We start from the raw sequence: 57,671 nt of genomic DNA on the forward strand, positions 1-57,671 counted from the left end.
TAGCCCTCAGATAGCTGAGGTATATTGTTAGGCTTTAGCCCTCAGATAGCTGAGGTATATTGTTAGGCTTTAGCCCTCAGATAGCTGAGGTATGTTGTTAGGCTTTAGCCCTCAGATAGCTGAGGTATATTGTTGGGCTTTAGCCCTCAGATAGCTGAGGTATATTGTTGGGCTTTAGCCCTCAGATAGCTGAGGTATGTTGTTGGGCTTTAGCCCTCAGATAGCTGAGGTATGTTGTTGGGCTTTAGCCCTCAGATAGTGATTATATAGTAAGTGAAATCGCCTCAAAAACTTTATTTACAGTTATACCTCATCTTTCGCTCGAAATGCTATAAATCACTTAACTTAACCTCAAATAGGCCTAGAATTAAGAAACCCGGTATTTCAAAGAAACCGGGTTTGCGATGTTCTATTTTTAATCGACTAAAATCAACAAAGCCATCTCTAAACTATTTTCCAATTACGCTGCATCGTGGACAGGAGAAGGTTCAGATTTTTTTTTGGTGAAGTGTGCGGGGAGTACAGATTGTCTGACACATCTCGATATCGATCGCAAATATCCCACTTCTGCTTGAATAGAATCCAGCGTAGAAAGACTGTCAACTAACTGCTCAAATTCATCAGCAGTAATTCCGGCACCCTTCAAGACTTCTTCGTTGAGCCGCCCGTACATTCCTTGCAGCAGGAGTTCGATAATCTCCGTGTAGTCACCAATTTCTGTTCCGTAACCTTGCAATTTCTTGGGATTGACTCCCCACTGCAAAATCTTTAACAACTCTTGGGGGGAACTCCATGCAAAAGAGGAAGCAATAACTTCTTTTTCTGCTGCGACTAGAGCGTGCTTGATTTCCACTTCCGGTAAATCTGGAGTGTTGATTAAGTTTTCCAAGTTTGACACTTGTCCATCTAACACGCGCAAAGAAAAAGGAGCTAATTCTACAGTTACCATGTCGCCAGCATCATCAATGATTCTAAAAGGATCTTCCAGAACATTAATTAGCAGATGGATGTCTGTAGGCTTGCTCCAGTCAAACTGTCCGAGGAAAAATGGTTCTTCGTATCCCGGTAAAAGTCCTTGAAAATAAATCGGCAGATTTTTGCCTGATTCAAGAATTTTATAAAGAGCAACTTCCAAGGTTTCTGTCGGCCACCCGAGATTGCTGACTGCGACAATTTTCAGTTTTCCGGGAACGGAGACTACCAGAGCGTTCAGCAATAAATGTACGGCTTCGACAAGATTTTGAGCGGTGACGTAGCGGTGGGGAGCATGAACGTTGACAGTTTTACTTTGCTCTACTTTTTTGGACATTTGCTCGCAGAACAAGCTATTTTCCAACATATGAGTAAAGCGAACCATCCCGTAAGTGACGTTTCCTGCTTGAGCTGCTTTGGCAAATTGCCATTCGGCAAACTTTTTGGAGGCTGCGTAAACTTCGGTTGTAAAGTATCGAGATGTTTTGCCTGTGGAAGAGAAGATGCAGTCTGCTACGCCGTATTCTTCGCATAGCTGGATGACGTGTTTGCATCCTAACAGGCTGGTTGTAACTGTTTCTCGGATTTTGATTTCAGCTAGTCCGGGTTGGCGTTGGGCTGCTAGGTGAAAAACAATCTCTGGTTTTTCTACCTCAAATATATGTTTCAGTGCCTCCCAGTTGCGAATGTCAACCGCATAGAAAGTTACTTCACCTTCTTTGTTAAAATGCGGGAGAGTTTCTCCGGGGTTTTGACATCGGGCTTTGTCTGCGGAAATGATTTTGGTTGCGCCTAATTCGATGAGTTTTTCGATTAAGAAAGCGCCGACGCATCCTTCTCCCCCGGTTACGAGAATGGTTTTTCCTTTGATTTTGCTGTTGACTGCGGATGCCTGTAGGTGAATTGTACGATCGCGCACGTCGGTAAAAGGTTCGCTTTCTAGTTGTCCGTCGGCTTGATAGGCGGTGATTAGCTGTGCGGTGAGAGTTTTTAGGGCTGCTAGGATTTCAGGATCTTGGGGTTCCGGGGAACCTGGGGGAACTAACCGTTGGATGCGATCGATTATTTCGGCTTTGCTAGCACCTTCAAACACTTCTGAGGGGTTAATTACACTTTTCACTGTTGGCTCCTTGAGATTCTAGAAATACGGTTGCTGATAAGCGAGTTGTTAAACTGATTTTCGAGGGACAGAATCTTTTAAAGTCTGCTTAATTTTAAGATTTTTTAGACTGAAAGCGACTTGATGGGAAAGACACCCTATGGTAGAGATGCCCTATCGGCTCTCATACTTATTGCTTGTCTTCAGCCTACTTGTAGTTTTATTAAGCATTTCTTTACCTATTTATTTTGGCGATCGACCAAGTTGGAACACGATCTATCAAACATTTGTCTCTACAACTATAAACTTAAGTTGCTGGCTGTTGGCAATACTCAAAACATATCTTTACTATTTCTTTGCAATCACATACGAGTTTTGACGCAATTTTAAAGTTCATATAAAGTAGCGCAAGCGTTAAAACTCTTAACATTATATTTGACAGCGATTCCACAGCCTTTTACTACTCAAGCTATCTGTATGGCAGGTTACCAAATATAGCTAATGTTTCAGTAAATTAGGACTTACGCATTGACAAAATAACCAAATAGTGCATTGATAAAGAGGGAACATCTACGTGCCTGGTATCGGACAATCAGAAAAATAACTAAAACCTCGACAGCGCGATGCAATAAGGAGCTATACACCTTATTTTTACTCTCAGAACCCAAGTTTGGGGGGTGCAGTAGGCACTTCAGAGATATTGGGAGACGTTTCCCATGATAGTATTAATGGCTTTTTGGTGAGAGAGAGATATGAACCGTCAGATTTATTTTCGATAATAGAAAAGTTTATCAACTTAGAAGGAGGTATATTAAGTGTTGACGATACAGTCATATAAAAGCTGTATAGTGAACCAAAACATACAGAATTAATTAGCTATTTTTGGTCAGGTAAATACCATAAGCCGATCAGAGGATTAAACTTAATCACGCTATATTATAGTGACATCTATGGTAATTCAGTGCCAATCAATTACAGAATTTACGATAAAAGAGAGGGAAAAACCAAAAACGATTATTTTAGATAAATGGTGAGGGAAATCACAGAATGGGGAGTACAACCAAGAATAGTAACGGGAGATAGTTGGTATTCAGGAGTAGAAAACTTAAAGTTTCTAAGAAACCAGAAACTGTTTTTTTATTCGGGATTAAAAAAAACAGAACCGTCTCTAATGAGCCGCACAAGTATTGCCAGGTAAGTAATTTAGAGATAGCAGATGAAGGATTAATAACTCATTTGAAAGAATTTGGATTTATAAAATTGTTTAGGAAAGACTTTAAAAAAGAAGACTCTAGACATTATATTTTATATCTGCCACAACTGTCCAAGCTGCAAGAAACAAGTCGAAGTGAATTTATCACAATTCACGATATACATTGGGGCATTGAAACTTTTCATAGAGGACTCAAACAAGTATAGCGGATCTAGCGAAAGATTCGCGGACGTTGTTGGGATGCGAGCCCTATACGTCTAAGCGGTTATACGATCTGCCAGTTATACCTCATCTTTTTGAGAAAGGCTATATGTGGAATTTGTCGGTTCATGGTGAGAGACACCTCTGCGATCAAAACTCACATATTTTGCTCACTTCACGCATTTATCAAATTGGAGTTGATGCGCTCTAAAAAGATAATTAGCAATTGGTATGAAGTCCAAAGGAATCTGTTCACTTTAGTTGTCCGTGATCCTATTTTGGCGAACCTTAGGCCCCGGAGTAGTGAACAAAATTTAACGGCAATTAATGAATTCAAAAATAGCCTGTCTCAAAAAATCAAAGCCTTGCTGAATAAAGCTCCTGACCAAGTAAAGAAATACAAAAAATTTCTGTTTTGGTGTAGTGACGAAACTCGATTAGGACTACATACAATTCAGAGACGAAGAATAACACTACGGGGTGTAAAACCCGTAGGAAAACATCAATGGAAATTTAAATGTTTCTGGCTTTACGGAGCAGTATATCCATCTACTGGACGAAGTTTTTTTGGGGAGTTTTCCCATTTAGATAAAGTTTGTTTTCAAGCATATTTGGAACAATTGTCGCTTGAATATCCCGATGAATTGCATATCATTCAAGTCGATAATGCTCCGGGTCATCTTTTAAGCACATCTGAATTGCCAGACAATATTATTTTACTATTTCAGCCTCCTCATTGTCTGTCAAGTAAATCCAACAGAAAGAGTGTGGGAATACATCAAAGAATTTTAAGCGAAAGTTAGTTTTTAGTAATCTTGACCAACTCCGCGTAAAAGTTCAGGAAATCTTAGCATCTTTAACGAATCATGTCATTGGTTTCTCACAGGATGGTCTTGGATTTTACATTATTTATCTCTAGCACATCTTTAAAAAAATGGTATTACGCGACAAAAAAGCAGGATATCGAAGCACTTGAATCACATCTGAAAGCTTATCGGGAAGGTTTTATTAAACATATTGAAACTTATTACAGCGACCCTGTAGAGCCGGATCCGCAGGTTAGTGAAGCTGTTTTAAGGGAGGGATATGTCATTATTTGATGTCCACTAAAACAGGCGCTCTGGGTTCGTAGTGAGGACTTCAGTCCTCTGATTTATGCGGACTGAAGTCCTCACTACGAAGCTATGCTGATTAATTTAAATAAGGTAGGTTTACTACTTCTCCGGCAATTTCTCCTAGCTGCACTTTCAGTCCTTCGCCTCCGGCTTTGGTGCGGATGTAAGCAAGTCCAAAATAGCCGGATTCGGTTTTGACAAAACTGGTGAGTTTGCCGACTTTTTCTTCTCCAATTGTGATGACTGTTCCGGGCTCAACGGGGCCGCTCAATTGCACGCCCCAAAGTTCTTGTTTGACTCCTTGGTAGGTGTTCAACCGGGCAATTGTTTCTTGGCCGATGTAGCAGCCTTTGTCATAAGTAATTGTGTGTAAAAGGCGGGCTTCTAGGGGGTTGTAATCGTCTGTGAGTTCAAAATCGGGTGCGGGGCGTCCTTGTTCGATTCTCAGTTGTTCCCAAATTCGATCGCCCATTGGTACGGCCCCAGCTTTAACTAACTCAGTCCACAAGCGGGCTGCGTCGCTGGCTGGCGCAATTAACGTGTATCCAGGAGTTGCTAAACCGCTACCAACAGCAACTCGAACCTCCCCTTCATCCGCCGAAAGAGGGGGGGTTTTTATCGATTTGTGAGTAGCGTAGGATTGATTGTCTAGTTCGGTAACTCCGAGTTTTTCTAGTAGTTGAGTGCTTTCGGGGCCGAGGAGACTGAAAGCAACGGTTGTATCGGTTATATCTGTTAATTCTACGCGATCCATTGGGAAAATATAGCGATCGAGCAATTCGAGCAATTGGCGGCGGCGGTTGGCTGAAACTAGCAATATTACAGCATCTTCTGTAGCATAGGCGGTGGCGAGGTCGATCGTCCTAGCTGTGGATGTGACGAACACGGTGTCACAACCTTGACCGGGTTTGAGTATGTTAAAGTTATTGGTACTTTGATTGTGCAAGAACCGCAGGCGATCGCTATCGGAGATTTGAATGCGTCCCCAGTGAGTGCGATCGCACAAAGCCACACCTTGTTTAGTTGCTGCGATGGCGGCACCGTCGTTACCAAAACTGATAGGGACTGTTTCTGTGGTTGCTAACTCTGCAAAAGTAGCGCCTGCTGCGGCTTGAATGTCGTGCAATTCTTGAATTAGCATAGGATTTGAGATTTAAGCTTTCAGCGTGTATTGAATTATTAATGCTTGGTTTTGAGTTTGCGATCGCACTCACAGGCCGAGAAACCGGGTTTTTTTCATAATCTTCTGGCTGTAACGCGTTTGTCCTGAAAAAACCCGGTTTCTAACTACCCATGACAACTGTCAACTGTCAACTGTCAACTGTCAACTGACTCAAATTAGCAAAAACTTCTTGTATTAATTGACTCGCTTTGGCATCAAGACGATTCCAGTCTACATCGCCAGTGTCCTCGTCAATTAAAAAAGTGTCAATTACAACTTCCTGGCTTTGCATTTGAGTGTGGGCCCGCTGGTAGTTGACAAAGCAGACTCGATAGCAAAGTTCCCAAATATCGACGGATCTGTGCTCGCCTTGATGCTCTAAAATTAGTTGATAGCCGGGAATCGGAACCTGCACTTCTTGATAAGTTCCTGTCCAGACTGACTCCTCTAGTTGTTTGCGGATGTTGTCTAGCACTCGGATCATCGCCGGCTGCATGAGAAGTTCAGCTTGTTTCCAGGCGATCGGGCTAGTTATTTTAGGCTTCATATATCTGACGATGTTAAAAAGGAAAATCAATCAATAGATTAATTTTCCAGCATTGGGTGTCAACTTGTGGGACATCCGCCACAAAATGTTAAGTTTGGTCGATCGGACATCTGGCACCATTCCCAATAAGTTTTTTTAACAACAGGCTGTCCGGCCTATTCCACAAGACATTAAATTTCTTCTTGTGGAACAGGCATCTTGCCTGTTGCCAAGCAAAGGCACAGAGCGAAGGTGTTAAAACTTCCAGCCCTTGGAAACAGTGGAAACAGCTTTTCAATTGGATATGGGCGATGTAGGATTTGAACCTACGGCATCCTGCGTGTAAAGCAGGCGCTCTACCACTGAGCTAATCGCCCAATTGCGCTTACAGGGACTTATCATATCACAGTATCCCAGAAAGATCAACTAAAAAAATCATAAACTTTTAATGCCCTCTGGCCGCACGCACGATCGAATCACCCTATGGTGTTTGCCCCTGGTGGCAGGCGTCACCTTTGGCCATACTCAAAACAGCAACCTGACTTTGCTCGTTTCCGGCAGCTTCTTAGTCGGCGGACTGATGTTTGGCCCGGATTTAGATATTTACTCATGTCAGTATCAGCGCTGGGGATGGTTCAAATTTATTTGGCTTCCCTACCAAAAAAGCCTGCGCCACCGCTCTTTTTTGTCCCACGGGCCTCTGATCGGCACGGCTTTGCGAATCTTGTACCTCGCTACCTGGATCGCCGTTATAGGAGTCTTGGGATTGACGATCGCCGAAAAAATTGGCAACTTAGCCGGAAATTGGCAGGAAGCGGTTTTGGGTTACGGTCGATCGCTCTTGGAACACTATATCGAATTTATAGCCATCTACGTCGGTCTGGAATTGGGCGCGATGAGCCACTATCTTAGCGATTGGGGCGGTTCTGCTTACAAACAGTTCAAAAAGAAAGGATTGAGCGGGTTGCACCCTCCGAAGACTATTAAGAGGCGCAAAAGCAAATCTCCCCGCCGCACGTCTAGCAAATCTAAGAGGTGAACAAGTAAATCCACCTAATAAAATGTAAAATATCGCTCGCGATCGAGCTGGCTGTCTATGTATTCCTTCTTCCTTCTTCCTTCTTCCTTCTTCCTTCTTCCTTCTTCCTTCTTCCTTCTTCCTTCTTCCTTCTTCCTTCTTCCTTCTACTTAAGGTAAATTCTAATGTCTAATTCCCACAGTCGATCGCTCGTAGCACTCGAAAACCTGATAGAAGTTGTGGCCTCATTGCGATCGCCCGACGGCGGATGTCCTTGGGATTTAGCCCAAACTCCCGAAACTCTGATTCCGCACATCATCGAAGAAGCCTATGAAACCGCCGACGCGATTCGTAAAGGAGACAAAAGTGCGATCGTTGAAGAATTGGGCGACTTATTATTACAGGTAATTTTGCAAGCTCAAATTGCCAGCGAATCCGAACAATTTACCTTCGCCGAAGTCGCTGCGGGAATCACGGAAAAACTGATTCGGCGTCATCCCCACGTCTTCGGAGATGCGGAAATTAACAGTGTCGATGAAGTTAACGAAAATTGGGAAAAAATCAAAGCAGCAGAAAAGGGCATAACTGCGGAAAAGCCACCAACTTTAGCCTCAAAAATGAGCCGTTATGCTAGCACTTTGCCACCAATTACTGCCGCTGCAAAAATCTCTCAAAAAGCTGCGGAGGTGAGTTTTGATTGGGACAGTGTAGACGGCGTTTGGGATAAGTTTCACGAGGAAATGGCGGAATTTGAACACGCTCTCAAACACGAGGATAAGGCCGCGCAGCAGTCGGAATTGGGAGATATTATGTTTGTGTTGATTCAATTGGCTCGCTGGTACGATTTAGATGCGTCGGCTGCTTTGCAGGGAACGAACGATCGCTTCGTGCAGCGGTTTGCTAAAGTTGAGGCTGCGTGCGATCGACCTTTATCCGATTATCCGCCCGAAGAGTTAGACGCTTTGTGGGAACAAGCTAAGGCTTTACTGGCCAAGCAAAAGGGCCCGCAGTAAGCTAGTCATCAATATTATGCCCAAGAACAGGCAAGATGCCTATTCCACAATTACTCAATATTGCTCTTGTGGGGTGGGCACGCGAGCCCGCCCAAAAAAGCTGATTCACCTACTCGTAGAGCTTCGCATCGTTGTAAGGCGGATGTTCGCAAGCGATATAGAGAGCGTTTGTCGGTTCGAGGGGTTGACTTGTCACAGGATCGATCGGCTTTAGGACAAAGCATAACAGGGAGAGCGATCGCCAGTCTAGATTATCCAACTTCCCGCGTTCATAACGGTTGACTGTGGCTGCACTGATACCCACATCTTTGGGTACGGGTTGATTTGTCGCGATGAACAGCGCCTCTTCGTACCCCCTGGTTTTGAACTGTGTTTCGCTAACAGACCAACCTTTTGTCTGTCTTGCAGCCTTTAACATCTTACCCAAACGCATCCGCCCCGTCTCCGTGAAGCGAACGGGACGCAATTCCTGCTCTTTGTCTGCCACAGCCTTGTTAGAGAGTCCTGACATTTGACGGCTAAACCTCAACGTTTGGTACAACCATCAGTCATCCCCATTGCAAATAATCTAGTCATAGAGTTTGGCATTGTTGTACGGCGGATGTTCGCAAGCTATATAAAGGGCGTTTGTGGGTTCCAATGCTTCTCCTATTACCGGGTCGATCGGCTTTAGGACAAAGCATAACAGGGAGAGCGATCGCCAATCCAAACTTTCTAGCTTTCCCCGTTCGTAGCGACTGACAGTAGCATTACTAATGCCGACATCTTTTGGTACAGGCTCTCCTGCTGTCCGAAACAGAGCGGCCTCGTATTCTTTTGTGACCATTTCTGTTTCGATAATTGACCAGCCGCGAATCTCTCTAGCTGCTTTCAGAAGTTTGCCCAATCTATTGCGTCCCGTATCCGTGAATCGCACAGGGCGCAGTTTTTCCTGCTCGACGACAGCCTTAAAGTCAAGAAATCCCGGCATTTTGAAAGATCCAATTTAACTCTTAAGCTAGCTGTACTTTGGCCTCGATCGAGGCTGCACACAGGATTTGAGCATGACACATTTAGAAACATTACTGCAAGTTGTCTGCATTCGTGTAGAATGATATAATACAGGAATACACCAACTCACCCAAGTTCAGGAGTGACTCAGCCATGACACCACTGTTTCGCCGCATCCAACCCTCGAAAAAGCTCCGTATCACCGCCCGATCGATCGCCAAATTCCTGAAAATAAGTCAAAATCTGATTAAGCGAGTCGAATCCTGGGCTTACGTAGTGTTCGTGCATCATCAAGGCGGCGGACAATTTATCTCGTACCGCAAGTTGGAAGAATGGCAAAATGCGATCGCCCATCAAATCCAAACCTGCCCCACACTTGGACAACTCTCGCAGCTCAAAACATCGATTCAGTACGACAGCCGGAAATTCAAAAAACAATATCTCCAAAAAACCCTTGACTTTTTAATTGAAATGTGCATTGAAAGACAAGACATTCTCGAAATCTGGGAAAGCGCAAACTGCATTGCTTCCTAACAGAAACTTAGCATATTTCCTAACTAGAGTAACTGCGCCCAACTATGAGGAAGCTGTTAATTGCTCAAACCATTGCCTTCGATTCTGTCAACTGTCAACTGTCAACAGAAGCGAAACATTTGCGAGCAATGGCGAGATAAAATTACCCCAAAAATCACCCGCGAATGTTCCGCCACATCCATGAAAAAAATCGCCTCTTCAACTAAGACATTGCTTGAGCGATATAATCAAAATAAGGAGCAGCTTCCCTAGCATCATCCTGATTGAGCAAAGCCAAAGAAGCTTCCTTCAAACAGCGAATAGCTTCAACCATGCCAGGAACAGGAACGCCCAGAGAATTGTACATTTCCCGAACGCCAATCAAACCGATGCTTTCGATCGGTTCCTTGTCACCGGCCAAGATACCGTAGGTAATCAGGCGCAAATACCAGCCGTAATCGCGCAGACACAAAGCCCGTTCGCGCTGGCCGTAAGCATTGCCCCCTGGGGAGATAAAATCAGGGCGTTTTTTCCAAAGTTTTTTGCTAGCTTCTTCAACAATTTTTTTCTCACTGTCAGACAACGCAGTAGCAATACGCACCCGCTGTTCTCCCGTCTTAAAAAAATCATTGATGCTTTGGAGTTCGCCGGTACTGGGATAACGAAGTTCGTCATCGGCTTGGAGAATAAATTGGCTAACTACGCTCATTGTTATTCAAAATTTGAGGATATTTGAGGAAAAGATTCATTGACATTCTCATCTGTTAAAGATGAGATTCTTGCTTCGGCGACTTACCTTGCTGCTAACATTAATCGATCTTAGAAGCAGGCGGTCAACCTCCGCAAGCGTTATGCTTAGTGAGTGACGCTCCTACACGAACCGCAAGCGGTATGTTGTAGGCATCTGAGTCCGGTCAAGGATATCAAGATCTTCCTTCAAGGTACTCCAATCGTTTCCCTCTACGGCGTTTTATAGTGAGGAACACGTCCCGCCCCACTTGTCACATCAAAACTTTTGACTTAGACCCAGATTGTTATTCTTTGATCTAAGCTATGAGTATTTTACCGCAATTATTACTGCGGAGTGCTTGCTCGTCTCGTCGCCACCCTCCATTACTGGTTGGCTACGCTCAACATCGCTTGGAGGGTCGCTCATATCCTCGCGCGTCTTTCATCCCAACCCAAATCAAAGATTATGGGCTGGGGATTCTCGCCTGTCTAGCTAAGCTAGTTTCCTTGTGTCCCAAGGTACTCTGGGAAAAATTCAAAAACTGCGATCGAGAGTTTGGATGTCGGCAGACATTTAGACTGTTTCACGAGTTTTGGCCCATCAAGCCCCAATAGCATATCGCACAGGCTCGATCGAGGACAATGTTGTCTAACGCAAGCTTTGGCTGTAGCAGAAAGGGGTTCGGAAGCAGGAAGACTGCCTGCACTTGAGCTTGAGTGCGATGGCTTGCGCCTCGCTTCGCTACGACTCATCTCAAACAAGAGAGAGCGATATTGCATTACCATATTAAATCCTACCACGACTACTTGTGACCAAATCTAAATTCCCCACCCGAAACTCGACGAAAGTGGCAAACCCTTGCCAGCAAGGTCAACTGATTGAGATAGAGATTACCGACTTGGCAGACACCGGAGACGGAGTTGGTCGTTTTGGTGAGTTAGTGGTGTTTGTGCCCGATACCGTAACGGGCGATCGCATCCTCGTGCGCCTCGTGCAAGTCAAATCCAGCTATGCTAAAGGCAAGTTGGACACACTTCTGGAAGCATCAGAACACCGCATCCGAGCCAACTGCATTGTCGCCGACAAATGCGGTGGCTGTCAGTGGCAGCACGTAGATTATGAATATCAGCTTGCAGCCAAGCAAAATCAAATAATTCAAGCCTTAGAAAGAATTGGCGGATTTAACGATGTGCAAGTCGATCAAATCTTAACGGGAAAAATCGAAGGATTTCCCCAATTTTTGGGATACCGCAACAAAGCGACTTATCCGGTAGCAATTTCTGTAACTGGTCAAGTGCAAGCAGGTTACTATCAAAAAAGCACCCACAAATTAGTCAATCTAAATCAGTGTCCGGTGCAAGATCCGCGCCTCAATCCTTTGTTGAAAGAAGTCAAAGAAGACATTCACTGGCGGGATTGGCCAGTCTATGACGAAAAGCAACATACAGGAGAATTGCGTCATTTGTCCTTGCGAATCGGACGGCGCACGGGAGAAATGTTGCTAACTTTAATAGTTCGCACCGGAGAGTTGCCGGGAATTGAAGCACAAGCTGCTGAGTGGCTGAAACAATATCCTCAACTTGTAGGTGTTTGTTTAAATGTGAATGCAGCTCAAACAAATGTGATATTTGGTGCAGAAACTCGCTGCATTGCTGGCCAGTCTTATCTGCGAGAAAAGTTTGCGGGTTTGAATTTTCAGCTAAAGGCAGATACTTTCTTCCAGGTAAACACAGAGGCTGCTGAGGCCTTGTTGCAGGTGATTGTCGGGGAGTTGAATTTGCACGGAAGCGAGGTTTTGGTTGACGCTTACTGCGGAATTGGGACTTTTACTTTACCGCTGGCAAAACAAGTCAAAATAGCGATCGGTTTAGAAGTGCAACCTACTGCGATCGAGCAAGCCAGATTAAATGCTGAATTAAATGACTTGAAAAATGTCGATTTTCAGGTGGGAACTGTAGAGAGTTTGCTGCCTGCTTTGGGATTGACACCGGATATTGTGCTGCTCGATCCGCCGAGGAAAGGGTGCGATCGCGCGGTGTTGGAAACAATCAAGGAAATCAAACCAAATCGCATTGTTTATGTTAGCTGCAAGCCTGCGACTTTGGCTCGCGACTTGAAGATTTTGTGCGAAAACGGGGATTATAAGTTAGCGCGGGTGCAGCCTGCGGATTTCTTTCCTCAGACTTCTCATGTTGAGTGTGTGGCGTTTTTGGTGAAGCTACCCCCTGTATGATTTGGGGATTGAAATCGCTGCTTGTCAAACGAAGTCCGCGAAGGCGGACTAAGAGATTGTAGCAAATTCGGGTTTTTTACACTAGACCTCTTGCAAAAGTCCTTTTAATCAAATTTTGGGACGGGCTAGAAGCCCATCCCACAAGAAAAAAAGATTTTTGTGGGATGGGCTTCTAGCCCGTCCTAACTATTTTTGCAAGAAGTCTAATATCCGCAGTCCTGGACGCACATACTTTATATGTAGGGTGTGCAGTGCGTACCTTAGTCTGGCGATCGCTTTTTGCGGATAAAAGGGCGATCGGCTTCTTTAATTCTTTTCATTTTGGTTGAGTGTTATAATATTTATGCTAAGCTCCTGTAGAGATAGATACAAAAAGCAATGACATCAGCTTTAATTTATCCTCATATCGAGAAAGTAGCGGGTCAACCGGCACGGTTGCAGCGGATACCGCGCGTGCGGGTTGCTCAGATTGTGATGGATTATCTAGCTTACGGTTGGTCAGTGGAGGAAATGTGCCGCCAGCATCCTTATTTGATGCAGTCCGAAGCCCATGCAGCAATGGCTTATTACTTCGACTTTCAAGCAGAAATCGATCGGGAAATTCGGATGGAATGGGAGCAGGTACAACAGGAAAAATCTCTGCTTTCGCCTTCACCATTTTTCGTGAGAATGCGAGCTAAGGAATAGAAATTAAATAATTTACACATATTTGTGGGATGGGCGTCCCGCCCGTCTTTTCTGGACGGGCGGGACGCCCATCCCACAATAATTAAAATTGTAAATACCAATTTCATAAAGTAGCACTAGGGTGCATCTCACTTTTGAAGAGGGCGAAGCATGACCGCATATAAATTATCAGTTATCATCCCATATTTTCTGCGGTCATGCTTCGCCCCTACGGATGTATTCGCCTTGCCTGAGATGCACCCGTAGCACTAGATATTACCCCCCACCCCCCCGCGATTTCGGGGGGGCTAAGACTTCATCCATAGCACATCTTTATAAAAATGGTATAAGTGGCAATTTTTCTGTATATAATATAGACGTTGATTAATATTAATAAGGTAAAATAGAATGGGTGCATCTCAGTTTTGTATTTGTAGTGCTGTCCCCGCTCGCACTGTAGAAAAACATCCTTTTTGTGAAAATGAGATGCTCCCAATAGGATTAATTATCTCGCAGTCCAGTTGCTTGTAAAAGTTCCTTTGCCCAAACCAACTTTTGTTCTGACAGGGACGGTATCGGATCTCGATTATAATCGATTCGATAATCATAACCCGCGCGATCGTAAACACCTGCGAACAATTCGGGTAAGTTAACAATAGGTTCTACATCTTCCTCGCGCAAGGGAAGTAGAAATACAGGTAGAGAATCGCCCAGATCAAAGGCATAAAGTTCGGCAAGGGGACGGCGATTGCTGCGACTGACTAAAACGCGGTAATCGCTTTGAATAGAATTGTTAAGTACGGGCATAGGTTCCCCTTTTCGCAGCAAGTCGATTTCAACTAAATGGGTTAAGCTACCTAAAATACTTTGGCGTTTTTTGAGGTAAGTAATTCTGCCATCTCCACTGCGTTTGTTGACTGGAGAAAGAATTTCAATTGCGGTGACAACTTGTCTAGTTGCCATTTCTCGTACTTCTAGGTAAGTCTGTTTAATTTTTTCAGGGGCTGGCACTTTGACGGTAGTGGGAACTGTGAGGGTGGCAATGGCAACTGAACCAGTAGGAATATCGGGGGGATTGGGTTGGCGTTTGATGGCTACATCGGGGATACCTACTAAAAGTGAGTCATCATTATTGTCATTGGTGTCGTCAATTTGATAGATACGTTTTTCAATGGCGATCTCATATTTGGGGCGAATTTGGGGGACTAAGGATTCCGCAATCAGAGAAATTAACCAATGGTGAGTTTCCTGCCAGAAATCAGGGTGTTCTAAGTAGGGGTCGATGCCGGGAAAGGGTGAGGGCATAGGACTGCTTTGCGATTTGTTGATTTTAAAATCATTTTAGCACTGGGTTAATTTTGCGACAAGGGCGATGTTTTTGGGAAGAAAAGGCCGATCGCGCTAAGCTACTTTAGGGGCAAATTTCGACTTTGACAGTCATGCTTACTCGATCGAGCTTTACAATCAGAAGGTCAACTGAAAACTGCCCAATTTTAGCTTGAGTTAGAGTATTAATTTGGTCGCTGGACTGAATGAAAGTTCGTAGTGCGGACTGAAGTCCGCACTACGAACCGAAATCTGTATCGCTTAAGTTATTTAATTGCAATTCCTAAATTGACAAAAGATTCAAAATCCAACTGGGAACTCTTGGCACTCCCAAAGCCCCTCACCTCCGACTGATGCGTACACAGCAAATTCAGATATATACTCTTAAGCGCAATGAACTAACAGATAGGTGACATGAGATACAAACTACTAGGTCACAGCGGACTTCGCGTTTCCGAAATCTGCCTCGGAACCATGACTTTTGGCGAAGAATGGGGTTGGGGCGGTTCCTACGACGAAAGCCGGAAGATGTTCGACGCCTTTGCAGAAGCGGGCGGCAATTTCATTGATACCGCGAATCTCTACACCAACGGTACCAGCGAAAAATATGTCGGTGACTTCATCGGGGGCGATCGCGAAAAATGGGTTGTTGCCACCAAATACAGTCTTAACATGAAAAATGGCGAAATCAACGGTTTCGGCAACCACCGCAAAAATATGGTGCAAGCAGTAGAGGCCAGTTTGAAGCGATTGCAAGTTGAATACATAGATTTGCTGTGGCTGCACGCTTGGGATTTTACGACACCCGTCGAAGAAGTAATGCGCGCCTTTGACGACTTGGTACGCGCCGGCAAAATTCTTTACATCGGCATTTCCGATACACCGGCTTGGATTGTTTCTCAAGCAAATACGATCGCCAACCTGCGCGGCTGGACACCATTTATCGGCTTGCAAATCGAGTATTCTTTAAAAGAGCGAACTCCCGAACGCGATTTGCTCCCCATGGCAAAAGCCTTCGATATTGGCGTCACAGCTTGGAGCCCCCTAGCAGGCGGTTTGCTAACCGGAAAATACAACATTTCAGAAACCGCAGGCGAAGCTAAACGACTTAATTCACCTGAATCTGGAAAAATTAGCGAACGAGACCTCAATATTGCGGCTGAAGTTAGTAAAATAGCAGCCGAAATTGGCAAACCTAGTTCTCAAGTAGCCTTGAATTGGTTGCGACAACAGTCAGTCGATGTGATTCCGATTGTTGGTTCCCGCAAACTCTCGCAACTTCAAGAAAATCTCGCTTGTCTGGAGTTTGAATTAACTCCCGAACAAATGCAGCAGCTAGACACAGTAAGTGCCATTGAATTGGGTTTTCCCCACGATTTCTTAAAGAGTTCGATGGTGCAAGATTCTGCCTTTGGAGGGGGAATCGCCAAAATTGACAGCCGCCGACTTTCATTCAGTTGACAGTTGACAGTTGACAGTTGACAGCGACCTCTACCTGGAAGGAAGAGGATTGGAATCATGAATAGTCTGATTTTAATTTATCCCGATCGGGCTTGGGGCTTTAAACCAATTCTTTCTGGTAAAGTTGCTGCTATCTTCTAGTCGCGGTTTGCGTCCATATTTGGTGCGGGAATCGCAGATATCGGCAAACCCGCCCTTAGAGGGATGATTGAGATTTGTACTCTGGGCGTCAGTTTAACCTCACATCTTGCACCAATCTCGTCACCTTGGTTTCTTGTATCAGACTCGCGTAAAATCCTACGTTTCTCGTCGCTGTTACCTGGTATCTCCGGTATAGTTGAAAAGGGTACCAGATGTGGGTTTAACCCAAATACATAAACTGTCAATTGTTAATCTATCGGAAGTCATAAATCTCGGCAAAGCAATTGTATATGAAGATACAAATTTTGTAGGTGTGCGATCGCATAAGTTGAAAAAATGCGAAGTTTGTTAAAGCAAATAGCAACAAAAGCTCGATCGCAAATTTTCTCTCCCCTCCAAATAAAAACATAAAACTTGCTCAGTTTTAACACCTGTTTAAAAACACAATGCAACGGTAGCCAAGCTTCAAACCCTTAATTCATAAGTCATTCCCAATTATTCAATCTCAAAGCTCAAATCTCAAATCTCAAATCCTAGCGCCCTGTACCTGCCAGTTAAGAGTCATTTTACAAGAGCGATCGGCATTTTAACCGCTTTTCAAAAGGGTGCAAGCTAGGCGCTGAGAACGAAGTCATCCTTCAGATAGAAGTAATGGCAGAAAAACTGAGTTAGATTTAGCAACAATAGCAAGTCTAACAATATTAACTTATCTCCAGTTTCAATACTGAAAAAAGCAGATAAGCGTGTTTTTCCGCAGCTAAACTTTTGCTTTGTTTGGCCCACTGAATGCGGCGCTTGCTCGTCAAATAAAAATTCTCAGATTGATGCTTGCGAATTTCAGTAAGACACTGCTGAGAAGGATATTTTATTGACAAATTTTCACCAACCAATTTTCATTAACAAATTTTCATTGACAAATTCCAGAGGCTAATTATGTCCCCCCCAGAAAACTCAGTAAACAAAAATTATAGCAATAAAGGTCGAGCATGGGAGATCCGATTTACCTCGATAGATCCCGCAAAATCTCCCTCTCAATTCGCACCCTCACCCGCATTGCGCGCTAAGTTATCAAAACCTGCTGCTTTAGATGCACCGGATTTAGTTTGCCTGTCTCATTTGCGGTGGAATTTCGTCTATCAGCGTCCGCAACATCTCTTAGGCCGCTGCGCCAAAAATCGCCGCGTATTTTTTGTAGAAGAACCTGTTTTTAGCTCGGCTACAGATTGGCGGCTTGATGTCAGCATTCACGAAACCGGAGTCTGGATAATAGTACCTCACCTGAGCGAAGGAATCAGCGAAGAAACTGCACAAACTGCTCAGCAAGCCATGCTTGATGATTTGTTTCAAGCAGCCGAAATTAGCCAGTACATCCTCTGGTATTACACACCAATGGCTGTCAGTTTCACAAACCACTTAAAGCCACTAGCTGTAGTCTACGACTGCATGGATGAACTGTCAGCATTTCACGGCGCGCACCCGGAGTTAAAAGCAAATGAAACCCAACTATTAAAGCGCGCCAGCGTCGTATTTACAGGCGGACACAGCCTCTACGAAGCAAAACAGCAGCAGCATCCAAACATTCATGCTTTCCCCAGCAGCATCGAAAAAGAACACTTTGCTACAGCGAGAAATCTTTCAGAAGAACCGACCGATCAAAAAGATATTCCTCACCCGCGTTTGGGATTTTTTGGGGTTATAGACGAACGCATGGATATCGAACTGCTGCGCGGCATTGCCGCAGCGAAGCCGGACTGGCATTTAGTGATAATTGGCCCGGTGGTGAAAATAGACCCTGCTACTCTACCAACTCACCCAAACATACACTATCTCGGCGGCAAATCTTATCAAGAACTGCCAGCATATCTGGGCGGATGGGATATAGCAATGCTGCCTTTTGCGATTAACGAATCGACTAAATTTATTAGTCCGACGAAAACTCCCGAATACCTCGCTGCCGGCAAACCGGTGATTTCTACTGCGATCCGCGATGTGGTGCGCCCCTACGGAGATAACGGCTTGGTTCGGATTGCGAGCAATGTGGCAGAATTCGTTGCTGCTGCTGAAGAAATTATGGGCGAAACTTCGGAAGATCGCGCCAAATGGCTGAGCGAAGTTGACGCCTTTTTAGCAGACAATTCTTGGGACAATACCTGGGGCGAAATGCTGGGGTTGATCGAAAGTGCGATCGCAAGTAAGAAGTCAGTTGGCAGTTGGCAGTTGGCAGTTGGCAGTTGACAGTTGATAGTTAGTAGTTTGGAGTTGCTACCAATAACTAATAACTAATAACTAATAACTAATAACTAATAACCATTCCCCATTCCCCATTCCCCATTCCCCATTACCAGAGGTTTTTTAATGTTTGACTATTTAATTGTCGGAGCCGGATTTGCAGGTAGCGTTATTGCCGAAAGACTAGCAACTCAGGCGGGAAAAACAGTCTTGATAATTGATACCCGCAACCACATCGGCGGCAACGCATACGACCACTACGACAATCACGGCATCCTCGTTCACAAATACGGCCCCCACATTTTTCACACCAATTCGCGCCCAGTTTTCGAGTACCTTTCGCAGTTCACCGAGTGGCGGCCATACGAACACCGCGTCCTCGCCAGCGTTGACGGTCAACTGCTGCCAATTCCGATAAATCTCAACACCGTAAACAAACTTTACGGACTGAATCTGACATCATTTGAAGTTGAAGATTTCTTCGCAAAAGTAGCCGAACCAAAGGATTACATTCGCACTTCCGAAGATGTCGTTGTCGGCAAAGTCGGCCGCGAACTTTACGAGAAATTCTTCCGCAACTACACTCGCAAACAGTGGGGAATGGATCCGTCGGAACTCGACAAATCAGTGATTGCGCGCGTGCCCACCCGCACTAACCGGGACGATCGCTATTTCACCGATACCTATCAAGCAATGCCGCTGCACGGCTACACTCGGATGTTTGAAAAGATGCTGTCTCACCCAAACATCAAGGTGATGCTGAATACCGACTACCGCGAGATTGAGAGTTTTATTCCTTACGGGGAAATGATTTATACCGGGCCGGTGGATTCCTATTTCAATTATTGCTACGGGAAACTGCCTTACCGTTCCTTGGAATTCAAGCACGAAACGCTGAACGCACCCGTACACCAAGCTGCACCGGTGGTAAATTACCCGAATGAGCATTTATATACTCGCTGCACGGAGTTTAAATACCTCACCGGACAAGAGCATCTAAAAACGAGCATTGTCTACGAATATCCCCAAGCTGAGGGAGACCCTTACTACCCGGTTCCGCGTCCGGAAAATGCGGAAATTTACAAGAAATATAAGGCTTTGGCTGATGCAACTCCCGGAGTTTCTTTTGTGGGAAGGCTGGCGACTTACAGGTATTACAACATGGATCAAGTTGTCGCTCAAGCTTTGACAACTTATACTCAAATTACGACCAATCCGGTGATTAAATTGGCGGCAAATCTTAACGATGCTGCCTCTAATTTGAGTTCGTCGAACGCAGTTGCTGAACTCCCAGCCGCTGCTTCTCTAGAAGTTGCTGCTGTTAACGGCAATGGCAAATCTGCTAGCAAGTATAACAGTCCCAAATGAGTCGTAAAGTTTTTTACCCCACCCCAACCCTCCCCTTATTAAGGGGAGGGAGTAAGAAATTCACAAATGATTTAGGATTGCTATAGCTGCAAGCTGTGAGTTGGTAAGGCTAAAAATGTCAGTTGACAGTTGACAGTTGACGGTTGACAGATGAGGGCGACCTCTACCTATAAGGAAGAGCATTGGGGTAATGAATTGTCTTCTTTTAATTTCTCGCGATCGGGTTCCGGCTTTCAACCAATTTTTTATGGCAAAAATGTAAGGTGCGCGCTCCGCACTTTACTCTGCTTTTCTCAAAAGTTATTAAACAATTCAAACAAGGGTTAAGGTGAACATGAGCACTATCGTTAAAACTGTTTTGTCTCATCAGGTTTTGGAAGGTTCTCAATTTCCTCAGTTTCAGAAAGAAATAGAGCGCCTAATTGAAAGCGGTGGCAAAATTCTGATGCTCGATTTCTCAAATATCATTTTCCTTAAAAATTCGGAATTAATGGCTGTAGTGGCGATTATGAAATTAGTTAGAGACAGCGGATGTATACTTTTGATATCTGCCATGAGCGAACAAGTTAGAATGCTATTTGAACTCACGGGACTAGAACAGATATTTCAGTGTTTGCCACCTCCGGAAGAAGTTCCCGTCAATCGATTTTAGATTTTAGATTTTAGATTTTAGAGGCGACCCCACGGATAAATTCGGGGGAAGAGAGGATTTTCGATTTTCGATTTGGGATTGATTATCACGTGGCGGGTACCACCTGTGAAATTCTTGGTCAAAAGTGACCTAGCTGAACCTTTAGGAGCTTTGCAAACTGTAGCTAGCTAAACTTTGCAGTCAAGACTCATGCTTCCTATACCGATCGCAGGGTGCGTCAGTGAGAATCATAGCTTAATTTTAAGCGCTGTTAGCTGACTGACGCACCCTACAAGTATAGAAAAGCCGGACACAAGACCAAGTAAAGCTCAGGCTGTTTGAAGTCAAAAAATTTAATTTTTTAACGATAAATTAGATTGCAAAAAACTTGTCAAAGTCGCGGGAATAGTCGCTAACCTATAAATATAACTTCGGGTAGATGTGCCGATGAGTTGGTTAGGTAGAGAACTAGAAAATTGCGATATAGAAGAGTCTTCCACTCTAGACAATAAGGTGACTGTTCAAGGGCGGAAAACAGGTTATCCGCGCCCCCAATTGCGCCGCAGTAACTGGATTTGTCTGAACGGTCAGTGGAGGTTTGCTTATGATGATGCGGGACGCTGCGTGCAGCCGATCGACATTACGGAGTGGGATCGCACTATAGAAGTGCCGTTTGTTCCCGAGTCAGCAAAAAGCGGGATCGGCGACACGAATTTTCACGCTAACTGTTGGTACGATCGCGAATTTGACGTACCCCACACAGAAAGCAGAGTTCTCCTCCACTTCGGCGCTGTAGACTACCGCGCCCGCGTCTGGGTAAACGGTCAGTTTGTCATCGAACACGAAGGCGGGCACACTCCTTTCACCGCAGACATTACAGCAGTTCTTAACCCCATCGGGCCGCAGCGGGTGACTGTTTGGGCCCAGGACGACCCGCAAGATTTGGCAAAACCGCGCGGCAAGCAAGATTGGCAAGTGGAACCGCACAGCATTTGGTATCCGCGCACAACTGGCATTTGGCAGACGGTGTGGGTAGAATTGGTGCCTCATACTTATATCGATCGCATCCGCTGGACTCCGCAGTTTGAACGCTGGGAAATCGGTTTTGAGGCGTTTGTCGCGGGCGATCGCCAATCTGGGATTCAAATTAAAGTTAAACTGTCGATCGGCTGTTTGCTGCTGGTCAACGACACCTACGAAGTGATCAACGGCGAAATCCACCGCCGCATCGCCCTTTCAGACCCGGGGATCGACGACTACCGCAACGAACTGCTGTGGAGTCCCGAAAAACCTACATTAATTAACGCACAAGTCGAGCTGTGGGCCGACGGCAAACTGCTTGACGAGATTAAATCTTACACCGCGATGCGGACTGTCAGCATTCAGCGCGATCGCTTCATGCTCAACGGCCGCCCCTACTACCTGAGACTGGTGCTCGATCAAGGTTATTGGCCCGATACCCTGATGACGGCCCCTTCCGACGAAGCCTTGCGCCGGGATGTGGAATTAGTCAAAGCAATGGGTTTCAACGGCGTCCGCAAACACCAAAAAATCGAAGATCCCCGATTTTTGTATTGGGCCGACGTGTTGGGGCTGTTAGTTTGGGAAGAAATGCCCAGCGCCTACCGCTTCACTCCCAAGGCCGTTGACAGATTGACGCGGGAGTGGACGGAAGCGATCGATCGCGACTCCAGCCACCCCTGTATCGTAGTCTGGGTGCCGTTCAACGAATCCTGGGGAGTTCCGAATTTAGTCGAAGCCGCAGCCCACCGCAACTACGTGCAAGCCTTATATTTTTTGACGAAAACCTTAGACCCCACTCGCCCCGTCATCGGTAACGACGGCTGGGAAAGCATCGATACCGACATCCTCGCTATTCACGACTACGACAACAACCCGCAAACTGTGGCAAAACGCTACGGGCCCGAAGTCCAGCTAGCCGATTTGTTCGATCGCGGGCGTCCCGGCGGGCGAGTCCTCACCCTCGACGGACACCCGCACCAAGGACAGCCCGTGATGCTGACGGAATTCGGCGGAATAGCCTGCGCCGGCCGCGAAAACCCTGATTATCTCAGGGTTTGGGGCTACGTGCGGGCGTCGGACACGCAGGAATTGCGACACCGCTACAGCGCGCTGCTGAAAGTAGTAAATCGAGTGGAAATGTTCAGCGGATTTTGCTATACACAGTTGACCGATACTTTCCAAGAAGCTAACGGTTTGCTGTATGCCGATCGCACTCCCAAATTTCCCATAGAGGCGATCGCCGCGGCAACTCTCGGCTGGGATATTCCCGAAGAAAGTACACAGCCGGAAGTTATCACTCAGTGCTAAATACACTACAAACCAAAATCCCGTTTGTAGTAAGGACTTTAGTCCTTTCTTAAAGATCGGAAAGGACTAAAGTCCTTACTACAAAACAAAATCTCGTTTGTAGTAAGGACTTTAGTCCTTTCTTAAAGATCGGAAAGGACTGAAGTCCTCACTACAAACCTGTTTGTAGTAAGGACTTTAGTCCTTTCTTAAAGATCGGAAAGGACTGAAGTCCTCACTACAAACCTGAATGTCCCATTACCCATTCGATTGATGTTTCAAAGTTTTTTTATGGGCGGATTTGAATGTTCGACCCACAAATTGCGATCGGGAAAACGCCTCGATGTCACAGCCGCCACCGGCCACGATAAATTTGCAGTCGCCGACTATCAACGCTTGCAAGAACAGGGCATTTACACAGTCCGCGAAGGCCTCCGCTGGCACTTAATCGAACAGTCGCCCGGAAAATACGATTTTTCCAGCGCCCTACCAATCATCCGCGCCGCCCGCGACACCAAAATGCAGGTAATTTGGGATTTATTTCACTACGGCTGGCCCGACGATATTGATATTTTCAGTCCCGAATTCGTGTCCCGGTTTGCTAAGATGGTGCGCGCTTTTATGCAAGTGCTGACTGAGGAAACCGACCAAACACCTTTTGTGACACCTGTCAATGAAATTTCATTTATTGCCTGGGCCGGTGGCGATGTCGCCTACATCAATCCCTTTGCTAAAGGACGCGGAGACGAACTCAAAATTCAGTTGATCAAAGCGGCGATCGCCGCGATCGAATCAGTTTGGGAAGTCAATCCCCGCAGCCGCATCGTTCAAATCGACCCGGTAATTAATATTATTGCCGATCCTGACAGACCGCAGGATCGAGACGTAGCGGAAGGTTATCGCTTATCTCAATATCAAGCTTGGGATATGTTGGCGGGACGCTTTCGCCCGGAACTCGGCGGCCAAGAAAAATATCTAGATATTATTGGGGTGAATTATTACGATCGCAATCAGTGGATTCACAACGAAAATCCGATGAAATACACTGACAAGCTGTACCGCCCGTTTCGCGAAATGCTGCAAGAAGTGTTCGATCGCTACGGCCGCCCCTTGTTCATAGCAGAAACGGGTACTGAAGACGATTTTAGACCTGTCTGGTTGAATTATGTGTGTACGGAGGTAGCGGCGGCGATTAAAGCCGGAGTTCCGGTGGATGGAGTTTGTTTGTATCCGATTGTCAACCATCCGGGTTGGGATGACGAGCGCCACTGCTACAATGGTTTGTGGGATTATTGCGATGAAAAGGGCGATCGAGAAATTTATCAACCTTTGGCGGATGAATTGCAGTTTCAACGGCAGCAGATTGAACCGTTGCTGAAGCGTTGAGACTCGGCGGTTGAAACCGCGTCTATACAAACGAAGGTCCGCCTGCGCGGACTAAGAGTTAGAGGGGTATTTAAGCCGGATTTGGGATTAGATATAAATGGGCGATCGCTCTTCTATTTCCTGGGAGGAGTGAGGGGCGATCGCTTCTGAGTTAGGACTTACGCACAGACACTATCTGTAGGGCGATGCACAATCTTTAATTTTATCCTCTTTGGTAAAGTGAACTAAACTTAGATTGAGAAAACTCTCCATTTTCCACAAAGTATTGAAGAACTGGACGAAGTTCTTGAAGTTCTGATTTAGTCAAAGAACCGCGAGCCCCCATTTCAATAGCACCTAAAATTCTTTTTATTGTTAAAGTTTGACTTTGAATGTCATTATTTGGTACGGTCTTTTTCATTTGTTCACTTTGAAGTTCATGGCGGGTAGCCTTTAGTTTAGCTATCATATCTTCACGACTCAAGCCTTCCAGTTGTTTGAGTATAGATGTAATTGTCATATTCTAAAATTTCCTGTTCTTTAGCAAATGAAATCAATTGAGTTTTTTAGAATTATAGGGCATTTTAAAACTCCCATTCATGCTCTGGATCGTCAAGGGCGGTTCTGATAGATGTCAAATTAGCAAGGTCTTTAAACGGACTAGACTTAGCTATTTCGGTAATTGAAGTCATGGCTAAAGCTAAATGTTAAACATTTAGTCCGGCAGTCCGGCAGGAGGTTAAGCCCCTGCCTCAAAGCTAAAGTCCTCCTTCCTCAGAAACTCAATCTAACTGTGGAGGTTTAGTAACTAGCTCAAACCCAATTGTCTGTATTGTCTGTGGAGGCTGTTCCTTGTGCGATGGCGCAATCACACTTGGTGTCAAAGGAATGATAACCACTGCGATCGGGATCCACACTTTTTCTACAAACCATTGGATATCTGATTTTGACAGATTCTGAAGAAGGCTAGGTATATTTTTGGGATTGTATTTTTTCATTATATTTTTTAATAAACTACTTTGAAATTTCAATATTTAAGTTAATATTTAAGAATATTGTGAACGACTTGCCATAAAATTTTGCAGTTTTCAGGCTTGCTAGCCATCGGGATAATCTCCGGTGTCTGCGGCATCAGCAGTTTGCCCTCTGTCTATTCAGAGCGTTTTATTCAATTGTCTCTTACTACTGTAGCACATGAACAGCCGGCTGTCAACTGTAGCACATGAAAAACCCCGTGTCAACTAGAAGCTGGGGTTTCGACCTCTGATGACGATCGGCCTAACTTGGCACTCCTAACTAAACTTTTTAACATAATTTCCGACTTTAGGTAGGGGCGAATTCTCACAGCACGAAGCTATACTCCTAACATCTACGAAAAGCGATCGCCCGCCCCAACAAAAAATGTACGTCCAAACATTGCGAAAACCCGACGGCCGCCCACTCACACTGTACAGCCGCTACCCAATCCCAGAAGGTATCGCGGCCGTAAGTCCCAGCAATGAACCTGTACAGGCAAACCCGCACTTTCGCTGGCATCCTTTGCGCGGGGAATGGGTAGCCTACGCCAGCCACCGTCAGGGAAGAACTTTCATGCCGCCGCCGGAATACAACCCCCTGGCTGCTACAATTAACCCTAAATTTCCCACAGAATTGCCGCCGGGAAAATACGATGTAGCAGTGTTTGACAACCGCTTTCCTTCGATGACTTTGCAGGCAAAAAACGCACCTGCAAATATTGTCGAAACTCTGCCAGCTAAGGGCATTTGCGAAGTCGTTGTTTTCACTCAAGATCCGCAGGCTTCTCTCGGTTCTTTAGAGTTATCTCACTTAGAATTGTTGTTAGAAGTATGGGCCGATCGCACTTCAGTTATCGGCAGCAATCCAGAAATTCAATACGTCTTGCCTTTTGAAAATCGCGGCGTCGAAGTTGGAGTGACTTTGCACCATCCCCACGGTCAAATTTACGCTTATCCCTTCGTGCCACCGGTGCCGGCCCGGATGTTAGAATGTCAGTCGGTTTACTATCAAAAAAACAGTTCCGGTTTGCTCCAAGATTTGATTCAAAAAGAGATTGCTGACAAACAGCGAATTCTTTATTTAGATGAAGAGGCGATCGCCTTTGTGCCCGCTTGCGCCCGCTACCCTTACGAAGTTTGGATTGCGCCCATAACTCCCGCTGCCACATTTATCGATTTGACGGAAAAACAGCGTCAATCCCTCGCTAAAGCCTTAAAAACAGTCACCCTTAAATACGACGGTTTGTGGCAGCGCCAATTCCCTTATTTGATGGCTTGGTTTCAAGGGCCGACAGACGGGAATCCGCATCCAGAGGCGCATTTGCACGCTGAATTTTATCCGCCCTATCGATCGAGCGATCGGCTAAAATATCTAGCAGGAACCGAACTCGCCGCCGGAATGTTTGCCAACGACGCATTACCCGAAGAAAAAGCCAAAGAATTGCAAGCCGTATCTGTCAATCTATTTTAGATTTTGGATTTTGGATTTTAGATTGAAAGATTGAAAGATTGAAAGATTGAAAGATTGAAGAATTAACTCCACATCAATTGCTTTATGATAAACTCATTAAACGCAGAAGTCGATCGCAAACTCGAATTCATCCGCAAAACCTTAACAGAAACAAAAGCGAGATCCCTGCGCTTGCGCGGCACCGACTGGTTTGCTTGGGCCACCGCTGGCGGTTCCAATACAGTATTGCTGACAGCAGAAACCGGAGTTGCAGAAATATTAATTACCGCCGAAAACGCTTTTGTGCTGACAGATGAAATCGAAGCTCAACGCTTGCAAGATGAAGAATTGCCCGACAACTTTCAAAAGCACATCTATCCTTGGGCGGATGTTGCAGAGCGCGAAGCTTTTGTCAAACAAATTACTGCGGGCGGTAACGTGATGTGCGATCGACCAATTCATCATAACGAAACTGCGATCGCCGCATCTTTACAGTCTCGCAAACAGACAATGATGTCAAGCGAATTAGAGCGGTATCGCCGAGTCGGACGTTTAGCCAGCGAAGCGATGACAGAGGTACTTTCGGCGGCAAAACCGACATGGACAGAATATCAGCTAGCGGGAGCAGGTGCAGAGGCATTGTGGGCGAGAGGCTTGCATCCAGCCCTGACATTAGTGGCTGGAGAAAGGCGTTTGCCGCTATACCGCCACGCCACCGCCACCGCCGAACAAATTGGGAAGCAAGCCATGTTAGTATTCTGCGCTAGGGGAAACGGTTTGTATGCAAATTTAACTCGATTTGTCTGTTTTGGTTCTCTAGAAAAACAGCATTCAGAATTGCACCGACAAGTTAGAGAAATTGAAGCCGCTGGCTTAGATTCGTGCCGCCCGGGAGTATCTATGAATGCGGTTTATGATACGCTGAAACAAGCTTACGAACAGCACGGATATCCTCAAGCAATTCGGGAACACCATCAAGGCGGAACTACTGGATATTTGGCGCGGGAAATTGTGGCTAATCCGGCTACTTCAGATATTTTGAGTGAAAATATAGCTGTAGCTTGGAATCCGAGTTTGTCGGGAGCAAAAATTGAGGATACGTTTGTAATTTCCAGCAGTGGAAAGTTGGAAAATTTGACATTCGATCCGAATTGGCCGAGTGTAGAAGTAGCGGGCAGGTTGCGCCCTGTGCCACTGGAAATCTAGTCGAAGGAAAGCGGATTTTGACACGGATACACAGATTGATCGTAGAGTTATATCAAATCCGGTGACATAGGAATTAATAATTACCCACAATCAGGACACGGCAGTGCCGTTTCCCTACAATTAATCGCGGTAGGGACACGGCACTGCCGTGTCCTCTTATACTCTCAATACAGGTCTTTCGGGATTTTCAGGATTGGGAACTAGACGCTGATTCTTGCAATCTACCAGCAAATCTAATGTTTCTAACACAGTTTGACCGATTAGCACGCTATCCCCTAAAACCATTGCTGCCTCAATCGTCTCGCGTCCTTCCAGTTCAATCAGAATAGGCCCGGTCAATCCCACAGTTTCTTGTCTGCCATCAGCATATTTGGCTATTTCTTGACTCCGAATTCTTAAGCCGAGGTGTTCGCAGACTTCTAGGGGAATTGCTGTGCGTACTGCACCACTATCTATCAGTGCTTCTGCTTCATACACGCGCAACAGATTTGGATTGAGCAATCCTCTCTTGACTAACTCTTCATCAATGGCATTCGTTAGCTTAACTTTGACTCGAACTGCGCCCATATTTTTGCTGATTTGATTTCGATCGCAATTTATCATAAAAATCGCCTCTCTTTCGTCTACAAAGTCTACCTTTGATTCTAGCTTGAAATTTGTGCAGCCACAGGTTTTAAGGGTACATCTCAATTTTGTAAGGGCGAAGCATTTCGGCAGACAATTTATTAGTAATAACCAGAGATTTACTGCCGAAATGCTTCGCCCCTACGAGTATATTTGCAAAAATGGGATGCTCCAGGTCTTAACCTGTAGGCTGCAACAACATTCGGCTAAATATGTCTAAAGACTATTCATCTTCAGCATAGATATACCGATACAATTCGCTCGGATCGGGTTCGGGGCTTTTCTCAGCAAAATCTACCGCATCATCGATGACTGCTTCAATCTTTTTCTCGATCGCCTTTAATTCCTCAGCAGTGGCCAAAGTGCGATCGATCAAATCAGCAGCCAACTTCTTAATCGGATCGCGCGGGAACCAATATTCCTTCTCTTCCTTAGAGCGCAATTCGTCAGGATCTGCCAAAGAATGTCCGCGAAAACGATAAGTCAAAGCCTCGATCACAGTCGGCCCTTCGCCGGCCCGCGCCCGCGCTACAGCTTCCTTCGCGACTTCCCGCACCGCCAAAACATCCATCCCGTCAACCTCAACTCCAGCCATGCCAAAAGCATGAGCTTTCTTGAAAATCATCGGGTCAGAAGTAGCTCGCTCGTGGGCCATGCCGATCGCCCATTTGTTGTTTTCCACAACATAAAGAATCGGCAATTTCCACAAAGCCGCCATGTTCAAACACTCGAAAAACTGCCCGTTATTTGCCGCACCATCGCCAAAAAAACAAGCAGTCACGCCATCGGAACTTTCATCTCCCAAAGCTTCGCGCCGGTACTTCGATTGAAAAGCCGCCCCCGTAGCTACAGGAATCCCCTCAGCCACAAAAGCATAGCCTCCCAACAGCCGGTGTTCTGCCGAAAACATATGCATCGAACCGCCGCGGCCCTTCGAGCAACCGGTTTCCTTTCCGAACAACTCCGCCATTACTTCCCGCGCCGGTACGCCCGCACTCAAAGCGTGAACGTGATCGCGGTAGGTGCTGCTGACGTAATCCGTACTATCGCGGCGCATCGATCGAATCACCCCAGTAGACACGGCTTCTTGGCCGTTGTACAAGTGGACAAAACCAAACATTTTGCCCCGGTAGTACATCTCAGCACACTTGTCCTCAAAAAAGCGCCCCAAAACCATATCCTCGTAGAGCATCAAGCCCTCATCCCGAGAAATAGTTACGCTTTGTGCGTCAAAAACTGGTAGAGTCCGTTCCATAAAAAATTAATACCCGATCGGCTGCCTAAACATCTAAATGTAAACCGACAGAGGACACAACCGCAGCATAAAATGGGCGAACATTTTCCCAGCAGCAGTTACAAGCATTGTTAAAATGAGCTTAGTATGGGAAATTTGCCAAAATAGGGAGAGCCAACTGCCACATCGACCCGCTGCGGTTGTGTCTAAAACTTAAGATCGGTCTTGTTCAAAGTGGGGCAGGATGCGAACCTCACTCTAAAACGCCGTAGAGGGAAACAGTCGGAGTACCTTGAAGGAAGTTCTCGATATCCTTAACAGGACTCAGAAGCTCACATCAAAATCATATTTTTGAGATTTGATGTGAGAGCATCACCTAAGATAGGCTAATTCAGTTGCTAGCGCTTTGGGGAAGTGGACAGTGCTCATTCCACTAGATTACTACCGTATTTTGGGTCTACCGATTCAAGCTACTGCCGAACAGTTGCAGCAGGCTCACCGCGATCGAACTTTACAGCTTCCACGCCGGGAGTATTCCGAAGTTGCGATCGTCGCCCGCAAACAACTGATCGATGAAGCCTGCGCCGTTCTGTCAGACTCAGACGGGCGCAAAGCTTATGATGTCAGTTTTTTAGCCAAAACTTACGATCGAGAGTCGGAAGCAGCCATGGCGGCCAAGCAGAGGTCGAAAACCTCTACTGGGCCGGCCACAGTCCTGCAAGATGCAGGAGAAACCGTTGCGGCAGAGTCTAAGGCTTTAGACGCTGCTCCTGACCCCCACACTCCAAGTATTGAAATCGATGACAACCAATTCGTAGGAGCCCTGCTCGTACTGCAAGAACTGGGGGAATACGAACTCGTACAGAAGCTGGGGCGCCCGTATCTCAACAATGGCAGCATCGCGATCGACGAAGGCCGCTTCGGCGACCCGCAGCTCGTGCGGCCCGATATCGTTTTAACCGTAGCCCTGGCCTGCCTAGAACTCGGCCGCGAACAGTGGCAGCAAGGTCAATACCAAAATGCGGCAAAATCACTAGACGCAGGTCAAGAACTGCTGCTGCGCGAAAGCTTATTTCCAAGCGTGAGGGGTGAAATGCAAACCGATATATACAAACTCCGTCCGTACAACATTTTAGAATTACTATCGCTCCCCGAAGAAAAAGTCTCCGAGCGCCGCCAGGGACTGCAAATCCTGCGAGAAATGCTGGAGGAACGGGGCGGCATCGATGGCTCGGGGGACGATCGATCGGGTTTAGGAATAGAAGACTTCCTCCGCTTCGTCCAGCAACTCCGCAAACACCTAACCAGTAGCGAGCAGCAGACCCTATTTGAAGCTGAAGCCGGCCGCCCCTCCGCAGTGGCCACTTACCTCTCGGTCTACACTCTGTTAGCCCAAGGATTTGCCGCCAGACAGCCTTCGATGATCCGCCGCGCCAAGCTGATGCTGATGCAGCTCGGCCGCCGCCAAGACGTTCACCTCGAAAAAGCTGTGTGTTCGCTGCTGCTGGGCCAGACAGAAGAAGCCAGCAGATCTCTCGAACTCAGTTCGGAAAAAGAACCCCTCGCGTTCATTCGCGAACATTCCCAAGATTCTCCCGATTTGTTGCCAGGACTCTGCTTGTACGCCGAACACTGGCTGCAAGAAGAAGTGTTTCCTCACTTCCGCGACTTGGCAAACCAGTCAGTCTCTTTGAAAGATTATTTTGCCGATCCGAAAGTCCAAGCTTACCTAGAAGCTTTGCCCTCGGATGCCGAAACCGCCAACGAATGGGTCGTCGTGCAACCGAGATCGGGCAAACCTCAGGGGAAACTGCAACCACCCGGCGATCGCCCGCCTGCACCTCCACAGCCTCCCGCAGCCAAACAGGCAGCCAGTAGTCTCACCTTGACCCCCGTACCGACTGACAGATCCAGCGCAGCTTCAGCGCCGAAATATCAGGCAACGGCGGCAGGAATTGGGGCTGCGGCGGCCGTCTCTCTCCCGACAGCTACGGCGGGACGGCCTGCGGCCTCGACCTCCAAACCGCGCAGGAACCCGAGTTCGAGCCGGCGCAGCGGAGCGATCGGCCAGGGGTTAACAGGTTCTTTTGCCGATCGGGCGCGCACCCTAGCAGCCCAAATTGGGGCCCAAGTCAAGTCCCTGCCACCAAACAAGCTGGCTCTGCTTGTCGTCGCAGCCGTCCTGAGCCTGTTAATTCTGTGGTTAATACTCAGTCTGTTTTTGAGTGCCTTGCAAGCCCTCTCAGGCCCATCTCTCCAAGGAGAACAAGCCCGCGTCAGCCTCGATGCACCGCCCATAGAAATCCCCGCACTAGCCCCTGCCCCAGAGCCTGGCGCCCCCGCCCCCGCCCCAGTGTCGGGAGCAATGACGGAAGAAGGAGCCAAACAAATAGTTCAAGACTGGCTGTCGGCGAAAGCAGCGGCTTTGGGCCCCAATCACGCTGTCGAAGAATTACAGAAAGTTCTCACAGAACCGGCTTTGTCTCGCTGGCAATTGATGGCAGATGCCCAACAGAAAAACAACGCCCACCAGCGTTACGTGCACAAGCTAGAAGTTAAAGGAGTTAAGACAAATCCGACTAATCCCGATCGCGCCGAAGTAGAAGCCCAAGTCAGCGAAAAAGCCGAAACCTTCGATCGCGAACAGTTAGTTACTTCCCGCAACGAAAACCTCCGCATTCGCTACGACTTGATCCGCCAAGAGGGACAATGGCGGATTATGGATTGGCAAGTGATGAAGTAGGGAATTGGGCATTGGGAATTGGACATTGGGCATTGGGTGTCCCAAGTAACGGAGGAGACGGCAATGCCGTTTCCCTACTCCAAAATGATCGATTATCCTCGGGCGAGGAGGAGACGGCAATGCCGTTTCCCTACCACGATTAATTGTAGGGAAACGGCAGTGCCGTTTCCTGATTTTGGGTAATATTAAATCCGTTTGCATCGGAATGATCTAAATGGAGGAGACGGAGGAGACGGCAGTGCCGTGTCCCTACGATCAATTGTAGGGACACGGCACTGCCGTCTCCTCTATATTATTCCGGTGCAGCCGGAATTGATATGATATTACATCCCGTACATTGCTCGTTAGCCGAACTTTCTTCTGCTAGAATTTTAAATTCTTAGATCGGAGTTTTGAATTGCAAATTATTGTTGAATGCTGGCGTTTTATTTGTCATTCCTATTGCGTATTCAATCAATTTCAACTATTAGAAATGCTCGTAGGCGTAAGCCGGGGCGTAAGCCATCGCCCTCCAGGACAAATTGAGCTTTTTCACCGGGATATGCCCTACGTAGACGCAGCTTGGGAGACGAAAGTTAGTTTGTTCGATCGCCCGAATGACAGATTACTCCGCAGCATTCCGAACCCTCGGGAAAATCAGTCAGCCGACGTGACGCTGCGAATGCACTGCCCCTGGGACTTTGCAGCATCCAGCAGCACCGAAACTTGGGTATTTGCAGCCACAGAATGGGGGATTATTACCAGTACAGTGTTGCAGGCGATCGGCGTAAGGTCGATCGCCCAAACCCCGGTTAATTCAGAAGTAAAAATTATTACACCTTCGGCGTGGTCAAAAGCGGGCTTAATTCGTAGCGGAGTTGAGGGCGATCGAATTGCCGTTGTACCTTTGGGAGTCGATCCTCAAATTTATTATCCTGTTTCGGGCGATCGGCGTCAATTGCTGCGCGAAAGCTTCGGTTGGTCAAACTATTTTATATTTTTAAACATCGGAGGACAAACCGATCGCAAAGGGATTCGTCCTTTATTAAAAGCCTTCGCGGCGGTAGTTGACAAATATCCAGATGCGAGATTAGTTTTGAAAGGTTCAGAATTGCTTTATCCGTCTAGAGACGAGATTGCTGAAGCCTGCCGAGTTGTGCTCAACGATGCTGAAAGAGCGAGGGTTTTACCGAGATTAATTTATACTGGGAGCCAGCTATCTTTTGCTCAAATAGCGGAGATTTACCAAGCAGCAGATGTTTATGTTTCTGCTTATTTGGCGGAAGGTTTTAATCTGCCGGTGTTGGAAGCTGTGGCTTGCGGTTTACCCGTAATTTGTACCGAGGGTGGCCCGACTGATGATTTTACTCGATCGGACTTTGCGCTGCGAATCGAGAGTAAATTTACGGCTGTGGTAATTGAGGGAGAAACCTTATTTATGTTAGCTCCTGAGTGGGAACATTTGACTGATTTGATGCAGCGGGCGATCGAGCAGCCTGAAATTGGGGCGAGAGCTCGGGTTGCGGGCCCGGGTTTTGTGGCTGATAATTTTAGTTGGGGGCGATCGGTCGATCGGCTGCTTGAGGTTATGGGAGGGGATAAAAGGAGAGTGGAGAAGTCTATTTTTGAGCCAATAATTTTGTAATTTGGGCGTTTCAAGCCCTAGATGGGGAAATAGGTATTTTCCGGCTCAGGGCCGATACTTTTTACTACCCGCCCTAAACATCGTTTCAATCCCTGATAGGGTTTTAGGTATTTTCCGGCTCGCTGCATGGCATACATTGATTCCATCAGCGAGTTTCAATCCCTGATAGGGTTTTAGGTATTTTCCGGCTGTGAGAATTTCTGCGTTACCTTGCACAATCTATGGGAAGAGTTTCAATCCCTGATAGGGTTTTAGGTATTTTCCGGCATTCGATTGATTTTGCGCGGCTCCTCGACCTTCCGTTTCAATCCCTGATAGGGTTTTAGGTATTTTCCGGCTCATTGAGCCTGAGAATATGCCCCTCATCCACAAAGGCCAGTTTCAATCCCTGATAGGGTTTTAGGTATTTTCCGGCTGCGATCTCGGAACATTTAAGTCTTCCGCCACAACGTATGTTTCAATCCCTGATAGGGTTTTAGGTATTTTCCGGCTCGATTTGTTGTCTATAATTATCTTAAAATTAGAAAAACTGGAGTTTCAATCCCTGATAGGGTTTTAGGTATTTTCCGGCGGTGCTGACATTTCGATCGCAAGCGGGTGCTGATCCGTTTCAATCCCTGATAGGGTTTTAGGTATTTTCCGGCGTTAAATAGCCAGTAGGTAAAGCTTTCAACCATTTTGCAAAGTTTCAATCCCTGATAGGGTTTTAGGTATTTTCCGGCTGGATTTTCTTACCTTTTGTATTTGATTCAAATCGAAAAGTTTCAATCCCTGATAGGGTTTTAGGTATTTTCCGGCAATCGCACTGATATTATTAAAGTGGCAGAAATGTTTCAATCCCTGATAGGGTTTTAGGTATTTTCCGGCGCTTGATAACAATGGTCGCTACCGTGACTTCCTCGTTGTTTCAATCCCTGATAGGGTTTTAGGTATTTTCCGGCGATAAGAAGGAGTGGCAGCAGCAAGCCCGACGCTCAAGCCGCGTTTCAATCCCTGATAGGGTTTTAGGTATTTTCCGGCGCTCGGTCGCTTGATGTCAATGGCTTTCCATGTTGTTTCAATCCCTGATAGGGTTTTAGGTATTTTCCGGCAGATGTAGCGATCGAAATGTCGAAGCATCTTGGAATGTTTCAATCCCTGATAGGGTTTTAGGTATTTTCCGGCGAAACTGTACTGGCCCTCCACCGGCACCACACCCAAGTTTCAATCCCTGATAGGGTTTTAGGTATTTTCCGGCTCAATATATTGGCTGTGCCTCTACTTCATGGATAGTTTCAATCCCTGATAGGGTTTTAGGTATTTTCCGGCGCTGTCAATTTTTCGCAAGGACAACCAAACATTAGTGTTTCAATCCCTGATAGGGTTTTAGGTATTTTCCGGCTCTTATGGAATGAACTTTGTCTACGGCGGCGCTGGCGGGTTTCAATCCCTGATAGGGTTTTAGGTATTTTCCGGCGGAGGGCCGCTACTTAAAGCACATTGCCGTACTGGGAAAGTTTCAATCCCTGATAGGGTTTTAGGTATTTTCCGGCTTGCGGGGGACATATCTTGGTCAGAAAGTTTTGAGTCAGGTTTCAATCCCTGATAGGGTTTTAGGTATTTTCCGGCGCTCTGGCTTTCATCTCTGCAATCTCCGCTTCAGTTTCAATCCCTGATAGGGTTTTAGGTATTTTCCGGCGCATCTAACGTAAGTCCCCCAATTACCTCTTCCCGCAGTTTCAATCCCTGATAGGGTTTTAGGTATTTTCCGGCCAAAGTGGCGATCGGACTGGCAACTCTGGGAAGTGTTTCAATCCCTGATAGGGTTTTAGGTATTTTCCGGCAAGAGGTAATACAGAAGTTGACGGTATTTTTCAAATCGTTTCAATCCCTGATAGGGTTTTAGGTATTTTCCGGCGCCCATTACAGCAGTGCCCCCGCTCCTGTCGTATCCCCGTTTCAATCCCTGATAGGGTTTTAGGTATTTTCCGGCTCCTCTGGACTGATGGTTTCAGGTTCCGGCTCAGAGGCGGTTTCAATCCCTGATAGGGTTTTAGGTATTTTCCGGCTCGGCACTCGACTGGCAAGCACCTGCGGGCGGGCAAACCACGTTTCAATCCCTGATAGGGTTTTAGGTATTTTCCGGCGCAGTTTCTGCATTGGATCGCTAATAATAGCTCGAAGGTTTCAATCCCTGATAGGGTTTTAGGTATTTTCCGGCGCATAACGGGGTGGACTCGAAAATACTTTGTGGAACGTTTCAATCCCTGATAGGGTTTTAGGTATTTTCCGGCGATAAATTGTCTAGCTTTTCGTAGAGATTGGTTAGCATCGGTTTCAATCCCTGATAGGGTTTTAGGTATTTTCCGGCTGTAAACTTGTAAATTATTATCGTCAACATCGTCGTTTCAATCCCTGATAGGGTTTTAGGTATTTTCCGGCCGCCCGCTCCAGAAGCCTTGGTGTATTTGGTTTTCAAGGTGCAGTTCCGTGAATCTAAAACAAAAGTACCATTTCAGCCCTAGGCTTGTCAATCCCCAATTTTTCATACTCACTCCAAAAACGTTATCCTGTAAAGCTTTCAGATTTTCCGTGAATCGTTTTTTGAGACTAGGGGCATCAAACTCTTGCTGCACATCAGTTTCAGCCGAAAAATTTGATACCCCTATTTTAACACCTACCCGTTCACGGAAACTAGGCAAAAAATATTGTTCGATCGGCAGGAACGACCCCACCAATACGTTCAATCTTACCTTGACAGCAGGCGCACAGCGGAAAAAACAAAATACTGTCTTCGTTTGGTTTGATGACTTTGTTCAGGCGCGATCGCAATTTAGCATACTGAGTCTCAGTCAGATCGGCACACTCGAATACACTGTACTGCATCCACTGCCCATAAGACTTCAGCATTTTGTGAATCTTTGTCCGGCGCTTGTCTTCCGAAATATCGTAAGAAATCAGAATGTGCATATCTAGTACAAAACTAAAGGTGGATATTTGTCAATCTCGCCCATCAAATATTTCGCCAACAGCCGCCCCTGAATCTCAAAAGCCTCTCGATAAGTGCACTTGCGTTTCAAAACCGGATGCTTAAACTCAGACTGCTTTTTCTTTTCATACAACCTCAAAAACTCTTTCCGTCCCGTTTCCGACAGTCGCATCACATTACTCAGCGGTTCCACAGTAAAATCATTCGGCGTCAGAATCCGGCGGTTAATCGCGTTGAGAATTACACTGTCAGCCACCAACGGGCGGAACTCTTCCATCAAATCAAACGCTAAACCCACGCGGCCGTAGCGCTGCGTATGAAGGTATCCTAAATAAGGGTCAAATCCCACAATATTAATCGCGCTTTGGACATCGTGACGTAGCAACGTGTAAGCAAAATTCATCAAAGAATTCACCGGATCGGTAGCAGGGCGGTGTCGGGGTTTAAACACAAAGCCTTCCGCCCGAATTAATTGGTTGAAAACTCCAAAATACGCCGCACTCCCAGCACCTTCATGGCCGCGCAAAGAATTAATGTTGTCAGTTTTGTCAAGTTTGGCGATCGCATTTGAAATCTGAGTAATTGCCGAACTTAAATTTAGTTCCGAATGTTCCCGCTGAGTTTGAGATAAACTGGTGCGATAGTTCTTCAATTTTCCCCGAATAAAACCCTGGACAACATGAATAGCTTGCGGAGTTTCCCCCGCCGCTTTCCACTGAGCATTCCGAACGAAAATGTTTTTACTTAATTCCGGTTCCAGCTTACCCAAATAGTGACCAGTATCGGTGATAAAAGTCAGAGGAATTTTCCGCTGAAGCAATTCTGCAACCGCAGCCGGGGAAATAGTCGCCCGTCCCACAATCACCACTCCATCTAAATGAATCAAAGGCACATCCTGTAATATTTGATTCTTTGCCTTGACATTCAGCCGTTCATCTGTTTTGCCGATAAACACATCATCTTGATTGATATAAAGTGTTCCCATGATAGACTCCCAAAAATGAGGTTTAATTAGCTTCTTGATAGCGCAGGACTTTTTCAGCAGCTTGCGGCAAACATTGCTGATAAAGGCTGCAACCCTGACAGCGTTTGCTATAGTGCGCTGGAGGAATTTTGCCAGTTTGCAGTAAAATTTGGATAGCGTTGATAGTGGCGATCGTCTCCCGTCTCAACCCCTCAGAAATCTCGACTAACTGCCGCTGATGCGACAGCGCGTAATACACATATCCAGTCGCAATACTTTTCCCCGTCATCTCCTCCAAACAAAGGGCTTGAGCGCAAACTTGCAACTCATCATTATCCCATTCGCCCTTGCGCCCCCGCTTGTACTCAACGGGATACAACTCACCATCCGTTGATTCAATCAAATCCGATTTTCCAATCAGCATATACTTTTCAGACTTCAGCCAAATCGCCCGCACCTGCCAAGTCTCATCGCGGTTGATTTGACTGAGAGTGTGAACGCGATCGTGCAAACTCGTCCCTTCGATGGTATACTGGTTATCCGTGAATTCTCCCGCGCAAGACATCCGCCAGCAGCGGTGGGGACAGTAAGAGTATTGGTTCAAAAGTGCGATCGAAATGTAATCAAAATCGTTCATAATTTTGATAGTTTGTAGGAGATTAGTAATTGAAATTAGCAACAGGCAAGATGCCTGTTCCACAAGAGTTTAGTGTTATTGTGGGGTGGGCATCTTGCCCGCCCTCAAAATTGGGAATTAGCAACAGGCAAGATGCCTGTTCCACAAGAGTTTAGTGTTATTGTGGGGTGGGCATCTTGCCCGCCCTGGACATCCATAATTAGCAACAGGCAAGATGCCTGTTCCACAAGAGTTTAGTATTATTGTGGGGTGGGCATCCATAATTAGCAACAGGCAAGATGCCTGTTCCACAAGAGTTTAGTATTATTGTGGGGTGGGCATCTTGCCCGCCCTGGACATCCGGCATCTTGCCCGCCCTCAAAATCGGTTCAACTCTTATTAACAACAATCCGTCGAGTCATCCCCATCCCCATCGGAGTTTTCCTCCCAACCCCGCAGTAAAGAGCAAAATCCGCCAAAGCATTAATTTGCTTAATCACCAAAGGCTCCACATCACCCAAAATCCGATAACTAACCTCCCCAACCATGCCCACAAAATTGCTTTCATAGTTAGTCAATCTTTCAGTTTTGATATTGACAAAAGTTGAAAAAAGTGCATCCAATGGCAAATTAGGAATCTCAATCCCGCTGTACTTATTCCAGCGACTCAGTAGACTATTAAAAACGCAATCTCTAGTAGGAATCACCGAATCGAACTTCCCCTGTCGAAAGGTAGTAGGCGTCGCAAAACTGAAGGCAATTAAGCGATTAGTTTCCGAAGCTTGTTCGTAAAGTTGAGAGTAAGTACAAGCATTCGCCCAAGGTTGATCTACTTGAGGTGTTCCGAGAATCTTCGTAATCATCAAATCCGCCGGGCCAAGATGCCACGGACGGGATGGATTGAGATTCAGCCAAAGGTGAGTTAATTTGCCAAATAAAGTGTCATCCAGCAGACTAATTCGCCACCAACAGAGAGAGTGTTCTGGAATTGGTTCTGTGTGTTCCCATTGGAGGGAATGGTGTTTTTTGAAAGGGCATTTTTTAGTTTGCAAAGGGCTGAGGGTGAAGGATTTGTCGGCTGTGGCATCGTGAAGGCGATCGCCGAGTTGTTTGTCAACGGAGCTCACGAGGGTGAGAAACAGGGCGTGCAGGTGTCTTCCCGTGAGGTATCCGGGGGGAATTGGGGCGATGGGGAGTATGTTGAGGATGAGACTGTGCGGCATATTTGGATAGTAAAATTAATGTGTGATAGGTTCGTAGTGAGGACTTCAGTCCTCAGCAGGACTAAAGTCCTTACTACGAACCTAAGAGTTAGTTAGCCCGAAAGCGGTATTCCATACAAGCTGGAATTTGGATATTTTCAAGCTTGTAATATTTCTCGCCTATTTTGATTTCTTCAAGCTTGTAATATTGCCCACGAATTTTGATATTTTGAATCAAACTTACTGGGGGCATATTCACCACATCGTAGCTCATCACTTGATGCGAAAACATCACATCTAAGGGATTAAGCAAATAGGGAAAAATGAAGTCACCATTTTTGCGCTCGAATTTTGTAATTTCATCAGTCTTTAATTCAGCTTTACTCATCCATTTTCCCAAACGAATCCATTTAGCTAGTTTCAGAGGCTTCTCTGAAATGATGAAAAACTCAAATTTGCTTTCCGGCGCAATCTCTTTGGTTCTGCCAAAACTGGGAATATTTTTCTGGGTTTTCTCCATCTCAACGTGATAGTTGTTGTTGGCGTATTTCCAAGTGTTGAGAGTAGAGGAGTGAAAGATCGATCGCGCCGGAGTAACATAAATTCCCTGCTGGTTGAGCGCCGTTAAATGCGGCTCGTATTTAGGAACTTGTTCGGGACAGAAATATCGATAGGAATCTTCTTCAGAAACGGTGGTGGCATAGACTTCGCTATCCACCAAACCGAGGGCGTAACAAAGCGCGTAATTGTGAATTACAGGCTCTGTTTCGTAAAGTCTCCCTATCTCGCGAGTTGCAAAATAAAGGCTATCATGCAACTCGATTTGACAGCGGTAAATTAAAGTCATGGTTTTTACTCCGCTGCTGTTGTAGCTCCTGCTTTACCCTTGATATGCTTCTTCGCGTAAGCTTTAGCCTCATCATCAGCTTTCTTTAAAATTGCTTTAAGCGTTGTCTCATTACTCGTCAAAGCCTTAACTTCTTTAAGAATAGGATCAAATTTTTCACCGATAAAAGCAGTTTTTACAATGGGTTCGTCATCCAAAAGAGATTGAATTGCTGTCTCAGCGTTATCCATCACATCATCTTCATCTAACGGGTCAAGAGATTGCAGCACTTCATCAGGAAACAGGTCATAAATTGCCTGAGTCCAACGGAGGTTACTGGTGATTTCGCCATCAGCAAAAACAACACCAATTAATTCATTACGCATCGTGCCTGTACGAGTGGTTTGTGCACCGTAACGACTGGTACGCAGGATGTTATTCAAAACATATAGAAAGCCTGCCTCAGTTGCATCTTTGAGAGTGATAATGCTAGGAAAGAAAACCTGTGGTCGAATATGATCTTGTTGATTAATTCGGGCTGTAGTTGTACCAATTTCTCCATCTAACTTACCCTTATCTTTGCCTTTTGGTAATTCTTTCATCTCTCCCTTCGCTGCCATTGTGCCATTTTCATAAGGAGCATTCAGCGTAAATGTTTCATGAGAATCATCAAAGGGTGTGATTGAGTATGCAGTATCAACCACCACCTTAGATTTTTCCGATCCAGAATCACCAATAGCAAAGCCATAGATAATGCAGTCGGGGTTATCCATTGCGAATCGGACGTTATACTCGCATTCTTGTGCGGTCATAAATCCATAATTACGAAGCAATTCCCGACCAACTAAGCGTTCAGGTGTAGATTGTTTGCGTTTGAACATCGTCAGACGGCTGATCGGAGCGCTATTTTCGCGTTTTCTTCCTGCTCTCACTCTCGCCTTATTAAGTTCTTGGTCTGTTTGAAATAAGGGATAGGATTCAGTGACACGAATAGTCAAAAAATGGATATATTTTCCCATTGGCTTGTAGGGAATTTCATTTTGGAAGCATTTGGTTTGGTCAAGATTCTTTAGAAAAGTCATTGTTTGTCTCCAGTTAGGTTTTGTAAATTAAGTTTGGTCAATTGAAAAGCTAGTTAGTCATCATTGTCAGAATCAGAATCTTCAAGATCATTCTCACTCGCTTGCTCTTTCCTTGCGCGATATTTCTTATCGCCTTCAAGGCGATAAAGGAACTCGCAAGTATCTCGAATGAGGTTGAGTTGACGACCAGCTAAACGAGCGCGATCGCCTGCAAAAGACTTTTCAAATACTTCAACAACAAAGTAATTGGCAAAGTCCATAATTGCCTCGCGTTCCTCATCCCGTTTAGCAATCACCCAACGTCCCTCAGCGGTAGAGTTATGCACTCGCTCCATCAGTTTAAAGATTTTAGCAGCTACAGTTTGGACTAGATTAAATCCTTCCTCCTTATATGCTTTGAGAATTACATCTGCTGCTTCATCAATTGGCTTGAGAATTGCATTTGATTTGGTCGGTTTTCCGGGAGTCGATTTAGCCCGGTAGAACTTGCGATAAAGTTCTGTAAGTTTTTTGGGATGATTCAAGGGTGATTCTGCTTCCACAATTAAGTCCTCCGATTCAGGTTTATAGGTAACGTAGGGGTCAAAACAAGGGTAAAATGAGTGAGCATAAAGTTTGATTTTACTCAAACTCGGTGCATCTAATTTTTGCTTACGAACCCAATTCTTTAAGTAAGCAAAAACATAAAGCAGGCTAGTTTCAAAATCCTTGGCGAGTTCGCTCAGTTTACCCCAGTTGGCATCATAGCCAGATTTTCCCTGCTTAGCATTCACATCTAAATGAATTGCATAAGCAGCAGTTAAAGCATTTAAAGGTGCAGGGTATTTTTTACCGTTTTCCTCCCATCCTTCTAAGATATAGTCGAGACGGAAGCGATCGCGCTTCGTCAACACCCTAAAAGCTTGGGGTACACTGTCAAGAAATACGCTTTCTTCAAATTCTGCACCGTCATTAAATGGTGGAATTGGCGACTCGGAAACTACGGTTTTGACATCCAGAATCATGGGAAATGCAAAAGCTAACCAAGTTGGCATTACCCAGGATTCGGTATCAGTTGCATCTCGGCCGGGCGGAAGCGCCATGAAGTAAAATGTTAGGGGTTGGTCTTCGGGATAGGAAAGTTTGAAGGTGCGGTCTTTTCCTGGTTCGATGTTTTCATCTATGAGGAAAGCATCAATGCTTTGGTAGCGATCGCGTCCAAAATCGGCTTGCAAATCCTTGCTGATAAAATGATTGCGAATGCTGGTATCAAAGCGGGTTTGGGCAATGCTAGTGTAGGCTTTTTGCAGAAACTTATTTGTCTCTGGGGTGAAGTAATATGTGGGATAAAAATAGAGATAGCGATATTTGCCATCTTCAAATTTTTTGCCCACAGCTTGAGTTTGATTCATTAAAATTTGCCTCAGCATCATTTCCAAACCTGCAATACTAGAAATATTGCGTTTGGCGTTAGAACCTCCCAACATTTGTTTGTTAGTGTAAACTTGAGGGGTGAACAAAACGGCTGATTCCATTTGTTCTGTTACCGTGTAAGCTGAATGGGAAATCGAACAGATTAACTGTCTTCCTCTACCCTGTTTTTTAGCGAGTTGATAGCGTTCCAACTCATCTAAAAATACGTTACTGGATGCTGTGTCCAATGGTGTATTTCCGGGTAACATGACAACCCGCGTTACCCACAAACGCAAATCGTCCCAACCGTCGGGCAATTTGTACTGTGAAAGAATGGGTTTAATCATTTGGGAAATGTGGGCGATCGCCTGTTCGTAAACTTCCCGCACATCCTCAATTCCTGGGTGATGTTCTAGGTACTTTGCTGCTAAATAGTACCATTCGTAAGGAACGCCGCCTGTATTGCCTTTTAGTTTAAGTTCTTTCAGGCGTTCATTAATCCGTTGAATTTCTCTCAGGGCTGGCAGATATTCAGATAGGTTCCAAAACTTAGCAATTTCATCGACAATATCTAGATGAGTTAGGGCGGGTAGTTTTTTGTCTTTCTTGCGTGCCGCTTCGATGGTATTAACCTGTTCTCCCCAAATCTTGCGACTCACTAAGTCCCCAAGTTCAGCAATCTGATCGATCCGAATATCGTCGTCAAACTTGAAGTTATAATCAGCAGACAAAACATCCTGACGCTGAAATTTTATCAGATTATCGCTGCGACTTTTGGCAACAGAGTTTTTTCCTATTTTGAGAATGCGTAAAGTAGCATCAACAGCAACTAGCATCAACTCTGACGCATCAAAAAATAGGTTATAGTAATCGGCATATTTCATGCCTTTACCATCTCTGCCAAAACCAGTTTGTCGCCGTTGCAATTGTCCGGCGCAGAGTTGTTTGATCTTGCTAACTACCCGTTCGGGCAAGTCTGCAATTGAAATAGCAGGAGCATCCGATCGCGCTAGATAAATTACACCTGTTGGTAGGTACAGCAATGGTTCGTAGTAGGTGCAATCGTCGGTATTTAGTGCCGTATGCACTTCCATTAAAGCGTTATTGACGACGTTGGTAAGTACGCCTCTGTTTTCAGCGATACTGTGATAAGTGAATTTTAATTGCCCGTCGCTGAGGCTGTGGATTAACTCGTTGAGCCTGGTATTTTCTGCATCTTGGGGATGTTTGATAATAGATGCTAGGGAATCTGCTAAACAAGTCAAGTCTGAGAGACTACGGAGTGTGCGATCGCGCAACACTGGATTTAACCCAAATTCGGAAAAGTTCCAGTTAGTATCCCAACGCCGCTGAGCGTTGTAAGCAAGGCAGAGCAAATCGTCAATGTATTCTCGATAAGCATCTGGATCGTCGGGATTGATGAAGCGATCTAGTCCTAACTGTCGAACTTTTTCATCAATAATTTGACGGTGCTTTTCTAGCGGTAACTTGCGACAATCGTTGGGGACATCGGGGAATTTTTCAAAGTCGTGGAGAATAAATCCAGCAATTACTAACCGCCGTTCTTTTTCTCCTACAGATCGCCGCACGGTGGTATCGAGTTTTTCTAACCGCTGTTCAATTAAATTAGCAGGAAATAATCCATTTAGCAGGTGAGTATTTAGGGACTGATCGCCTGCGTTATCGCGCCTGACGTTCTCTTTTCCTTGTTTGCGATCGAGTTCGTCAAAAAATTTGCCGCCTTTGGCTGTGACGCCGATCGCAACTCGCAGCAGATTTGGCAAGACATATTCTGCGAAATCTCCCATGACGCGATCGCCTGGATTTTGACTCTGAATGGCTTCTCGCAAGAGTTTGAGGGTTAGTAAGTCGCGAGTTTGAGGTTCGATCGTGCGATCGGACGTTTCAAAGTTTGCCCCTAATTCTTCATCTTGCAGCCAGTCATCATCTGCATCATCCGATCGCTCTGAGTTCAAATTGACTGGGATATCAAAATTTAATGAGAGTTGTTGGTACTCTTGATCTGGTTTTTGACGTTTTTTAGCCATTTTATGCCTCTAGGGAGTCTATGTTGATACCGAAAACAGATTATTCATTGCAAATAGCATCTCCATCTTGAGAAAAAGGATTTACTAGACACTCCAATTCAAAAATTTTGTCTGCTCGATCGCGATTAATTCTTCTGAGAGCACTATTTTCAGCCTCAAGTGACTGAATTTTAGTTTGTTGATTATAGACAATAGTTACAAGTTGTTGACATTTCTGCAAAATTGAGGTATTGAGCCGGAATTGGTTCAGGTCTTCTGTTAAAGCACAAAGCAAATGGCGTAGTTGGTCAGCGTCAAGATTTTGCTGGGGCATGGGCGGTTGTCCTCGTGGATCACAACACTGTCAGTGTAACACTGCTTAAAGAGTAAGCGAGAACCATTTCTTTTTTACCACCTCCTACCAACCTCAACTTTAAATGTGGCAAGAAAGTAATTTTTGACATTTTCACCTTTATCTGCTATGGTTGCCTCCTGGGAAACTAAAACTGCTTGCAAATGTTTAAGCAAATCCAAGCCCCTATTAGGGATTGAAACCTCGCCTACTCCTTTGTTTGATGCTTTCCCAGCATTGACTTCTGTACAATGTAAACTCCCTATCAGGGCTTGATATTCTACGCAATCCATATTTCATCCCCCTTGCTCTTGAGCCAGTGGGCCAGCGTGTCCACCAACAGCGCCGACTGCCCAAAAGCTATAGAATAAGGTGCAGTCGTATCGTGGATACTGTATCGATCGCAAATCGGATAAATCTGAAAGTGCACCGGCAGTCGCAGGCGCGATCGCACTTCAGCCACCGGATAACGCAGGACATAACAAACCAATGCTTGCTTCTTCAAACGCTTGTTGATTTCCCCGATCCAATAATTCTCAGGTTGCAAAACCTCAATCCCCGTTAAAACCTGAACCTTCCAAGCAGCAGCATTTTCCTCCAATTTTCCCGAATAAGTAAATTTCCAATTCAGTCTTTCCTCCCGATAACTACGCAACTTCAAAAAAGCCAGACAATGTTTAAATCGACCTTTGGCAATTGGTTGCCCAATGCGTTCAGATGTCTCCTTCAACATTTGCATAAATGCAAATTCCGTCATCGGTTCGATTTCCAAGTTGCTCAAAATTCCTGGTAAATCGTAAGTTTTAAATTTGTCTGCCTCATGGGAATCAGTTAAATCGCAGATGGCGCATTGCAGAGGACTAGAACCTCGAAAACTGCTAGCATCTTCAACAATCGGATTTCCTGTCTTATTTCCCGATCGCTCTTGCCACTCTTTGCCCCACTGTTTAATATTACCGGCCACTTTCCCCAAGCTAGTTTTAAATACTTTTTGAGCAGCTTCCTGAAAAGCTTTCTGACTTGATGCGTACTGCTGTTTAATTGTCCTGTGCCCTAATTCCCAACAAATTTGAACAGACTGCACCGCACCCCACCGCGAATAATATCCCTCAAAATTGTTGATTTGGCGGTAGTTTTCGCGAATTTGTTGATAGAAAAAAGGACGATCGTAAATTCCACTAGACTCTAAAGTGGCAGTATCGCCTGCAAACAAGCGTTCGACTAAGAAATTAGGGGTGAGTGCGATGGCTGTAAAATTTTTAAACTGAATAAACTCTCCATTGCGATCGCACCCATCGTGTCGCCCCAACCTTCCCAATCTTTGGATGAAGTTGCCGGCATCGGCGGATTCAAAAATCAGCAAATTGATTTTGAAGTCTACCCCGACATCAATTGTGCTAGTACCGAGAACTAAGTCTGACGAGAGCGATCGCTCTTTTTCCATCTTTCCCGACAACCCGGTATTTTCGCCAACAACTAAACCGTGAGGCGCGAACAATTCCCGAAAAAATGGTGTCAGTCGCTTGACGGCAGCAATTGAATTCAGGATAATCGCTCCTTTACTGCCGGGATTGTGTTTAAAGTGAGTCAGGATGAGATTTGCACTGTCTTTAAGCCAAGTTTCAGAAGCTTTTGAAGTTGGTTCTAGGGAAATAAAAGTCAGCGTACTTTCCCTTAATATCTGCCGCCAGGAGTCTGTTTTAAACTGTTCTATTTCGGCGGGGCGATCGGGAAACCGATATTTGCCTTCTTTTAAAGGATCGATAGTTTGACAGCGAAACCCTGCTGTTTCTAGTCTGCTAATTAATTGCTCGTCTGGAGTTGCTGACAGAAATACAAACTTTTTCCGGCGGTTTGTATGACGAATTAATAACAGGGTATTGATGACGCTGGCAATCTGAGGAGCCGCAAAAACATGAAATTCATCAAAAATGAATAGGTCAAAATCTTTGTCGATTCGACCCCACAGTTTATCAGGGCTATCTTCAGAGCTTAAATACGCTCCTCGGTGCAGATGGTGCAAGATATCAGGGTTAGTTAATAAAATTTCTGATTGACCTGTGCGAGATGCAATCGCGGCTGCTTTTTTCAATCCTTCATTTTCTGCATATATTTCTAATTCCGAGCCGCTGAGTCGGACAACGCGGGGTTGATGTTCGGGTTGAAATTGTTCGATATAGCGCTTAATTTGAGTCTCCTGATCTCGCGCCAGTTCATTCGTTGGATATAGCGCCACTGCACAACAATCTGTCTGCAATGTTTCTAAAAAAGCGGCTAAACTTTTACCATCGCTAGTGATAGCAAAGTTGGTAATGACATCAATATTCGGATCGCGAATTGCCTTTAAAGTTTCAAGTTGATGCCAAGAAAGTGTCCAATTTTCTGGTAATTTGACTCCCTTGGGAATCTCCGCAGCGGGACAGGAGTAAACGGATTTGAGAGTAATCTGGTAATCGGACATATGCTGAATCTGTGTCCGTAGAAAGTGGATATTTCCTATATTGACACCGACAATAGAGATTATCAAGCCTGTACAATGAGAAAGTGTCCGTATATTTATGAGTCGCAAAGGTCAATCGATCACTCTGTCGGTTTCTGAACGAGATAAAGCGCAGTTGGAAGCCTTAGCCCAAGAATTCGGGAAGACGTGGGGCGATCGCCCGAACATATCCAAACTGATAGAAGCGATCGCCCGCCGCCAACTGACGATCGCCCCGAACAACGACTGGCCCCAAACCCGCATCCAAGCCCTAGACATCGCCCGACAGCAATTGCTTGACTTGGGCAAAATCGATGAAGCGCTGGCAATTGCGGAATTATTGAGCTCACGCAGCGAACTAACTCTCCCCTTCCGGGCCGAAATCGAGGCGTTTTTGAGCAACCCCTTACCTGTTTGGCGGCAAAAAATCGACCATTTTATTCACAGACAGCAACCTTTTCGCCTGTCTTACCGAGATGCAGCCGATCGACTTTGGAATTACACAGTCTTACACGCTCGGATTGTCCCTATAGAAAAGCGACAGTATTTAATGTGTCGCTGCGAAGAATCTGAGGGAAATCAAGACGTACCGGGACTCGAACACAACTGGACACTGCTGCTCGATCGCATTGAAGATGCTGCGGTGATTGCGGTCGATCGACCTTGGCTGTCAGATTTAGCCAGGATTCCCGTAGAATTTCACTTATCCGGCAGACTTGCCTTTAACTACAGGCGCAAGCAAGGCGATGTGGAAGTCAGCGACTTAGAAGGCGATCCGCCAATTAGACGAGTGATTCGGAATATCTCCAATACCTTCTGGTTTTTTCGCGAAATTGCTCCTTACTGGGAAGATTGTGCGATTGTCTCACCTGTGAAACTGCGCGATCGCTTCCAACAAAAACTGATCGCCCTCTGCCGTCAGTACAACCTGGAAATCCGCGATTAGAACACGAGATTAGACTCTGACCCAAGAAACCGGGTTTTTTAGCGAATCTGTCGGTCACAGTCAAGTATTCTCGTAAAAAACCCGGTTTCTGACCACCCGTGCGATGGCGAAATCCGCGATTAGCCGTCCAACAAAAAGCAGCCCGTTACAGGCTGCACATCGAAAAAAACCGTTGTTTTGTTGGAGGAGAAAACTTTACATCGAATTCAAATTGCCGTTATATCAAGTCTCTGGGACTCCGGCGGGCGATCGGCTGCCAACCAATTTCGCCATCTTTATCTACCGCTGACTCACCTTACCATCAGAACAAAACTGCAAATCCTCGTTACGCTGAAAGTTCGTTGACCATTCTCACCCGGCCTTTGAGCACTGCCCGCAGCAGGCGGTTGACACAGCATCTATCTTCGTCATTCAGCGACTCGTCTAAGGTGGCGGCCATCAAACCGTAGCGATCGGCTAATGTCAAAACGCCTGTGTCGGTTACAGAAGCGAGGATTTCAGAGATAGCGCCGGGGAGGAGTTGTAAAGCTTTCATGGCAGTGCGGTTGAATTCGATATATTCATAATCGCTTGGTTTCCTCAAAAGATCGGTGATATTAAGTAGGTTCCGCAGGTGATTATTTTGGATGAAAGCAAGTGATCGGAGTAGAGTAAATGTGTGACACGAATCACAGCACTACAGGTGCGGCAGGTAATTGCATCCCAGCCTAACCTTTGGTAGAACGCGGGATTGATGGCGTTTCGCTAAAATGATTTAATCTCTCAACCAGTTGAAATTTTACCCCTGTAACGAAAATGCTTGATTTTCTGAATCCCATTTTGGGCCGCAAGCCCGATCGCATCAAAGCCAATGTTGAAATTTATACTTGGCAAACCTGTCCGTACTGTATCCGCGCCAAAACTTTGCTGTGGTGGAAAGGCGTCAATTACACGGAATACAAAATTGACGGCGACGAAGCTGCTAGAAATGCCATGGCCGATCGCGCTAACGGGAAGCGCAGCGTGCCCCAAATATTTATTAACAGTCAACACGTCGGCGGCTGCGATGACATTCACAAACTTGATGGAGATGGAGAGTTAGATGCACTGCTAGCTCAAGCAGCCGTTTAAATATTGTTCATAAAAGGTTCGTAGTAAGGACTTTAGTCCTTGAATTCTCAAAGAAAGGACTAAAGTCCTGACTACGAACCTTTGGCATATGAGGTTCGTAGTCAGGACTTTAGTCCTTAAATTCTCAAAGAAAGGACTAAAGTCCTTACTACGAACCTTTGGCATATGAGGTTCGTAGTCAGGACTTTAGTCCTTAAATTTCCCAAGAAAGGACTGAAGTCCTTACTACGAACCTTTGGCAAATTTACTGAGATTATCTTGCCGCCATTTAGCATCGGAGCGCCTATTTGTTTGCAGTTCTAAGACCCGAATCCCGTTATTTGGTAGAAAACTTAATTTTTGTTGGAACTGCTCCCAATGCTCAATTATCTCGTGTTCCACGCCGTAAGTTGCACACAATTGAGCAAAATTGATATCCTGCGGTGTGGCAAAAAACTCTTCAAAGGGCGGGTCAAATTTAGCAACTGGCAACATTTCAAAAATCCCGCCACCGTTGTTATTAATTAAAACAATTGTCAGATGACCGACAAATTTATTTGTAATTAAAAAGCCGTTGGTGTCGTGCAAAAGTGTTAAATCACCTGTTAACAAAATGCTGCTTTGATTGCGGTGGGCGACTCCTAAAGCTGTTGACAATGTGCCGTCTATGCCGTTGGCGCCGCGATTGACAAAAGGTTTTATTTCTAAGTTGTTCGGCTTCCAGAAAAACTCGACATCTCGGACTGGCATACTGTTGGAAATAAATATGGGTGTGGCTGGTGGCAATATTTGGGAAAGCAGCCAAGAAATTTTTGGTTCGATGATGTGATTAATTGCTGATAGTTTTTGGTCTATTGTTTGTCTGACTTGGGTTTCGGTGTTTCGCCAAAGTTGGAGGTATTCGTTTGATGGAGAGGTGAGAACCCCCCCTAGCCCCCCCTTATTAAGGGGGGGGATTTGAGGGGAGTTTGTGGGAGAGGTGAGAACCCCCCCTAACCCCCCCTTGCTAAGGGGGGGGATTTGAGGGGAGTTTGTGGGAGAGGTGAGAACCCCCCCTAACCCCCCCTTGCTAAGGGGGGGGACATGAAGGGAGATAGCAGTTGCGAGGTTTTCTATGGAGGTTCGTAGGTGAATTGTTGGGCCGTGTAGGGGATCTAAGTTGTGGTGGCCCGGATCGATTATGTAGCGTTTGGGTTGGGTTTTGTCTAACCAGTTTCGCAATTCTTTGCTTGTGGGTAAGTCTCCGATTTGAATGGCGATTTCTGGGGTTAATTTATCTGCTAGTTCGCGGTTTCGCAGGATTAAATCGTAGGTGGAAATTAGATGGGGGTTGAGTTGGGCGCGGTTTCTTAAGGGCGATAGTCCTTCTGCTAATACTGGCCAGTTTAATAGTTGGGAAATTTTGCCGATCGCACTACAATACTTTTCTGCATCTTCAGGCTGGGCTACACCTGCAATAATAATCCCTTTACTGCATTCGGGCCATTGTTCTATTGCACTTCTTACTCCCCCCCTTGGCAAGGGGGGGCTGGGGGGGGTAGAAGTTTCTGCTGCACAAATCGGTTCTATTGCACTTCTTACTCCCCCCTTTAACAAGGGGGGGCTGGGGGGGGTAGAAGTTTCTGCTGCAAAAATCGGTTCTAATCCTGCAAAGAAATATTCGATATCGAATTGTGTTTCTAAAGCTTCGACAGCAATGTCTGAAACTGGTACAAGCGGATCCCGAAGGGGGATGTTGAGGTGGACTGGGCCTGGTGTCGGAAAGGTCGATCGCTCGATCGCGTACACGATCGTCTGTCGCACATAGTCTAGCATTCCTATGGACGCTGAAGGGATGGCTAATTCCGCTTGCCAGTTGGGATAATTGCCGTATAGTTTAACTTGGTCGATCGCTTGTCCGGCGTGACAGTCGCGCAATTCGGGGGGTCTATCTGCTGTGAGAATTAGCAGCGGAATTCGACTTTCACGGGCTTCGATAATCGCCGGATAAAAGTTGGCTGCGGCGGTTCCTGAGGTACAAATTAGGGCGGTTGGTACACCGGATTTTTTGGCGATTCCTAAGGCGAAGAAACTCGCAGATCTCTCGTCGAGGATGGGGATAGTTTCTATTAACTTATTCTGGGCGAAGGCTATGGTTAGCGGGGCCGATCGCGAACCGGGACAAATTACGGCTGTGGTTAGTCCCAGTCGCTGCAATGTCTCGGCTATGATGGAAGCCCAGAGGGTGTTTGTGTTCCGAAAGTCAAGCATTTTGTTGTTTTGGCGATCGATAATATTTTATGACATATAACGGTTCTCAATCAAAGCTCAATAAACCGGGTTTTTTCGAGATTGAGGGTTTTTGGCTAGTCTTGGCTGAAAAACCCGGTTTCTGGCTACCCATATCTAAGTCTTAAGTTACCTAATTTCTCGCTACATAGTTATGAGATATAGCAGTTATCGCAAAAGTAAGGTATGCCCTATGCCCTATGCCCTATGCCCTATGCCCTATGCCCTATGTCTTATCTCATTTTTCGCTCGAAAGGCTATATTATTCTTAAACTAAAGCATTTAAAAGTGCTTGCAGTTTCAGTTGAATTTCTGCTAGTTCTTTGTCGGGTTCGGAACCTGCCACAATTCCAACACCAGCATGAAGTATCGCCCGAGATCCATCGATTAATGCCGATCGAATGCCGACAGCAAATTCGCCGTTACCAGTGCGATCGATCCAGCCCAGGGGTGCTGCATACAAAGAGCGATCGCAGCTTTCGCAGCCCCGAATTTGCTGTAGTGCAATATCCCTCGGTACCCCCGCTACCGCTGGCGTTGGATGCAGTTGGGCTAAAATTTTCAATAAGTGAATATCTGGGGGAATTCTAGCCCTGATGGGTGTCCACAAATGCTGAATGTTGGATAGTTGCAGCAGTCTCGGTAGCGGGGAAAAGTCGGGATGGATGCCGAGACTCGAAAGGCGATCGATTATAAAGTCAATTACAGCTTGATGTTCTCGAATATCCTTTTCGCTGTTGAGTAAATCTTTGCCTAAATTACCATCTTCTGCTTCAGTTTTTCCCCTCGGTGCAGAACCGGCTAAAGCATCTGCGATCAACTGATTGTTGTGAATGCTAATTAAGCGTTCTGGACTGGCACCGATAAATTGCTGACCTTTGCCGTTACTGGTAGAAAACACGTAGCAACCTGGATAGGTGAGGCGCAAGTTATTTAAGGAATCTATTACGCTAAAAGGTGTTTGGCAAATGACATTTATAGCTTGGGACAACACAATTTTACTGAAATATTTAGACTCGATTAATTCTAAAGCGGACTTGACAGATTTTTTAAATTGAGCGGCATCATTGACAGGAATTTGTTTTAATGGAAGTGAGTTTTGGCTGTTAATTAATTTGATGTATTTTTGAGAGGCAATTTTATCAAATTGTTTGCTAATGGTTTCAGTAATAATTTTAACATTTATATCTCTATCTATTTTGGCATTGGCGACAATTGTACAGCTATCGTTGAGGCGAGTAATCTGCCATTTGGGTAAAAATATGGTACCGGGGGGAAAGTAAGAATTGGTGGCGACATTCTCATCAAAAAAAGCAAAGCTACAAAAAAAGTGCGGCCCGCTAAAGGGCAAACGTTCCGTACCGATGGTAATTGTCCGGGAAAGACTTGATTGAATAAAATTTTGAGCGAGGGCAAATCGATCGCTTCCTGCTACTGTGAGATGGATTGCCGAATCTAGGGCGGCGATCGCAAAACTGTTGCCGACAATGGGGTCTCTTTTTTCAAAATAAAAGTGTCTGTCATCGGGTGTGGCAATTTCTTGCAGTACCGCTAGCGGATCGACGGGGGAAATTTCCTGAGAAATACTAACTATTTTTGTTTGATCTTTTTCGGTTAAAGACTGCTGGCAATCTAACAGCAACTGATGCAGTTGATTGCGGTCTTGCAAAAGATTGGCGCGGTGCGGTATTACTGTCATGAAATCGAGAATAGCAGATTTGTCAGAAAGAGTGCGGTTTTGTCCCGCTATAATCCCTATTTCGATCTAACCACGCTCGGGCGATCGCCAAACATGACCTTTCGAGTTTCCCGACTGTTTGGGCACGCTGGAGGGAGAAAACAGACGATTGCGCGATCCATCGAAACATTTAGACATAAAACTTAAGATTGAGAGGGCGACTCTCGGTAAAAGGCGATCGACCCCGCAGAGGTTTGCAGGTGGGCATTACCGGGCGTGCGATCGCCCGCAAAGACTATCAACGGATGCCGGAGGCGCACTCAAGCGGAGACTTAGCAGACATTCTTCACCAATAAAATTGTAAAATTACTGAGCTGCTATCAATTGCATCAAGTTTGTGTAATGACAACAAAGATAATTGAGCGTTCAAATAGTAAATTGTGGCTGGCGGCAATCAAGCCGCCCATGTACAGCGTTGCTGTTATTCCTATTTCAGTAGGAACTGCAATTGCTTTTGCCGAAACTCAAACGATTAATGCGTCAATTTTTTCGACATTTTTAATTTCAGCCATTTTAATTATAGCATGGCTGAATCTCACCAATGATGTATTTGACTCGGAAACAGGGATAGACAAAAATAAAGCACATTCCTTGGTAAACTTAACCGGAAATAAAGCTTTAATTTTCTGGCTTGCCAATCTATTTTTAGCAATCGGAGTGTCGGGAATCTGCGGTATTTCCTGGTGGCAAAAAGACCCAACAGTAATTTTGCTAGTAGTTTTGTGCTGCGCCCTCGGCTACACTTATCAAGGGCCGCCGTTTCGTTTGGGCTATCAGGGTTTAGGCGAAATTATTTGCTTTTTTACCTTCGGGCCGCTAGCTTTAGCTGCTGCTTATTACAGTCAAAATCAAACTTGGTCTGCTACTAATTTCGCAGGTTCGGCAATAGTGGGAATTACTACGAGTATCATCTTATTTTGTTCTCACTTCCATCAAGTTGAGGACGATTTGGCGGCGGGTAAAAAATCGCCGATTGTCCGAATTGGTACGAAAAAAGGCGTGCAGTTGTTGCAGTGGTTGTGCGGCAGCGTTTATGCTTTGACTCTGCTGTTTGTGGCGCTGCGAATGTTCCCAATTTGGACGCTGTTGATTTTTGGAAGTTTGTTTTTTGCGATCGACCTTTGCCGCCATGTCGCAAACTATCACGACCAACCCGCAAAGGTCAGCAACTCTAAGTTTATCGCAGTGGCGCTGCATTTTACGAGCGGTTTGCTGCTAGCGCTGGGGTTTGTGCTGTAGTTTGGGCGATTATCGAGAATTTCGGTAAAATAGAACTATGGTTCGTAGTCAGGACTTTAGCCCTCTCTGCAAGATTTTAGTCAATAAGGACTAAAGTCCTTACTACAAACAGTTTGATATTGAATCGAAAACAACGAGAAGGAAATCATGAGTACGCCAGTAAAAACTAGCCCAATCCTCACCCTAGAAGAAATTTTTAGTCTGTATCCTGATGAGTGGGTACTCATCGTCAATCCTGAATTAGATGAAGAATTAAGCGTGATTCGAGGTGAAGTTTTAGCCCATGCAATAGAACGCGATGAAATTCATAGTAAGCTTTCATTAAGGAATGGAAAATCGGTGGCAATAGAATATACTGGATTGATACCTGACAACCTAGTAATGATATTGTAATAAAAATAGGAGCTTAATGGTGTAGATGAACAAATCTAAAAAATATCAATTTTACTATTCTTTAACTGGAAAAAAAAATCAGCCACTAATTTTATTACTCCACGGATTCACGGGCGACAGTCAAGACTTTGACCAAATCATTTCCTTACTATCTCAAACTTATTGTTGTCTAGCAGTTGACCTTCCCGGCCACGGACAAACCAGAGTCAGCGGCGACGAAAGTTGCTACAATATGTCAAATACAGCCCAAGCATTGATTCACTTATTAGATGACTTACAAATAGACAAATGTTTGTTGTTGGGCTACTCAATGGGCGGGCGATTGGCGCTGTACATGACATTACATTTTCCTGAAAGATTCGAGAAAGTCGTATTAGAGTCAGCTTCTCCGGGATTGAAGAGTGAAAAAGATCGATCGCACAGACGGCAAGCCGATTCACAAACAGCACAAAACCTCGAAAATAGCAACATCAAAGATTTTATCTTAAACTGGTACGACCGCCCTTTATTCAAATCATTAAAAAAATCCCCCAAATTCGAGAAACTCATAGAAAGCCGTTTAGCAAACAATCCCTTAGAATTAGCAAAATCCCTCCGCAACATGGGAACTGGCCACCAGCCCTCTCTGTGGGAAAAACTCGCCCAAAATCAAATCCCCATTCTCTTGCTAGCGGGAGAAGATGATGATAAATTTCAACGTATCAATGCAGAAATTGCCAGCTTGTGTCCGGCTGCTACTCTCAAGATTATACCAAACGCTGGTCACAATATCCATTTTGAAAATATTGATGACTTTGCATCAGTTGTGAGACAATTTTATGATTAACGGGTAGTCAGAAACCGGGTTTTTTGCGAAAATCATTCGTTGTTACCGACAAATTAGGTAAAAAACCCGGTTTCTTTGGCCTTAGTGATGATTAACGGGTAGTCAGAAACCGGGTTTTTTACGAAAATTATTCGTTGTTACCGACAAATTAGGTAAAAAACCCGGTTTCTTTGGCCTTGGTGACAATCGACTAAAAAACAAATGCTATATAAATTTGAGTTTCGCACCTATCAGCGAAAATTTAAGCGCCCGCTACAAACAAGTCACGGCATCTGGGATATGCGAGAAGGAATCATCCTGCGGCTTATTGACGAAAATGGTCGCATTTGCTGGGGAGAAATTGCCCCGCTGAGTTGGTTTGGTTCGGAAACTTTTGACCAAGCATTAGATTTTTGTCAACAGTTACCTGCTAATATTTCAGAGGAAATAATCTTCAGTATTTCCGCTGAATTACCAGCCTGTCAATTTGGCTTTGAGTCAGCTTGGGAAAATCTGGGCCAAGCAATCGAAAATACGCCTCGTCAAGACAAAATTCCGAAAAATCAGTGTAGCGGTTTATTACCCGCAGGTGAAACAGCTTTGCAGGTTTTACCAATGCTTTGGTTGGAGGGATATCGCACGTTTAAATGGAAAATTGGCGTTGCTGTAATTGAGGAAGAATTAACGATTTTTCAGCAGCTAATCGCAGCAATGGATGATTTAGCCGATCGCCAAACAGCACTTTTGCGCTTAGATGCTAATGGGGGACTCACCTACTCCCAGGCTGAAAAATGGCTGGAAGCTTGCGATAGCGTGACAGCAACACCCGACTTGGCCGCCCAGATTGAATTTTTGGAACAGCCGCTGGCGATCGCACAGTTCCCAGAAATGGTACGATTGAATGCTACTTATGCAACGGCGATCGCCCTAGACGAATCCGCAGCCAATCTCGATCGCATCCAAGAATGCTACAACCAAGGCTGGCGGGGAATCTTCGTCATCAAACCTGCGATTGGCGGTTCCCCATCCCAACTCCGCAAATTTTGTCAAACTCACAATATAGACGCAGTTTTCTCATCAGTATTTGAAACCAAAATTGGCAGACA

General features: G+C 45.5%; 46 protein-coding genes, 1 tRNA gene, 2 pseudogenes and 1 CRISPR repeat array (1 of these 50 running past the window's edge). Of the genes and pseudogenes, 26 read left to right on the forward strand and 23 right to left on the reverse strand.

Annotated features, from left to right (window positions below; genetic code table 11):
• Positions 1-460: 460 nt before the first annotated feature.
• Positions 461-2,092 (reverse strand): polysaccharide biosynthesis protein, encoded by a 1,632-nt coding sequence (locus JGK07_RS14385; RefSeq protein ID WP_293193535.1) that lies wholly within the window; start codon positions 2,090-2,092, stop codon positions 461-463.
• Positions 2,093-2,671: 579 nt separating this feature from the next.
• On the opposite strand from JGK07_RS14385, the pseudogene JGK07_RS14390 reads away from it, so the two are divergent.
• The 3 genes and pseudogenes from JGK07_RS14390 to JGK07_RS14400 form a co-directional block, all read left to right on the forward strand.
• Positions 2,672-3,487 (forward strand): annotated as a pseudogene (locus JGK07_RS14390) (transposase); the annotation flags it as partial.
• Positions 3,488-3,586: 99 nt separating this feature from the next.
• Positions 3,587-3,775, forward strand: a pseudogene (locus JGK07_RS14395) (IS701 family transposase); the annotation flags it as partial.
• Between the two features lie 603 nt (positions 3,776-4,378).
• Complete coding sequence (locus JGK07_RS14400; protein WP_293182228.1) at positions 4,379-4,585, forward strand: hypothetical protein; 207 nt, start codon at positions 4,379-4,381, stop codon at positions 4,583-4,585.
• 91 nt (positions 4,586-4,676) lie between these two features.
• Here JGK07_RS14400 and JGK07_RS14405 read toward each other — a convergent pair whose 3' ends face one another.
• The 3 genes from JGK07_RS14405 to JGK07_RS14415 form a co-directional block, all read right to left on the reverse strand.
• Positions 4,677-5,741 carry a folate-binding protein gene (locus JGK07_RS14405; protein ID WP_293182230.1) on the reverse strand — a complete coding sequence of 355 codons (1,065 nt, stop codon included), beginning with the start codon at positions 5,739-5,741 and terminating at the stop codon, positions 4,677-4,679.
• Positions 5,742-5,910: 169 nt separating this feature from the next.
• A complete protein-coding gene (locus JGK07_RS14410; RefSeq protein ID WP_293182232.1) occupies positions 5,911-6,309 on the reverse strand; it encodes a hypothetical protein in 399 nt (132 codons plus the stop codon).
• Positions 6,310-6,593: 284 nt separating this feature from the next.
• Positions 6,594-6,665 (reverse strand) — tRNA-Val (locus tag JGK07_RS14415).
• 71 nt (positions 6,666-6,736) lie between these two features.
• Here JGK07_RS14415 and JGK07_RS14420 point away from each other — a divergent pair.
• Both JGK07_RS14420 and mazG read left to right on the forward strand, forming a co-directional pair.
• Positions 6,737-7,327, forward strand: coding sequence for a metal-binding protein (locus JGK07_RS14420; RefSeq protein WP_293143470.1), 591 nt, complete (start codon positions 6,737-6,739; stop codon positions 7,325-7,327).
• A 164-nt stretch (positions 7,328-7,491) separates the two neighbouring features.
• The gene (gene mazG, locus JGK07_RS14425; RefSeq protein WP_293193532.1) at positions 7,492-8,319 is read left to right on the forward strand and encodes a nucleoside triphosphate pyrophosphohydrolase; all 828 of its coding nucleotides are present in this window, start codon (positions 7,492-7,494) and stop codon (positions 8,317-8,319) included.
• Between the two features lie 109 nt (positions 8,320-8,428).
• Here mazG and JGK07_RS14430 read toward each other — a convergent pair whose 3' ends face one another.
• Positions 8,429-8,830: a helix-turn-helix transcriptional regulator gene (locus JGK07_RS14430; RefSeq protein ID WP_293213361.1), complete on the reverse strand. Its 402-nt coding sequence runs from the start codon at positions 8,828-8,830 to the stop codon at positions 8,429-8,431.
• A 57-nt stretch (positions 8,831-8,887) separates the two neighbouring features.
• Positions 8,888-9,289: a helix-turn-helix transcriptional regulator gene (locus tag JGK07_RS14435; RefSeq protein ID WP_293143464.1), complete on the reverse strand. Its 402-nt coding sequence runs from the start codon at positions 9,287-9,289 to the stop codon at positions 8,888-8,890.
• 173 nt (positions 9,290-9,462) lie between these two features.
• Here JGK07_RS14435 and JGK07_RS14440 point away from each other — a divergent pair, with 173 nt between their 5' ends.
• Entirely contained in the window at positions 9,463-9,843 is a 381-nt protein-coding gene (locus tag JGK07_RS14440) for a hypothetical protein (RefSeq protein ID WP_293208876.1), read from the forward strand.
• Positions 9,844-10,045: 202 nt separating this feature from the next.
• Here JGK07_RS14440 and apcD read toward each other — a convergent pair whose 3' ends face one another.
• The gene (gene apcD, locus JGK07_RS14445) at positions 10,046-10,531 is read right to left on the reverse strand and encodes an allophycocyanin subunit alpha-B (RefSeq protein ID WP_293143458.1); all 486 of its coding nucleotides are present in this window, start codon (positions 10,529-10,531) and stop codon (positions 10,046-10,048) included.
• Between the two features lie 829 nt (positions 10,532-11,360).
• On the opposite strand from apcD, the gene rlmD reads away from it, so the two are divergent.
• A complete protein-coding gene (gene rlmD, locus JGK07_RS14450; protein WP_293182242.1) occupies positions 11,361-12,785 on the forward strand; it encodes a 23S rRNA (uracil(1939)-C(5))-methyltransferase RlmD in 1,425 nt (474 codons plus the stop codon).
• A 378-nt stretch (positions 12,786-13,163) separates the two neighbouring features.
• Positions 13,164-13,472 (forward strand): DUF433 domain-containing protein, encoded by a 309-nt coding sequence (locus tag JGK07_RS14455; protein WP_293182244.1) that lies wholly within the window; start codon positions 13,164-13,166, stop codon positions 13,470-13,472.
• Positions 13,473-13,952: 480 nt separating this feature from the next.
• Here JGK07_RS14455 and JGK07_RS14460 read toward each other — a convergent pair whose 3' ends face one another.
• On the reverse strand, positions 13,953-14,756 hold the full coding sequence (locus tag JGK07_RS14460; protein ID WP_293197642.1) for a DUF4058 family protein: 804 nt from the start codon (positions 14,754-14,756) through the stop codon (positions 13,953-13,955).
• Between the two features lie 435 nt (positions 14,757-15,191).
• Between JGK07_RS14460 and JGK07_RS14465 the strand changes: the two genes are divergently transcribed.
• The 6 genes from JGK07_RS14465 (at position 15,192) to JGK07_RS14490 (ending at position 24,303) form a co-directional block, all read left to right on the forward strand.
• A complete protein-coding gene (locus tag JGK07_RS14465) occupies positions 15,192-16,238 on the forward strand; it encodes an aldo/keto reductase (protein ID WP_293182248.1) in 1,047 nt (348 codons plus the stop codon).
• A gap of 1,074 nt (positions 16,239-17,312) precedes the next feature.
• On the forward strand, positions 17,313-18,614 hold the full coding sequence (locus tag JGK07_RS14470; RefSeq protein ID WP_293182250.1) for a glycosyltransferase family 1 protein: 1,302 nt from the start codon (positions 17,313-17,315) through the stop codon (positions 18,612-18,614).
• Positions 18,615-18,734: 120 nt separating this feature from the next.
• On the forward strand, positions 18,735-19,976 hold the full coding sequence (gene glf / locus JGK07_RS14475; RefSeq protein WP_293182252.1) for a UDP-galactopyranose mutase: 1,242 nt from the start codon (positions 18,735-18,737) through the stop codon (positions 19,974-19,976).
• Between the two features lie 334 nt (positions 19,977-20,310).
• Entirely contained in the window at positions 20,311-20,628 is a 318-nt protein-coding gene (locus JGK07_RS14480) for an STAS domain-containing protein (protein ID WP_293182254.1), read from the forward strand.
• Between the two features lie 426 nt (positions 20,629-21,054).
• Complete coding sequence (locus JGK07_RS14485; RefSeq protein ID WP_293224915.1) at positions 21,055-22,938, forward strand: glycoside hydrolase family 2 TIM barrel-domain containing protein; 1,884 nt, start codon at positions 21,055-21,057, stop codon at positions 22,936-22,938.
• Between the two features lie 270 nt (positions 22,939-23,208).
• Positions 23,209-24,303 (forward strand): beta-glucosidase, encoded by a 1,095-nt coding sequence (locus JGK07_RS14490; RefSeq protein WP_293290920.1) that lies wholly within the window; start codon positions 23,209-23,211, stop codon positions 24,301-24,303.
• Between the two features lie 202 nt (positions 24,304-24,505).
• Here the strand turns inward: JGK07_RS14490 and JGK07_RS14495 are convergent, their stop codons facing one another.
• A complete protein-coding gene (locus tag JGK07_RS14495) occupies positions 24,506-24,802 on the reverse strand; it encodes a hypothetical protein (protein ID WP_293224911.1) in 297 nt (98 codons plus the stop codon).
• An 881-nt stretch (positions 24,803-25,683) separates the two neighbouring features.
• On the opposite strand from JGK07_RS14495, the gene galT reads away from it, so the two are divergent.
• Positions 25,684-26,769 carry a galactose-1-phosphate uridylyltransferase gene (gene galT, locus JGK07_RS14500; protein WP_293224909.1) on the forward strand — a complete coding sequence of 362 codons (1,086 nt, stop codon included), beginning with the start codon at positions 25,684-25,686 and terminating at the stop codon, positions 26,767-26,769.
• Positions 26,770-26,853: 84 nt separating this feature from the next.
• Positions 26,854-27,954 (forward strand): M24 family metallopeptidase, encoded by a 1,101-nt coding sequence (locus tag JGK07_RS14505; protein ID WP_293182269.1) that lies wholly within the window; start codon positions 26,854-26,856, stop codon positions 27,952-27,954.
• A gap of 156 nt (positions 27,955-28,110) precedes the next feature.
• Here the strand turns inward: JGK07_RS14505 and JGK07_RS14510 are convergent, their stop codons facing one another.
• Both JGK07_RS14510 and pdhA read right to left on the reverse strand, forming a co-directional pair.
• Positions 28,111-28,557 (reverse strand): clan AA aspartic protease, encoded by a 447-nt coding sequence (locus tag JGK07_RS14510; RefSeq protein WP_293182271.1) that lies wholly within the window; start codon positions 28,555-28,557, stop codon positions 28,111-28,113.
• Positions 28,558-28,801: 244 nt separating this feature from the next.
• The gene (gene pdhA, locus JGK07_RS14515; protein ID WP_293182273.1) at positions 28,802-29,833 is read right to left on the reverse strand and encodes a pyruvate dehydrogenase (acetyl-transferring) E1 component subunit alpha; all 1,032 of its coding nucleotides are present in this window, start codon (positions 29,831-29,833) and stop codon (positions 28,802-28,804) included.
• A 400-nt stretch (positions 29,834-30,233) separates the two neighbouring features.
• Here pdhA and JGK07_RS14520 point away from each other — a divergent pair, with 400 nt between their 5' ends.
• The 3 genes from JGK07_RS14520 to JGK07_RS14530 all read left to right on the forward strand — a co-directional run bounded on the left by JGK07_RS14520 (position 30,234) and on the right by JGK07_RS14530 (position 34,179).
• Complete coding sequence (locus JGK07_RS14520) at positions 30,234-32,555, forward strand: IMS domain-containing protein (protein WP_293182275.1); 2,322 nt, start codon at positions 30,234-30,236, stop codon at positions 32,553-32,555.
• Positions 32,522-32,698 (forward strand): hypothetical protein, encoded by a 177-nt coding sequence (locus tag JGK07_RS14525; protein ID WP_293182277.1) that lies wholly within the window; start codon positions 32,522-32,524, stop codon positions 32,696-32,698. The genes JGK07_RS14520 and JGK07_RS14525 overlap by 34 nt, the downstream gene beginning before the upstream one ends.
• Positions 32,699-33,027: 329 nt before the next feature.
• A complete protein-coding gene (locus JGK07_RS14530) occupies positions 33,028-34,179 on the forward strand; it encodes a glycosyltransferase family 4 protein (protein WP_293182279.1) in 1,152 nt (383 codons plus the stop codon).
• An 8-nt stretch (positions 34,180-34,187) separates the two neighbouring features.
• Positions 34,188-36,600: a CRISPR direct-repeat array (repeat unit 37 nt; unit sequence GTTTCAATCCCTGATAGGGTTTTAGGTATTTTCCGGC).
• Between the two features lie 252 nt (positions 36,601-36,852).
• Here JGK07_RS14530 and cas2 read toward each other — a convergent pair.
• The 9 genes from cas2 to cas3 all read right to left on the reverse strand — a co-directional run bounded on the left by cas2 (position 36,853) and on the right by cas3 (position 48,069).
• Positions 36,853-37,128 (reverse strand): CRISPR-associated endonuclease Cas2, encoded by a 276-nt coding sequence (gene cas2, locus JGK07_RS14535; protein ID WP_293197652.1) that lies wholly within the window; start codon positions 37,126-37,128, stop codon positions 36,853-36,855.
• Positions 37,129-37,130: 2 nt separating this feature from the next.
• The gene (gene cas1d / locus JGK07_RS14540) at positions 37,131-38,132 is read right to left on the reverse strand and encodes a type I-D CRISPR-associated endonuclease Cas1d (protein WP_293197654.1); all 1,002 of its coding nucleotides are present in this window, start codon (positions 38,130-38,132) and stop codon (positions 37,131-37,133) included.
• 22 nt (positions 38,133-38,154) lie between these two features.
• On the reverse strand, positions 38,155-38,748 hold the full coding sequence (cas4, locus tag JGK07_RS14545; protein ID WP_293217430.1) for a CRISPR-associated protein Cas4: 594 nt from the start codon (positions 38,746-38,748) through the stop codon (positions 38,155-38,157).
• A 368-nt stretch (positions 38,749-39,116) separates the two neighbouring features.
• Positions 39,117-39,950: a CRISPR-associated endoribonuclease Cas6 gene (gene cas6 / locus JGK07_RS14550; protein WP_293224907.1), complete on the reverse strand. Its 834-nt coding sequence runs from the start codon at positions 39,948-39,950 to the stop codon at positions 39,117-39,119.
• A gap of 88 nt (positions 39,951-40,038) precedes the next feature.
• Positions 40,039-40,776, reverse strand: coding sequence for a type I-D CRISPR-associated protein Cas5/Csc1 (cas5d, locus tag JGK07_RS14555; RefSeq protein ID WP_293224905.1), 738 nt, complete (start codon positions 40,774-40,776; stop codon positions 40,039-40,041).
• A 5-nt stretch (positions 40,777-40,781) separates the two neighbouring features.
• Complete coding sequence (gene cas7d / locus JGK07_RS14560; protein WP_293182291.1) at positions 40,782-41,837, reverse strand: type I-D CRISPR-associated protein Cas7/Csc2; 1,056 nt, start codon at positions 41,835-41,837, stop codon at positions 40,782-40,784.
• A gap of 53 nt (positions 41,838-41,890) precedes the next feature.
• Positions 41,891-45,277: a type I-D CRISPR-associated protein Cas10d/Csc3 gene (gene cas10d, locus JGK07_RS14565; protein WP_293224903.1), complete on the reverse strand. Its 3,387-nt coding sequence runs from the start codon at positions 45,275-45,277 to the stop codon at positions 41,891-41,893.
• A gap of 387 nt (positions 45,278-45,664) precedes the next feature.
• Positions 45,665-45,901: a hypothetical protein gene (locus JGK07_RS14570; protein WP_293224899.1), complete on the reverse strand. Its 237-nt coding sequence runs from the start codon at positions 45,899-45,901 to the stop codon at positions 45,665-45,667.
• Entirely contained in the window at positions 45,889-48,069 is a 2,181-nt protein-coding gene (gene cas3 / locus JGK07_RS14575) for a type I-D CRISPR-associated helicase Cas3' (protein WP_293224897.1), read from the reverse strand. Before cas3 ends, JGK07_RS14570 begins: the two co-directional genes overlap by 13 nt.
• A gap of 97 nt (positions 48,070-48,166) precedes the next feature.
• On the opposite strand from cas3, the gene JGK07_RS14580 reads away from it, so the two are divergent.
• Positions 48,167-49,033, forward strand: coding sequence for a WYL domain-containing protein (locus tag JGK07_RS14580; RefSeq protein ID WP_293182297.1), 867 nt, complete (start codon positions 48,167-48,169; stop codon positions 49,031-49,033).
• A gap of 325 nt (positions 49,034-49,358) precedes the next feature.
• Here the strand turns inward: JGK07_RS14580 and JGK07_RS14585 are convergent, their stop codons facing one another.
• Positions 49,359-49,568, reverse strand: a complete 210-nt coding sequence (locus tag JGK07_RS14585) for a hypothetical protein (RefSeq protein ID WP_293182340.1) — start codon at positions 49,566-49,568, stop codon at positions 49,359-49,361.
• A 260-nt stretch (positions 49,569-49,828) separates the two neighbouring features.
• Between JGK07_RS14585 and grxC the strand changes: the two genes are divergently transcribed.
• The gene (gene grxC, locus JGK07_RS14590; protein WP_293182299.1) at positions 49,829-50,143 is read left to right on the forward strand and encodes a glutaredoxin 3; all 315 of its coding nucleotides are present in this window, start codon (positions 49,829-49,831) and stop codon (positions 50,141-50,143) included.
• A gap of 225 nt (positions 50,144-50,368) precedes the next feature.
• Here grxC and menD read toward each other — a convergent pair whose 3' ends face one another.
• Positions 50,369-52,372, reverse strand: a complete 2,004-nt coding sequence (gene menD, locus JGK07_RS14595) for a 2-succinyl-5-enolpyruvyl-6-hydroxy-3-cyclohexene-1-carboxylic-acid synthase (RefSeq protein WP_293193232.1) — start codon at positions 52,370-52,372, stop codon at positions 50,369-50,371.
• A 286-nt stretch (positions 52,373-52,658) separates the two neighbouring features.
• A complete protein-coding gene (locus JGK07_RS14600) occupies positions 52,659-54,089 on the reverse strand; it encodes an isochorismate synthase MenF (protein WP_293182303.1) in 1,431 nt (476 codons plus the stop codon).
• Between the two features lie 188 nt (positions 54,090-54,277).
• Here JGK07_RS14600 and JGK07_RS14605 point away from each other — a divergent pair, with 188 nt between their 5' ends.
• From JGK07_RS14605 to JGK07_RS14625, 5 genes are all read left to right on the forward strand, one after another.
• Positions 54,278-54,424 carry a hypothetical protein gene (locus JGK07_RS14605; RefSeq protein ID WP_293182305.1) on the forward strand — a complete coding sequence of 49 codons (147 nt, stop codon included), beginning with the start codon at positions 54,278-54,280 and terminating at the stop codon, positions 54,422-54,424.
• Positions 54,425-54,470: 46 nt separating this feature from the next.
• Complete coding sequence (gene menA / locus JGK07_RS14610) at positions 54,471-55,367, forward strand: 2-carboxy-1,4-naphthoquinone phytyltransferase (RefSeq protein WP_293182307.1); 897 nt, start codon at positions 54,471-54,473, stop codon at positions 55,365-55,367.
• A 147-nt stretch (positions 55,368-55,514) separates the two neighbouring features.
• Positions 55,515-55,760 carry a hypothetical protein gene (locus tag JGK07_RS14615; RefSeq protein ID WP_293182309.1) on the forward strand — a complete coding sequence of 82 codons (246 nt, stop codon included), beginning with the start codon at positions 55,515-55,517 and terminating at the stop codon, positions 55,758-55,760.
• Between the two features lie 25 nt (positions 55,761-55,785).
• Positions 55,786-56,586: a 2-succinyl-6-hydroxy-2,4-cyclohexadiene-1-carboxylate synthase gene (gene menH / locus JGK07_RS14620; RefSeq protein WP_293193230.1), complete on the forward strand. Its 801-nt coding sequence runs from the start codon at positions 55,786-55,788 to the stop codon at positions 56,584-56,586.
• 201 nt (positions 56,587-56,787) lie between these two features.
• On the forward strand, positions 56,788-57,671 hold the 5' portion of the coding sequence (locus JGK07_RS14625) for an o-succinylbenzoate synthase (RefSeq protein WP_293242159.1). It continues 127 nt past the right edge of the window; 884 of the gene's 1,011 nt are visible here — the first part of the coding sequence; its start codon is at positions 56,788-56,790; the stop codon falls past the right edge of the window.

This window comes from Microcoleus sp. PH2017_24_DOB_U_A (assembly GCF_020738205.1).
Taxonomy (GTDB): domain Bacteria; phylum Cyanobacteriota; class Cyanobacteriia; order Cyanobacteriales; family Microcoleaceae; genus Microcoleus.

What these genes read in the sequence shown, in the direction of transcription:
- JGK07_RS14490 (WP_293290920.1), top strand. Translation starts at nt 23,209, where the DNA reads ATGGGCGGATTTGAATGTTCGACCCACAAATTGCGATCGGGAAAACGC.
- pdhA (WP_293182273.1), bottom strand. Translation starts at nt 29,833, where the DNA reads ATGGAACGGACTCTACCAGTTTTTGACGCACAAAGCGTAACTATTTCT.
- menH (WP_293193230.1), top strand. Translation starts at nt 55,786, where the DNA reads ATGAACAAATCTAAAAAATATCAATTTTACTATTCTTTAACTGGAAAA.
- JGK07_RS14485 (WP_293224915.1), top strand. Translation starts at nt 21,055, where the DNA reads ATGAGTTGGTTAGGTAGAGAACTAGAAAATTGCGATATAGAAGAGTCT.
- JGK07_RS14410 (WP_293182232.1), bottom strand. Translation starts at nt 6,309, where the DNA reads ATGAAGCCTAAAATAACTAGCCCGATCGCCTGGAAACAAGCTGAACTT.
- JGK07_RS14480 (WP_293182254.1), top strand. Translation starts at nt 20,311, where the DNA reads ATGAGCACTATCGTTAAAACTGTTTTGTCTCATCAGGTTTTGGAAGGT.
- cas1d (WP_293197654.1), bottom strand. Translation starts at nt 38,132, where the DNA reads ATGGGAACACTTTATATCAATCAAGATGATGTGTTTATCGGCAAAACA.
- JGK07_RS14530 (WP_293182279.1), top strand. Translation starts at nt 33,028, where the DNA reads ATGCTCGTAGGCGTAAGCCGGGGCGTAAGCCATCGCCCTCCAGGACAA.
- JGK07_RS14465 (WP_293182248.1), top strand. Translation starts at nt 15,192, where the DNA reads ATGAGATACAAACTACTAGGTCACAGCGGACTTCGCGTTTCCGAAATC.
- JGK07_RS14505 (WP_293182269.1), top strand. Translation starts at nt 26,854, where the DNA reads ATGATAAACTCATTAAACGCAGAAGTCGATCGCAAACTCGAATTCATC.
- JGK07_RS14420 (WP_293143470.1), top strand. Translation starts at nt 6,737, where the DNA reads ATGCCCTCTGGCCGCACGCACGATCGAATCACCCTATGGTGTTTGCCC.
- JGK07_RS14510 (WP_293182271.1), bottom strand. Translation starts at nt 28,557, where the DNA reads ATGATAAATTGCGATCGAAATCAAATCAGCAAAAATATGGGCGCAGTT.
- JGK07_RS14470 (WP_293182250.1), top strand. Translation starts at nt 17,313, where the DNA reads ATGTCCCCCCCAGAAAACTCAGTAAACAAAAATTATAGCAATAAAGGT.
- JGK07_RS14405 (WP_293182230.1), bottom strand. Translation starts at nt 5,741, where the DNA reads ATGCTAATTCAAGAATTGCACGACATTCAAGCCGCAGCAGGCGCTACT.
- cas10d (WP_293224903.1), bottom strand. Translation starts at nt 45,277, where the DNA reads ATGGCTAAAAAACGTCAAAAACCAGATCAAGAGTACCAACAACTCTCA.
- JGK07_RS14440 (WP_293208876.1), top strand. Translation starts at nt 9,463, where the DNA reads ATGACACCACTGTTTCGCCGCATCCAACCCTCGAAAAAGCTCCGTATC.
- JGK07_RS14585 (WP_293182340.1), bottom strand. Translation starts at nt 49,568, where the DNA reads ATGAAAGCTTTACAACTCCTCCCCGGCGCTATCTCTGAAATCCTCGCT.
- JGK07_RS14430 (WP_293213361.1), bottom strand. Translation starts at nt 8,830, where the DNA reads ATGTCAGGACTCTCTAACAAGGCTGTGGCAGACAAAGAGCAGGAATTG.
- JGK07_RS14460 (WP_293197642.1), bottom strand. Translation starts at nt 14,756, where the DNA reads ATGCCCTCACCCTTTCCCGGCATCGACCCCTACTTAGAACACCCTGAT.
- JGK07_RS14570 (WP_293224899.1), bottom strand. Translation starts at nt 45,901, where the DNA reads ATGGATTGCGTAGAATATCAAGCCCTGATAGGGAGTTTACATTGTACA.
- glf (WP_293182252.1), top strand. Translation starts at nt 18,735, where the DNA reads ATGTTTGACTATTTAATTGTCGGAGCCGGATTTGCAGGTAGCGTTATT.
- cas4 (WP_293217430.1), bottom strand. Translation starts at nt 38,748, where the DNA reads ATGAACGATTTTGATTACATTTCGATCGCACTTTTGAACCAATACTCT.
- cas5d (WP_293224905.1), bottom strand. Translation starts at nt 40,776, where the DNA reads ATGACTTTAATTTACCGCTGTCAAATCGAGTTGCATGATAGCCTTTAT.
- JGK07_RS14600 (WP_293182303.1), bottom strand. Translation starts at nt 54,089, where the DNA reads ATGACAGTAATACCGCACCGCGCCAATCTTTTGCAAGACCGCAATCAA.
- JGK07_RS14435 (WP_293143464.1), bottom strand. Translation starts at nt 9,289, where the DNA reads ATGCCGGGATTTCTTGACTTTAAGGCTGTCGTCGAGCAGGAAAAACTG.
- cas6 (WP_293224907.1), bottom strand. Translation starts at nt 39,950, where the DNA reads ATGCCGCACAGTCTCATCCTCAACATACTCCCCATCGCCCCAATTCCC.
- cas7d (WP_293182291.1), bottom strand. Translation starts at nt 41,837, where the DNA reads ATGACTTTTCTAAAGAATCTTGACCAAACCAAATGCTTCCAAAATGAA.
- JGK07_RS14580 (WP_293182297.1), top strand. Translation starts at nt 48,167, where the DNA reads ATGAGTCGCAAAGGTCAATCGATCACTCTGTCGGTTTCTGAACGAGAT.
- JGK07_RS14455 (WP_293182244.1), top strand. Translation starts at nt 13,164, where the DNA reads ATGACATCAGCTTTAATTTATCCTCATATCGAGAAAGTAGCGGGTCAA.
- menA (WP_293182307.1), top strand. Translation starts at nt 54,471, where the DNA reads ATGACAACAAAGATAATTGAGCGTTCAAATAGTAAATTGTGGCTGGCG.
- mazG (WP_293193532.1), top strand. Translation starts at nt 7,492, where the DNA reads ATGTCTAATTCCCACAGTCGATCGCTCGTAGCACTCGAAAACCTGATA.
- menD (WP_293193232.1), bottom strand. Translation starts at nt 52,372, where the DNA reads ATGCTTGACTTTCGGAACACAAACACCCTCTGGGCTTCCATCATAGCC.
- apcD (WP_293143458.1), bottom strand. Translation starts at nt 10,531, where the DNA reads ATGAGCGTAGTTAGCCAATTTATTCTCCAAGCCGATGACGAACTTCGT.
- galT (WP_293224909.1), top strand. Translation starts at nt 25,684, where the DNA reads ATGTACGTCCAAACATTGCGAAAACCCGACGGCCGCCCACTCACACTG.
- JGK07_RS14615 (WP_293182309.1), top strand. Translation starts at nt 55,515, where the DNA reads ATGAGTACGCCAGTAAAAACTAGCCCAATCCTCACCCTAGAAGAAATT.
- cas3 (WP_293224897.1), bottom strand. Translation starts at nt 48,069, where the DNA reads ATGTCCGATTACCAGATTACTCTCAAATCCGTTTACTCCTGTCCCGCT.
- JGK07_RS14525 (WP_293182277.1), top strand. Translation starts at nt 32,522, where the DNA reads ATGGCGGATTATGGATTGGCAAGTGATGAAGTAGGGAATTGGGCATTG.
- grxC (WP_293182299.1), top strand. Translation starts at nt 49,829, where the DNA reads ATGCTTGATTTTCTGAATCCCATTTTGGGCCGCAAGCCCGATCGCATC.
- cas2 (WP_293197652.1), bottom strand. Translation starts at nt 37,128, where the DNA reads ATGCACATTCTGATTTCTTACGATATTTCGGAAGACAAGCGCCGGACA.
- JGK07_RS14495 (WP_293224911.1), bottom strand. Translation starts at nt 24,802, where the DNA reads ATGACAATTACATCTATACTCAAACAACTGGAAGGCTTGAGTCGTGAA.